This window comes from Streptomyces sp. NPDC006140 (assembly GCF_040628815.1).
Taxonomy (GTDB): Bacteria; Actinomycetota; Actinomycetes; order Streptomycetales; family Streptomycetaceae; genus Streptomyces.
In genome coordinates this window covers 631,561-685,864 of the sequence record NZ_JBEXTS010000001.1, presented here as the reverse complement: position 1 = coordinate 685,864, position 54,304 = coordinate 631,561, and the positions used below count along the sequence as shown (strand labels likewise).

Below are 54,304 nucleotides of genomic sequence, written 5' to 3'. Positions count from 1 at the left end.
CGGCCAGCGTCGCCGCGGTCAGGTCCGACACCGCCGCCCCGACCCGGTCCACCAGGGCGCCCTGGTCGGCCTCGGCGGGCTGCTCCTCGGTGCCGTAGGAGCCGACGATGTCGACGGCGGCCGTACGGAACAGTTCGCGGCGGCGCACACCACGGGCGGCCGTGACCGCCTGGGCGGCTCCGTCGGCCCGGTTCACGGCGGCGAGTATCTCCTGCTCCAGGTGGGCGCGGGACCGGGGTTCCAGACCGCCGCCGTCCCCGTCGCCGAGCAGCGCGACCGCCTCCGGGGCGCGCATCAGCAGGTCCGGCGCGAGGCGGCCGGCGGACAGCACCCGGGCGAGGTTCTGCGCGGCGGCGCCCTCGTCCCGCAGCAGGCGCAGGTACCAGGGCGTCTTGCCGAGCGCGTCCGACACCTTGCGGAAGTTGAGCAGGCCCGCGTCCGGATCGGCCGAGTCGGCGAACCAGCCCAGCATGACGGGCAGCAGGGTGCGCTGGATGGCGGCCTTGCGGGTGACGCCGGAGGCCAGCGCCTCCAGGTGGCGCAGCGCGGAGGCCGGATCGTCGTAGCCGAGGGCGACCAGGCGCTCCCGGGCCGCCTCGGCGCTCAGCCGGGCCTCGCCGGTGGCGAGCTGGGCGACCGCGTCGAGCAGCGGCCGGTAGAACAGCTTCTCGTGCAGGCGCCGTACGACGGTGGCGTGCCGGCGCCACTCGCGGTGCAGGTCGGCGACCGGGTCGGCGCGCAGGCCCAGGGAGCGGCCGATGCGGCGCAGCTCGGCCTCGTCCTCCGGGACGAGGTGGGTGCGCCGCAGCCGGAACAGCTGGATGCGGTGCTCCATGGAGCGCAGGAAGCGGTACGCCTCGTCGAGCTGGGCGGCGTCGGCCCGGCCCACGTAGCCGCCTGCGGCGAGGGCCTTGAGCGCGTCGAGGGTGGTGCCGCTGCGCAGCGAGGTGTCGGCGCGGCCGTGCACCAGCTGGAGCAGCTGCACGGCGAACTCGACGTCCCGCAGGCCGCCGGGGCCCAGCTTCAGTTGGCGGTCGACCTCGGCGGCGGGGATGTTCTCCACGACCCGGCGGCGCATCTTCTGCACGTCGGCGACGAAGTTCTCGCGCTCGGCGGCCTTCCACACCAGCGGCTGGACGGCGGCGACATACTCCTCGCCGAGGTCGAGGTCGCCGGCCACCGGGCGGGCCTTGAGCAGCGCCTGGAACTCCCAGGTCTTCGCCCAGCGCTGGTAGTAGGCGAGGTGGCTGGAGAGGGTCCGCACGAGCGGGCCGTTCCTGCCCTCGGGGCGGAGGTTGGCGTCCACGGGCCAGATGGAGCCCTCGACCGTCGTCTCCGAGCAGATCCGCATCATGTGCGAGGCGAGCCGGGTCGCGGCGCGGATCGCCTTGGTCTCGTCGGCCCCCTCGGCGGCCTCCCCGACGAAGATGACGTCCACGTCGGAGACGTAGTTCAGCTCGTGGCCGCCGCACTTGCCCATCGCGATGACGGCGAGCCGGCACAGCGCGGCGTCCTCGGGCGCGGCCTCCTCGGCCAGGGCGAGGGCGGCGCGCAGGGTGGCGGTGGCGAGGTCGGCCAGTTCGGCGGCGGACTCGGCGACACCGGTCGTGCCGCACACGTCCCGGGCGGCGATGGACAGCAGGCAGCGCCGGTAGGCGACGCGCAGGGAGACCGGGTCGGTGGCCCCCGCCAGTCCCGCCTCGAACTCCTCCACGCCGGGGTGCAGGTCCCGCGACTCGTACGTCACGAGGGCCTGCCAGTCCTCCGGGTGGCGGGTGAGGTGGTCGGCGAGGGCGGTGGAGGCGCCGAGCACGCCGAGCAGCCGGTCGCGCAGCGGCTTGGCCGCGATCAGGGTGTCGAGCAGTTCCCGGCGGGCGCCGGGGTTCGGCTGGGCCTCCAGCAGCCGGACCAGCCCGAGCAGCGCGAGATCGGGGTCGGCGGTCGCGCCGAGCGCCTCCAGCAGCACCGGGTCGTCGCGCAGCGGTGCGAGCTCGACGCTGTCCAGGAGCCGCTCGGCGGCGGAGGCGTCGGTGAAGCCGTGCCGCAGCAGCCGCGTGAAGGTACTGCTCCTGCGCCCCGGGGCCGCCGTCATCCGGGCCTCCCTCGCACTCTTCCTCGGACTTGCATCGGACTCGCATCGGATCAAGGTCGTACGGCTTTGAGCCTAACCGCACGGCCCGGGGGAAGCGCCGATGAGTTCGGTGGGCGGACGGGGTCTGCATCTGTGAGCACAGAGGTCGGGAGGACGCTCATGACCACCATGCACCCGGAAACCCGCCTGGACCGGCGCTACAGCGACGAGACGGCCGAGGCCACCGACTGGCGGGAGGCGCAGGCGCGGCTCGCGGCGGCGGAGCTGTTCTGGATCTCGACGGTACGACCGGACGGCCGCCCGCACGTCACCCCGCTGCCCGCGGTCTGGTCGGACGGCGCCCTGCACTTCTGCACGGGCCCGGAGGAACGCAAGGCGAGGAACCTCGCGGAGAACCCCCATGTCGTGCTCACCACCGGCACGAACACCTGGGACCAGGGCTACGACCTGGTGGTGGAGGGCGAGGCGAGGCGCGTGACCGACGACGCCCGGCTACGCGAACTGGCCGCGGCGTGGGAGGCGAAGTACGGCAGTGTCTGGCACTTCGAGGTACGGGAGGGCTATTTCCGCCACGGCTCGGGGCGAGCGGCCGTCTACTCGGTGGCGCCGCGCACGGTATTCGGCTTCGGTAAGGGGGAGCCGTTCAGCCAGACGCGGTGGCGGTTCACCTGATGCCTGACGAAGGAGTCACGCCATGGACTTCACCCTCGAAGTCGTCCCGCTGCCCGTCACCGACATCGACCGGGCCCGGGACTTCTACCGGGACAAGGTCGGCTTCCACGTGGACATCGACCAGGAGGTCATGCCCGGCATGCGGATCGTCCAGCTGACCCCTCCGGGTTCCGGCTGTTCGATCGCCCTCGGCGACTCCATCTGGCAGATGACCCCGGGTCCCACCCCCGCCCCCGGCTCCTACCAGGGCCTGCAGCTGTGTGTCGCCGACATCAAGGCGGCCCACGCGGAGCTGGTCGCCCGGGGCCTCGACGTCTCGGAGCCGGTCCAGTACGCACCGGACGACGGCGCCACGTTCATGCACTTCCGGGACCCGGACGGCAACGGGTGGGCGGTCCAGGAGTACCGGCGACGGGCGACGGAACCGCTCCACGAACTGCTGGCGACGCTGAAGCGGCAGCAGGGCTGATCCCCGGGAGGAGGCGCGGCGGCCGGCAACGGGTCCCTGGGCTCCTGCATCGAGCGGCTGGAACCGGAGGTGGCCGAGCCGCGGCGGGTGCCGGCGGAGGCCGCGGAGGCGCAGGAGAGCCGCCCGTCGGGGCCGGCGGTCGGCGACCGTCGGCCCCGTGCGGGTAATCAGCGGGAAGCCCGCCTGACCTGTCCTGTGCTTACAGCGCCGGAAGGTTCTTCCGCAGTTCGAACGCCGTGACCTCGCTGCGGTACTCCTCCCACTCCTGCCGCTTGTTCCGCAGGAAGAAGTCGAAGACGTGTTCGCCGAGGGTCTCGGCGACCAGGTCGCTGCGTTCCATCAGGGTCAGCGCCTCGCCGAGGTTCTGCGGGAGCGGCTCGATGCCCATCGCGCGGCGCTCGGCGTCGGAGAGGGCCCAGACGTCGTCCTCCGCGCCCGGCGGGAGTTCGTAGCCCTCCTCGATGCCCTTCAGGCCGGCGGCCAGGAGGACGGCGTAGGCCAGGTACGGGTTCGCGCCGGAGTCGAGGGAGCGGACCTCGACCCGGGCCGAGCCGGTCTTGCCGGGCTTGTACATCGGGACGCGGACCAGGGCCGAGCGGTTGTTGTGGCCCCAGCAGATGTACGACGGCGCCTCGCCGCCCGCGCCCGCCGTGCGCTCCGCGCCGCCCCAGATGCGCTTGTAGGAGTTGACCCACTGGTTGGTGACGGCGGAGATCTCCGCCGCGTGCCGCAGCAGGCCCGCGATGAAGGAGCGGCCCACCTTGGACAGCTGGTACTCCGAGCCGGACTCGTAGAAGGCGTTGCGGTCGCCCTCGAAGAGGGACAGGTGCGTGTGCATACCGCTGCCCGGGTGCTCGGAGAACGGCTTCGGCATGAACGTCGCGTGCACGCCCTGCTCCAGTGCCACCTGCTTCATGACCAGGCGGAACGTCATGACGTTGTCGGCCGTGGAGAGCGCGTCGGCGTAGCGCAGGTCGATCTCCTGCTGGCCGGGCGCGCCCTCGTGGTGGGAGAACTCGACCGAGATGCCCATCGACTCCAGCATCGTGATCGCCTGGCGGCGGAAGTCCATGCCGACGTTGGTCGGGGTGTGGTCGAAGTAGCCGGAGTTGTCGGCCGGGGTCGGGCGGGAGCCGTCCAGCGGGCGGTCCTTCAGCAGGAAGAACTCGATCTCCGGGTGCGTGTAGAACGTGAAGCCCAGGTCGGAGGCGCGGGCCAGGGCGCGCTTGAGCACGTAGCGCGGGTCGGCGAAGGACGGGGAGCCGTCCGGCATGAGGATGTCGCAGAACATGCGCGCCGTACCCGGGGCCTCCGCGCGCCAGGGCAGGATCTGGAAGGTCGACGGGTCCGGCTTGGCGATCATGTCGGACTCGTAGACCCGGGCGAAGCCCTCGATCGCGGAGCCGTCGAAGCCGATGCCCTCGTCGAAGGCCTGTTCCAGTTCGGCCGGGGCCACGGCGACGGACTTGAGGAAGCCCAGCACGTCCGTGAACCACAGGCGTACGAACCGGATGTCGCGCTCCTCCAAGGTCCGGAGCACGAACTCCTGCTGCTTGTCCATCTTCCGCTTCCCCATCCTTGCTGGTCAGGCCGCCTGTCTTCCGTACCACGGGAGGCGGTCGGGCACCTGAGCATCCCACCACACCACCATTTCGTACGCGTTGCGCACCATGATCGCCCGGCCGACCCGGGGTCGAACGCCTCACGTACGGCGGGTGAACTGCTCTTCCGCCCATAGTGCCTGCTCGCACCGACATCCGTAACGGCCGGTCCCCGCCGCTGCCCCGCCCACTTAATTTGCATCTCAGATGCAACTTTAAATAGCGTGCGCGGCAGCCGAGCATGGAGGAGCCCCCGATGCTGTCCGAGCAGTCCGCCACCACCGTCCGCGCCACCCTCCCCGCCGTCGGCGCGGCCCTCGGAACGATCACCGAGCGCTTCTACGCCGGACTGTTCGCGGCCCGTCCCGAACTGCTGCGCGACCTGTTCAACCGGGGCAACCAGGCCTCCGGCACCCAGCGGCAGGCGCTCGCCGGTTCCATAGCCGCCTTCGCCACGCACCTGCTGGACCATCCGGAGCAGCGGCCGGACGCGATGCTGCACCGCATCGCCCACAAGCACGCCTCGCTCGGCGTCACGCCCGAGCAGTACGGCATCGTCCACGAGTACCTGTTCGCCGCCATCGCCGACGTGCTGGGCGACGCCGTCACCCCCGAGGTCGCCGCCGCCTGGGACGAGGTCTACTGGCTGATGGCGAACGCCCTGATCGCCGTCGAGAAGCGGCTCGGCGATGAGCGCGGCGGCCCCGTCTGGCGGCCCTGGGAGGTCGTCGAGCGGGTCGCCGAGACCCCGGACGTCGCCACGTTCCGGCTGCGGCCCGCCGACGGCGGTCCGGTGCGGGAGTTCCTCGCCGGCCAGTACGTCTCCGTCCGCGTCGCCCTCCCGGACGGCGCCCGCCAGATACGGCAGTACAGCCTCTCCGGGGCGCCCGGCCCGGCCCTGAGGCAGATCAGCGTCAAACGCGTGCGGGGCGGCGGCACCCCCGACGGCGAGGTCTCGAACCACCTCCACGCGCGCGTGCGGGTGGGCGACGTCCTTCAGCTGTCCGAGCCGTACGGCGACCTCGTCCTGGACGCCGGCCCCGACACGCCCCTGCTGCTGGCCTCGGCGGGCATCGGCATCACCCCGATCACCGCGATGCTGGCCCACCTCGCCGACTCGGGCCACCGCGCCCCGGTCACCGTCGTCCACGGCGACCGCTCACCCGCCACGCACGCCCTGCGCGCCGACCTCGAGACCTACGCCGCCAAGCTGCCGGACTCGGCCGTCCACCTCTGGTATGAGCAGGACGCCCCCTCCGGGGCCCGCTCCGGGCTGGTCGACCTCACCGGTGTCCCGCTCGCCCCGGGCACGCGCGCGTACCTGTGCGGCCCGCTGCCCTTCATGCGCGCGGTCCGGTCCCGGCTGATCGCCGGGGGCGTGGCACCGGCCGACATCCACTACGAGGTCTTCGGGCCGGACCTCTGGCCGGCGGGACAGGTCTGAGAGTCAGGTGGGCCGGGGGCCGGGCTGCCCCGCGATCCCCAGCAGCAGCGCACCGGTCGGCTCCGCCACGATGTCCGCCACCGTGACCGGGTCCAGGGAGGCGAAGAACGCCTCCTGGGCCCGGCGCAGGGCGCCGCGCAGCCGGCAGGCGGAGTTCAGGGGGCAGGGGACGGGGCCCTCGCAGTCGACGACGTCGCCGTCGCCCTCGAAGGCGCGGACCACGGCGCCCACCGAGGCCGTCCGGCCCCGCTCGGTGAGGGTGAGGCCGCCGCCGCGGCCGCGCCGGGCCGCGAGCAGGCCCATGTGCTGGAGCTCGGCGACCACCTTCGCCAGGTGGGTGTAGGGCACGCCCATGCCCTCGGCGACCTCCCGGGTCGTCGGACTCGACTCGCCCGCGACGGCGAGCCGCATCAGGACCCGCAGGGCCAGGTCGGTGGAGCGCAGCAGCCGCATGCCCGCAGCGTAGGTAATGCGAATCCCCGGTTCAAATTATCCGGACCCTGACTTTCCGAGCTGTCGGGGAGCTGTCGGTGCCGTATCGATTCGGCCCATTCCCGCGGCCGCCCTACGAGACGCCCCGCCTCTCCCATTACGATCAGCCCACCCGACCGTCACTTTCCCCTCGAAGGACACCTCATGGGCTCGGCCAAGAAGAGCAGCACGGCACGCAAGGCGCGAATAGAGGAGATGCGGCGCGCCGAGCAGGCCCGTGAGCGCCGCAACCGGATCCTCACCATCGTGGCCAGCGTCGTGATCGTCGGCGGCCTGGTCGCCGGCGGCGTCGTGCTCGTGCGGTCCCAGGACGACAAGGGCAGTGACACCGCGGCGAGCGACTCCTCGGGCAAGGGCAAGTTCGTCACCGGCAAGGACGGCGTGAAGACCTGGGAGGGCAAGCTCTCCCGCAACCACGTCACCAAGGCCGTGAAGTACGCCTCCGAGCCGCCGGTCGGCGGCGACCACAACCAGGTGTGGATGAACTGCAACGGCGACGTCTACACCAAGGAGATCAACAACACCAACGCCGTGCACTCGCTGGAGCACGGCGCGGTGTGGGTGACGTACAACGCCGACGCGAAGAAGTCCGACGTCGACGCGCTCGCGGCGAAGGTGAAGAAGACGCCGTACACGCTGATGAGCCCGATGGACGACCAGAAGGACCCGATCATGCTCTCGGCGTGGGGCCACCAGCGCACGGTGACGGGCGCCGACGACCCGAACGTCGACAAGTTCTTCGAGAAGTTCGTCCAGGGCGAGCAGACGCCCGAGCCGGGTGCCGCCTGCACGAACGGGCTCTCGCAGTGAGGCACGTGGCTCTGATCGCCGGGGCCGCGGCGGCGGCGCTCGTCGCGGCCGGCGCGATCACCTACGCCGTCGCCGGGGACGACGGCGGCACCACGACCCCCTCCGCCGAGTCCGCAGACGCCGGGTTCGCGCGGGACATGGCGGTGCACCACCAGCAGGCCGTGGAGATGTCGTACATCGTGCGCGACCGCACGAAGGACGAGGAGGTGCGGCGCCTCGCGTACGACATCGCGCAGACGCAGGCCAACCAGCGCGGCATGATGCTGGGCTGGCTCGACCTGTGGGGCCTGCCCAAGGTGTCCTCCGAACCGCCGATGACCTGGATGGGCATGGGCGACATGGCCTCCGGCAAGGACGGCGCGCTGATGCCGGGCATGGCGACCAACACCGAGATGAAGAAGCTCGGCGAGCTCAGCGGGAAGCAGGCGGAGGTCTACTACCTCCAGTTGATGACGGACCATCACAAGGGCGGCATCCACATGGCCGAGGGCTGCGTGCGGAAGTGCCGGGTCGGCGTGGAGAAGCGGCTCGCGCAGGGCATGGTGGACGCGCAGCAGTCGGAGATCGGCCTGATGACGGACCTGCTCAAGGCCCGGGGCGCCGCGCCGCGCTCCTAGGGCGTAAGCCTCAAATCGCCTTTGCCAGCGGCTTCTTGGGGTCTTCTTGGCCTCGGTAGAACGCTTCTTGGGTTTCGCATTCCCCTTGCATGAACGGTTCGTCGAAAGAGTGGCGATCGTCGAGTGATCCACTCGCGACGAACCGCACAGGGGGTTCCATGAGATCCAACCGCGCCACGGTGCGCGCCGGGGTGAGCATGGCAGTGACTCTGCCGATGCTCGCCGGCGCGCTGGCGCTCGGTATACCCGCGGCACAGGCGGCCGACCACCCGCTCCGCGACCTGCTGGCCGGGACCAAGCCCACGTGGGCCACGGCCAGGGCCGACAAGGGCGCCGCCTCCGACGGCGCTCAGATGTCGGCCCGGGTCTATCTCCAGGGCCGGGACGCCGCCGGCCTCGCCGCGTACGCGAAGGCCGTCTCCGACCCGGAGTCGGCCTCGTACGGCAAGTACCTGACCGCCAAGCAGGCCCAGGCCCGCTTCGGCGCGACCGAGGCTCAGGTGGCCGCCGTGAAGGCCTGGCTGACGGGGGCGGGCCTGAAGGTCACCGCCGTCACGAAGCACTACGTCTCCGTCACCGGTGACGTGGCCGCCGTCGAGAAGGCGTTCGGCACCCAGCTGCACGACTTCGCCAAGGGCTCGAAGACCTACCGCGCACCGGCGAGCACCGCCTCCGTGCCGGCGGAGCTGGCCGGCACCGTGCTGACCGTGACCGGCCTGGACAACGCTCCGCACATGGTCAAGCATGACGACCAACTGCCGCCGCCGGAGACCGTGTTCCGCAACGCCGGGCCGTTCTCCTCGTACTACGGCTCGAAGACCGCGACCACGCTGCCGGACGCGTACGGCACGAAGATCCCGTACGTGGTCAAGGGCTACACCGGCAAGCAGCTGCGGGCCGCCTACGGCGCGGGCAAGCGCACCGGCAAGGGCGTCCGGGTGGCCATCACCGACGCGTACGCCTCGCCGACGATCGCCTACGACGCCGGCACCTACGCCAAGCGCAACGGCGACGCGGCGTGGAAGACGGGCCAGCTGCACCAGGTGCTGCCGGACCAGTACCGGTACACCAAGGACTGCTCGGCCGCCGGCTGGTACGGCGAGGAGACCCTGGACGTCGAGGCCGTGCACGCGGTCGCCCCGGCCGCGGACGTCACGTACGTGGGCGCCGCGTCCTGCACGGACGGCGACCTGCTCGACGCGCTCGGCAAGGTCGTCGACAACCACCTGGCCGACATCGTCTCCAACTCCTGGGGCGAGGTGGAGGCCGCCCAGACCCCCGACCTCGCGGCCGCCTACGACCAGGTGTTCCAGCTGGGCGCGGTCGAGGGCATCGGCTTCTACTTCTCCTCCGGTGACAACGGCGACGAGGTCGCCAGCTCCGGGACGAAGCAGGTCGACCTCCCGGCCGACTCGGCGTGGGTCACCGCCGTCGGCGGCACCTCGCTGGCCGTCGGCAAGAACGACACCTACCTGTGGGAGACCGGCTGGGGCACCGAGAAGGCGACCCTGTCGGCCGACGGCAAGAGCTGGACGGACTTCCCCGGCGCCTTCACCTCCGGCGCGGGCGGCGGCACCAGCAAGACGGTCGCCGAGCCCTCCTACCAGCAGGGTGTGGTGCCGGACGCGCTGGCGAAGGCCAACAGCGCGGGCGGCAACCGGGTCGTCCCGGACATCGCGGCCATCGCCGACCCGAACACCGGCTTCCTGGTGGGGCAGACGCAGACCCTGCCCGACGGGAAGACACAGGCGTACAGCGAGTACCGCATCGGCGGCACCTCGCTCGCCGCGCCGACCGTCGCTGCCATCCAGGCCCTCGCCCAGGAGGCCCGCGGCAAGGCGATCGGCTTCGCCAACCCGGCGATCTACGCCAAGTACGGCTCGAAGGTCTACCACGACGTCACCGACAACCCGACGGGCAAGGGTCTCGCCGTGGCACGGGTCGACTACCACAACGGCTACGACGCGACGGGCGGTCTCGACACGTCCGTGCGCAGCCTGGGCAAGGACAGCTCGCTGAAGGCCGTCAAGGGCTACGACGACGTCACCGGCGTGGGCACGCCCGCGAACGGTTACGTCGAGTCGTACCGGCGCCGCTGACCACCGCAAGGGGATCGGGGTGGTGTGGGGTGACCCACACCACCCCATTGCGTCGCTCTGACGATTACACTGGGCCCGTGCCTCAACTACGTCTCGCCCTGAACCAGATCGACTCGAGCGTCGGCGACCTCGCCGGGAACGCGGAGTCGATCGTCCGCTGGACCCGGCACTCCGCCGAGCAGGGAGCGCATCTCGTCGCGTTCCCGGAGATGGTGCTGACCGGGTACCCCGTCGAGGACCTGGCCCTCAGGTCGTCCTTCGTGGAGGCCTCCCGCGCGGCGCTCAGGAGTCTCGCCGCCCGCCTGGCCGCCGAGGGCTTCGGTGAGCTGCCGGTCGTCGTCGGCTACCTCGACCGCTGCGAGACCGCGCAGCCGAAGTACGGCCAGCCGGCCGGCGCTCCGCAGAACGCGGGCGCGGTGCTGTACCGCGGCGAGGTGGTCCTGAACTTCGCCAAGCACCACCTGCCGAACTACGGCGTCTTCGACGAGTTCCGCTACTTCGTGCCCGGCGACAGCATGCCGGTCCTGCGCGTCCACGGCGTGGACGTCGCCCTCGCCATCTGCGAGGACCTCTGGCAGGACGGCGGCCGCGTCCCCGCCGCCCGTTCGGCGAAGGCGGGCCTGCTGCTCTCGATCAACGCCTCCCCCTACGAGCGCGACAAGGACGACACGCGCCTGGAGCTGGTCCGCAAGCGGGCCCAGGAGGCCGGCTGCACCACGGCGTACCTCGCCATGATCGGCGGCCAGGACGAGCTGGTCTTCGACGGCGACTCCATCGTCGTCGACAAGGACGGCGAGGTCGTGGCGCGGGCGCCGCAGTTCGCCGAGGGCTGCGTGGTCCTGGACCTGGACCTGCCGGCGGCGGCCGCGGACGCCCCGACGGGCGTGGTCGACGACGGTCTGCGCATCGACCGCGTGGTGCTGTCGGAGGAGCCGCTGCCCGCGTACGAGCCCGAGCTGACGGGCGGCTACGCGGAGCGCCTGGACGACGACGAGGAGATCTACTCGGCGCTGGTCGTGGGCCTGCGGGCGTACGTCGCGAAGAACGGCTTCACGTCCGTCCTGATCGGCCTGTCGGGCGGCATCGACTCCTCGCTGGTCGCGGCGATCGCGTGCGACGCGCTGGGCGCGCAGAACGTGTACGGCGTGTCGATGCCGTCGAAGTACTCCTCGGACCACTCCAAGGACGACGCCGCCGAGCTGGCCCGCCGCACGGGCCTGAACTACCGCACGGTCGCCATCGAGCCGATGTTCGACGCGTACATGGGCTCGCTGGGCCTGACGGGCCTGGCGGAGGAGAACCTCCAGTCGCGCCTGCGCGGCACGCTGCTCATGGCGATCTCCAACCAGGAGGGTCACATCGTCCTGGCCCCCGGCAACAAGTCGGAACTGGCGGTCGGCTACTCGACGCTCTACGGCGACTCCGTCGGCGCGTACGGCCCCATCAAGGACGTCTACAAGACGTCGGTCTTCCGCCTGGCCGAGTGGCGCAACCGGGCCGCCCGGGAACGCGGCCAGACCCCGCCGATCCCCGAGAACTCCATCACCAAGCCCCCGAGCGCGGAACTCCGCCCGGGCCAGGTCGACACGGACTCGCTGCCGGACTACCCGGTGCTGGACGCGCTCCTGGAGCTGTACGTCGACCGCGACCGGGGCGCGGACGAGATCGTGGCGGCCGGCTACGACCGGGAGCTGGTCGCGAAGACGCTGCGCATGGTCGACACGGCCGAGTACAAGCGGCGCCAGTACCCGCCGGGCACGAAGATCTCCCCGAAGGGCTTCGGCAAGGACCGGCGGCTGCCGATCACGAACGGCTGGCGGGAGTCGGTCTGACGGGTCCGAGGTCCCTCGGGGACCTCGGACCCGTGTGCCGGTGTCACCGTCACAGCGACGCCGTCTCCGAGGCGGTCGCCCACACGAACCCGTCCGGGTCGGTGAACGGCCCGGTGTCGCCGTGGATCGTGAGCCGGTGCGAGCCGGTGCCCTCGGGGGACACGCCGGCGACCTTGGCGAGGCCGCGGCGCTTGTACAGCGCCAGCTTGACGGGGGCCGACTCGGTGGCGAACTCGACGTACTTGCCGCCGAAGCTCTTGCCGACCGTGAGGCCGTGCTCGACGTAGAACCGCTTGCTGGCCTTCACGTCCTCGACGCCGAGCAGGAGCACCAGCTCGTCGAAGCGCCGGGTCGCCGGGCCGGTGTTCTTCTTCGACGAGGACGCGATCTGCCAGATCGTCCCGTCCGGGGCCTGGACGACGCCCCCGTAGCCCCAGAGCGACTTGGCGGCGGGCTTCAGCGTCGTGGCGCCGGCCGCCACGGCCGCGTCGACGAGGGCGTCGACGTCGGCCGGCTGGGCCACGACGAGCGACAGCGTGAACCCGCGGAAGCCGGTGGTCGGCGCGTCCGAGGCCCGCAGGCGCACCTGGCCGCCCAGGCCGAAGGCGGTGCTGTAGAAGCGTTCGGCGGCCGTCGGGTCGGCCACCTCGAGGGTGACGGATGCGATGGAAGTCATGACTGCGACGCTAGCCGCGCTCCCGGGAACCGGCTTCTCGAATCCTGACCAGCCGCCGCTGATCAGGCGGACCCCAGCGGGAGCTCGGCCAGCTCGGCCAGGACCCGGGCCGCCGGTGCCGGGGCGGTCAGCCACTTCAGGTGGCTGCCTTCGAGGGTGCGGACGTCGTAGGGGTTGTCCGGTGTCAGCGCGTCGCCCTCGCGGATCAGCCGGTCCTGGAGGGCGAGCGGCAGACTCGCGTCCCCGGCCAGGCGCACGTAGGTCTTCGGGATGCGGCCCCACGTCGCGGCCTGCGCCCGGTCGGCGGAGGTGCCGACGTCCAGGTTCTCGTCGGGCTGGAAGGTGTTGAGGAAGGTCAGGAACTCGTCGTCGGTGCCATCGGCGAGGAAGGCCGCCTTGAGCGCCGCGAGGGCCTTCGGGTCCGAGGTGCGGAAGTTGACGCGCAGCAGGCCGAGTTCGGCCGGGTTGCCGACCATGGCCAGACCCAGCGACGCGGCGTCGACCGTGGCCATCTCGGGCTCGGCGTAGTAGTCGCCGACGTCCAGGGCGACGGGGCACCAGGCCGCCACGTAGACGATGCGGTCGATCAGGTCCGGCCGGGCGTTGGCCGCGGCGGTGGCCGTGACGCCGCCCCGGCTGTGGGAGACCAGGATCACCGGCCCGTTCTCCTTGGCCCGCTCCAGGACGCCGATCAGGTGCGCGGTGTTGTCGGCGAGGGTGACGCCCTTGATCGAGCCGGGCGCGGTGGCGAGGCCGTCGAGATCCTGCGGCGCCTGGTAGGCACGCGGGTAGCTCGCCCCGAAGCCGTGGCCGGGCAGGTCGACGGCGACCGAGCGGTGGCCGAGGAGGCCGAGTTCGGCCTGGAGGGGGGCGAAGGAGAAGGAGTTCGCGAAGGCGCCGTGGACCAGCACGAAGGTCGGCGGTATCTGACTGCTCATTCTCGGGGACACTACGCAACGCAAGATCACCAGTGCAACGGGTACACATCGTTCCGCTTGTGCCCTGTCACCGCCTTGAACCGGTGGCCGCATCGACTTCGACACCGACCGACGAAGCGGCAGCCCGTAGGACCCTCCCTACGGACTGCCGCCCGGGAATCACCGCGCCGGCGGTCAGTGGTGCACGGTTTCCGCCTCCTGCGGGACATGGCTCGCCACGACCCGCTCGCGTCCGGCGACCGGAGCCCGGCGGCGGTCCACCACCGCGGCCAGGGATGCCACGCCCAGGCCGAGGACGGCCAGGGCCGCTCCGGCCAGGGCCGGGGAGGTGACGCCGAGGCCCGCGGCCAGGGCGAGTCCGCCGATCCAGGCGCCGCCGGCGTTGGCCAGGTTGAAGGCGGCCTGGTTGGCGGAGGAGGCCAGGGACGGGGCCGACGAGGCCTTCTCCATGACCATCAGCTGGAGCGGGGAGCCGGTGGCGAAGGCCGCCATGCCGAGCAGGACCACCGCGACGGCGGCGGTGAGTTCCGTGCGCATCAGCAGCGGGAACAGCGCCAGGACCGCCACGAGGGAGGTCAGGCCGCCGAAGAGCGTGCCGCGCAGCGAGTGGTCGGCCAGCCGGCCGCCCAGCAGGTTGCCGGCGGTGGCGCCGACGCCGAACAGCGCCAGCAGCAGGGTGACGCTGGCGTCGGCGTAGCCGGCGGCGTCCGTGAGCATCGGCGTGATGTAGCTGTAGGCCGCGAAGAGCGCGCCGAAGCCCGCCACCGTCGTGCCGAGCGACAGCCAGACCGGGACGGAGCGCAGGGCGGCGAGTTCGCCGCGCAGGCCCTTGGCGGTGGCGTGCTCGTGGTCGTGCGGGATCAGGAACGCGAGCGCGGCGATGGCCACCAGGCCGATGGCGCTGACACCGAGGAAGGTCGCCCGCCAGCCGAGCTGCTGCCCCATGAGGGTCGCGACGGGCACACCCACGACGTTCGCGACCGTCAGGCCGAGGAACATCAGGGAGACCGAGCGCGCCTTGCGTTCGGGGGCGACCATGTTCGTCGCGACGACGGCGCCGACGCCGAAGAAGGCGCCGTGCGGCAGACCGCTCAGGAAGCGGGCGGCCAGCAGCCAGCCGTTGTCGGGCGCGAGGGCCGACAGGGCGTTGCCCGCGACGAAGAGTCCCATCAGCCCGATGAGGACCGTGCGGCGGGACATCTTGGCCGTGACCGCGGCCAGCAGCGGGGCGCCGATGACGACGCCGAGCGCGTACGCCGACACCAGATGGCCGGCGGCGGGTATGGAGATGTGCAGGTCGTCCGCGACATCGGGCAGCAGCCCCATCATCACGAACTCGGTGGTGCCGATGCCGAAGGCACCCACGGCGAGGGCGAGCAGGGCCAGGGGCATGAAGAACCTTTCGAGACTTGCGTGGAGATCCGTACGTCGTATGTTCAAGTACGGAACAAAGTCTCGCAGGCGCACTATTCCGCGAGGTGAACCCTTCGTTGCCGGATCCTGGCCGAACTGCCCTGACCTGCGGTTTTCAGGAACCGCTTGTGGCGACCTTCACACGGGCCGCGACGGGCAGATGGTCGCTGCCGGTCTGCGGGAGGGTCCAGGAACTCTCCGGCGTCAGACCCCGGACCATGATCTGGTCGATGCGTGCCATCGGGAACGACGCCGGCCAGCTGAACCCGAAGCCGTTGCCGGCCGCGCCCTGCGTGGAGCGCATCTGGGAGGTGACCGCGTTGAGCGCGCGGTCGTTCATGGTGCCGTTCAGGTCGCCGAGCAGGACGACGTTCCTCAGCGGCTCGTGGGCGATGGCCTCGCCCAGGTAGTCGGCGCTCCGGTCGCGCTGCCGGGCCGTGAAGCCGGCCTCCATCTTCACGCGCACCGACGGCAGATGGGCGACGTAGACCGCGACCTGCCCGGCCGGGGCGGTCACGGTGGCGCGCATGGCCCGGGTCCAGCCCAGGTCGATGTCGACGGCCCGCACATCGGTCAGCGGGTACTTGCTCCACACCCCGACCGTGCCCTGCACCGAGTGGTAGCGGTACGTCGACGCGAGTGCCTTCTCGTACGTCGGCACGGCGCTCGCGGTCAGCTCCTCCAGGGCGAGGACGTCCGCCCCGGAGGCGGCCACGTCACGGGCGGTGCCGGCCGGGTCGGGGTTGTCGGCGTTGACGTTGTGCGTGGCCACGGTGAGGTCGCCGCCAGTCCCGGTCTTGTCGCTGACCTGGCCGCCGAAGAGGTTCAGCCAGACCAGCGCCGGCAGCACCACCGCGATCAGCGCGGTCGCCGACTTGCGGAGCGCGGCGAGCAGGAGCAGCACCGGGACGAGGAGGCCCAGCCAGGGCAGGAAGGTCTCGGTGAGGCTGCCCAGGTTGCCGATCGTGTTCGGGATGCGCGAGTGCAGCACCATGATCACGGCCAGCAGCACCGCGCAGGTGGCCACGACGAGCCCGCGCCGCCAGATCCGTGGGTCGCCCCGCCAGGGCCCCAGCAGCCGGTCGAACAGGCGCCGAAGCCGGGTTCCCCGGTGCTCGGGCCCCGAGCCGCCGTTGTCCGTCTCCGTCATGTACGCCTGCTGCGCCATACCGTCGCCTCACTGCCTGCCGTGCACACCATCGCCCCCGTGTCTACGACCCTAGGGGATGATCCGTTCCGTTCCCGCCGTCCCTCGACGGCCGTACGGGGGCGATGACGTTCGAGTCGCCGCGGGGAGTTCCGATCAAGGCCACGGAAAGCGCGCTCTGTGACGAAACGCGCACACTAGGACTGCTGGGATGTCGAACTGACGGACGGTGAGCTGACGGGCCGCAGGCCGTCGAGGAGCGTGTCGACGACCTGTTCGGCGAGGTCGTCGGGCAGGTCGGCGTCGGGGCGCAGGACGGCCCGGACGAGGACCGGCGCGACGAACAGGTCGTTCAGCAGCTCGATGTCGACGTCCGCGCGCAGTTCGCCGTTCTCCTGGCCGCGGCGCAGGACCTCCAGCCCGAGGCGGCGGCGCGGTGCGATGACGGTGTTGTCGTAGGCCGCCCAGATCTTCGGGCTGCTCTTCATCTGGGCGTGCACGGTGTGCAGGATCGCCGACGAGCGGCTGGCCAGGCCGCGCCGGCGCACCTGTTCCAGCAGGACGACGAGGTCGTCGCGCATCGAGGTGCCGGGGAGCGGGGGGGCGGCGGGTTCGGCGGCGCGCAGGACGTCGACGAAGAGTTCCTCCTTGCCGCTCCAGCGGCGGTAGATGGTGGCCTTGCCGACGCCGGCGGTGCGGGCGATGCGCTCGATGGACAGCTCCGCCAGCGGCACGCCCTCCTCCAGGAGCTTCATCACGCCCTCGATGATGGCGTGCTCGACGGCCTCGCTTCTGGGGCGGCCCCGCGCGGGTCCGTCGGGGCGGGGGTGCCGTTCGGCGAGGCTCACGGGCTTGCGTCCCTTCGTGACCGGGTCAGGGTGCATTCTCGCGCAGGGTTCACGGCCGTGCCTCGGCCACCTCCTTCTCCTCCTCCCCCGGCCGGGGCGCCGGCTGCTTCCCGGGCAGGAAGAGCGCCACGACGACCGCGCCGACGAGTGCGACGCCCGCGCCCCACAGGGCGGTGACGTGCATCGCGTGCAGGAACGCGTCGTGGGCCGGGGTGAGCAGGGCCCTGCCCTGTGGGCCCAGCTTCGCCGCGACGCCGAGGGTGGCCTCGATGGACTCGCCCGCGGTGTGCCGGAGGGCCGGCGGCAGCGCGCCGAGCTTGTCCTCGATGCCCGTGCGGTACGCGGTGGACAGCACCGAGCCGAGGACGGCGATGCCGAGGGCGCCGCCGACCTGCCGGAAGGTGTTGCTGAGCGCGGAGGCCGAGCCGGCCTTCTCGCGGGGCAGGGCCTGCATGATGACGACGCTGACCGGCGTCATGATGTGCGCCATGCCGGTGCCCATGAGGAAGAAGATCACTTCCAGGATCCAGATGGGCGTGTCCGCGTCCAGGGTGGCGAAGGCGGCCAGCGTCGCGGCGATGACCAGCATTCCGGCGGTCGTGGTCGCCTTGTTGCCGAAGCGGTCGACCAGCAGCCGGGCCCGCGGCGCGAAGATCATCTGGGCGGCCGCCAGCGGCAGCATCAGCAGTCCGGTCTCCAGCGGCGAGTAGCCGCGCACGCTCTGCGTGTAGAAGACGGAGAAGAAGGTCACCCCCATCAGCGCGAAGAAGACCAGCGCGATGGCGCCGATGGCGGCCGAGAAGACCTTGTTCCTGAAGTACGTGACGTCGATGGAGGGGTGGCTGCTGCGCTTCTCGAACACGACGAAGGCGACGAGGACGGCGAGACCGGCGCCGATCGCCGACAGCACGATGGCGTCGGTGAAGTCGGCGAGCCGGCCGCCCTCGATGATGCCGTAGACGAGCAGCACCAGGCCGACGACCGACAGCACGACGCCGACGGGGTCGATGCGGCCGGGGGCGGGGTCGCGGGAGTCGGGCACCAGCCAGAGCATCAGGGCGAGGGCGAGCAGCACGATCGGCACGTTGATGAGGAAGACGGAGCCCCACCAGAAGTGGTCGAGCAGCACACCGCCGGTGATCGGGCCGATGGCGATGGCGAGGCCGACACCGCCGGCCCAGATGCCGATGGCCTTGGGCTGCTCGTCGCGCTCGAAGACGTTCATGAGGACGGCGAGGGTGGCCGGCATGACGAACGCGGCGCCCAGGCCCATCACGGCGCGGAAGGCGATGAGCTCGCCCGGCGAGCCGGAGAACGCGGCGCACGCGGAGCCGGCGCCGAACACGGCGAGACCGGCGAGCAGCACCTTCTTGCGGCCCAGCCGGTCCCCGAGGAGCCCGGCGGTGAACAGCAGGCCCGCGAAGACCAGGGTGTAGGCGTTGATGGCCCACTCCAGCTCGCTCTGCGTGGCTCCGATGCCGGTCGGGGCGGGGGTGGAGATCGTCTTGATGGCGACGTTGAGGATGGAGTTGTCGAGGACGACGATCAGCAGGCTCAGCATCAGCACGCCGAGGATCGCCCAGCGGCGCCGGTGCACCGCTTCCGGTATGCGGCGGCCGGTGGGGGCGGCGCCGTCGGCAGGAGTGGTCATGGCGAGGACCCTAGGCCCATTTCGATACGGGACCGTCTCGTATCGGAACTCTCTTACCGAGCCCTTACGCGGCGGCCACTTCCGGCCACCCGGCGGAACTCACAGGGGCTCCCCTAGCCCTGTCTGGCACGAGGTGCCACCATGGACGTGGTCCGGGGACGCCGTCAGGGCGCCTCGAGATGACGTGTGAGGAGCCGTGCAATGACGCAGCTTCCGGCTGCCCAGAACGCTCAGCAGAAGCCCTCCGACGGCGGCAAGGCGCTGTACGGGGGCAAGAGCACCCGCCGCATCACCGTGCGGGACATCGCCGCCGCCAAGGAGCGCGGCGAGAAGTGGCCCATGCTCACCGCGTACGACGCGATGACCGCGTCCGTCTTCGACGAGGCCGGGATCCCGGTCATGCTCGTCGGCGACTCGGCGGGCAACTGCCACCTGGGGTACGAGACGACCGTGCCCGTCACCCTCGACGAGATGACCATGCTGTCGGCGGCGGTCGTACGAGGCACCTCGCGCGCCCTGATCGTCGGCGACCTGCCCTTCGGCTCCTACCAGGAGGGTCCGGTGCAGGCGCTGCGCTCGGCGACCCGGCTGGTGAAGGAGGCGGGCGTGCAGGCCGTGAAGCTGGAGGGGGGCGAGCGGTCGCACGAGCAGATCCGGCTGCTCGTCGAGTCCGGCATCCCGGTCATGGCGCACATCGGGCTGACCCCGCAGTCCGTCAACGCGATGGGCTACCGCGTGCAGGGCCGCGGCGAGGAGGCGGCCCAGCAGTTGCTGCGGGACGCGAAGGCCGTGCAGGACGCGGGCGCGTTCGCGGTGGTGCTGGAGCTGGTGCCTGCGGAGCTCGCGGCCGAGGTGACGCGGGTGCTGCACATCCCGACCGTCGGGATCGGTGCCGGGCCCGAGACGGACGCGCAGGTCCTGGTGTGGACCGACATGCTCGGGCTGACCGGCGGGCGCGTGCCGAAGTTCGTGAAGCAGTACGCGAACCTGCGCGAGGTCATGGGGAACGCGGCGAAGGCGTTCGCCGAGGACGTGGTCGGCGGTACGTTCCCCTCGGAGGAGCACTCCGTCCACTGAGCCACCGCGGTACCGGGCAGCCCCGCCGATCGTCCCCCGTCGGCGGGGCTGTTCCCGTTTTTCCGGGCCGTTGTCGGCGGGATGTCGGTGCCGGCGGGCCGCTGTCAGCGGTCTGTCGGTGGTTTGTCGGCGCGCCCTGACACTGTCGTCCGCATGACGCGAATCGACACACGAACCGGCGGCGCCGCTGTCACCGTGCGGGGGCTGGTGAAGCACTACGGGGAGACCAAGGCACTGGACGGGGTCGACCTGGACGTGCGGGAGGGCACCGTGATGGGGGTGCTCGGGCCGAACGGGGCCGGGAAGACCACCCTGGTGCGGATCCTGTCCACCCTGCTGCGGCCCGACGCGGGACAGGCGACCGTGGCGGGGTACGACGTCGTACGGCAGCCGCGGAACCTGCGGCGGGTGATAGGGCTCACCGGGCAGTACGCCTCCGTCGACGAGAAGCTGCCCGGCTGGGAGAACCTGTACATGATCGGGCGGCTGCTCGACCTGCCCCGCAAGGAGGCACGCGCGCGTGCCGACGCGTTGCTGGAGCGGTTCTCGCTGACGGACGCCGCGAAGCGGCCCGCGAGCACCTACTCCGGCGGTATGCGGCGACGGCTCGACCTGGCCGCCTCGATGATCGGGCGGCCCTCCGTCCTCTTCCTCGACGAGCCGACCACCGGCCTCGACCCCCGCACCCGCAACGAGGTGTGGGACGAGGTGAAGGCCATGGTCGGGGACGGCGTGACCGTGCTGCTGACCACCCAGTACATGGAGGAGGCCGAGCAGCTCGCCTCCGAGCTGACCGTGGTGGACCGGGGCAAGGTCATCGCGAGCGGCGGCACCGAGGAGCTGAAGGCGAAGGTCGGCGGGCGGACCCTGCGCGTGCGTCCGGCCGACCCGGTGCAGCTGCGGCCCCTGGCGGCCGCGCTGGACGAGCTGGGGATCACGGGGCTCGCCACCACGACCGTGGACACCGAGCGCGGATCCCTGCTCGTCCCGGTCCTCAGCGACGAACAGCTGACCGCCGTGGTCGGCGCGATCACCGCGCGCGGCATCACCCTCGCCTCCATCACCACCGAACTGCCCAGCCTGGACGAGGTGTTCCTGTCCCTCACCGGCCACCGCGCCAGTGCCCCGCAGGACGCCTTGCCCACCGACACCCGCGAGGAGGTCGCCGTATGAGCGCGGCTGCCGTCACCCACGTCGAACCGGACGCCCGTATCCCGCTGCGCGGGCATCTGCGGCACACCGGGGCGCTCGTGCGCCGCAATCTGCTGTGGATCCGCCAGGACCCGGAGTCGATGTTCGACGCCGTGCTGTTCCCGGTCGTCTTCACGCTGCTGTTCGTGTACGTCTTCGGCGGCTCGATCGGGCAGGCGCTCGGCGGCGGGCAGGACGCGTACGTGCAGTACATCGTCCCCGGCCTGATGGCCATGATGGGCATGAACATGGCCCAGGGGGTGGGGACCGGCTTCAACCAGGACTTCAACACCGGCGTCATGGACCGCTTCCGGTCGCTGCCGATCGGCCGCGGTTCCGTACTGTTCGCGAAGATCGCGGTCGAGATGGTGCGGATGCTGATCGCGACCGTGATCCTGATGATCGTCGGTGTGCTGGTGGGCTTCGACATCACCGACTGGCCCGGGCTGTTCGCCGCCGTGGGACTGTCCGCGCTGTTCGGGTCCGCCCTGATGTGGATCTTCCTCACGCTCGGCGTGATCATGAAGAACGCGCAGTCCGTGCAGGCGATGGGCTTCCTGGTGCTGATGCCGCTGCAGTTCGGCTCGTCCATCTTCGCGCCGCCCCAGTCGATGCCGGGCTGGCTGCAGAACTTCACCGACTACAACCCGCTGTCCTCGCTGGCGGACGCCGCACGCGGGCTGATGGTGGGCGGCCCGGTCGCGCACGACCTGTGGATGACCGTGGCCTGGTCGGTGTCGATCACGGTCGTGATGGCGCCCGTCGCGATCCACAAGTTCCGCACCAAGAGCTGACGGACAGTCGGCTGGTGCGCGTCAGAGCAGGGCGACGGCCTCATCCAGACCGAGGCCGCCGCCCTGCGCGTACGCGGTCTCGTACGCCGTGTCGCCGAGCGCCGCCCGGGCCCGCCGCTCCGCCTGCTCACGGGTGGCGCGCTCCTGCGACTGGGCGACGTGGCCGGCGGGCAGCAGGGCGTCGAAGGCGCCCAGGCAGCGGGCCGCGTCCGCGGCGCGCCGCCCGCCGTCGAGGCCGGCCAGGGCCCAGGCGCCGGTGATCAGGTATCCCGAGCGCATATGGGGCGTGATGGCCGTGGCCAGCGGGTCGGCGGCCCGCTCCAGCGCCTTGCGGATCAGGCGCAGGCATTCCTCGTACCGTCCCTCCGCGGCGTCCAGCCAGGCCTCCGAGCCGAGGATGTACGCGTCGAAGACGATGAAGTGGGCGATCCGGAAGTCCTGGCGCAGCCGCCGCAGTTGCTCGCGCGCCTCGGCGGTGCGGCCGGTCAGGCCGAGCCGGCCGGCGAGGAAGAGGCGGGCGGCGGGCATGGCCTCGCTGTGCGTGTCCTGGCGTTGGGCGATCACCTCGCGCAGCAGTCGCTCGCCGCGTTCGCCCTCGCCGGCCTCCAGCAGGACACTGCCGAGCCGGGCGGTGAGGACGGCGGCCTGGGCGCGGGCACCGAGGTGTTCGGCGTGGGCGATGGCCGCCTCGTAGTCGGCGGCGGCCCGGGGGTAGTCGCCCTTGCGTTCGCGGGCCTCGGCGCGGGCGGAGAGCGCCTCGGCGGTGCCCCAGGCGTCACCGAGGCGCTGGTAGATCTCCAGCGACTCGTCGGCGTCCCGGGCGGCGTCGCCCGCCCAGTCGGTGCGGTTGGCGAGGAAGTTGGCCCGCATCTGGAGGGCGGAGGCCAGCTCCCAGGCGAAGCCGGGGGTCTCCCGGCAGGTGCGGATGCACGCGTCGATGATGACGCGCAGCCGGTCCATCTCGCCGGTGAGCATCACGGCGAAGAACCAGAGCAGGCCGGGCAGGCGGCAGTTCTGCGGCAGGCCGGGCTCGTAGGTCCGCGCGATGGCGCGCAGCTTCTGCTGGGACCGGGGGTTCTGCCAGGCCTCCAGCTCCGTGTCCATGCAGGCGAGGTGGGCCAGGTGGATCCCCCGCCGGGCCTCCCACAGGACCTCGCCGGTCATCGGCGGCGGTGCGTCGGTGCAGCGCTGCCAGACGGGGGCGGCGGGGCGGACGGGCTCGGTGAAGGGGTCGGGCCCGAGGGCCATGACCTCGCGGCACCAGTTGCGGGCGTCGATGCGCAGGTCCCGCATCTGCCAGTACCAGACGAGGGACAGCGCCAGGCACAGCGCCTCCTGCTCGTCGCGCAGGGCGACGGCGTGCCGCAGGGCGGTGCGCAGGTTCTCGTACTCCCGCTCCAGCCGGTGGATGGCGTCGAGTTGGCCGGGGCCGCGCAGCAACGGGTCGGTGGTGCGGGCGAGTTCACGGAAGTACGTCAGATGGGCGCGCTCGGCCTCGGCGCGCTGCCCGGACTCGTCCAGCCGCTCGGCGGCGTACTCGGCGACGGTCTCCAGCAGCCGGTAGCGCATCTCGCCGTCGGTCTGCTCACCGGGCGGTGCGGCCACGACCAGGGAGCGGTCGACGAGCGAGCCGAGCGCCTCCAGGGCGACCGGTCCGCACACCGCCTCGGCGGCGGGCAGGTCGCAGCCGCCCGCGAACACCGACAGCCTCCGCAGGACGTCCCGTTCGTCCTCGTCGAGCAGGTCCCAGGACCAGTCGACGACGGCCCTGAGGGTCTGCTGGCGGGGCAGGACGGTGCGGCTGCCGGAGGTGAGGAGGCGGAAGCGGTCGTCGAGCCGGTCGGCGATCTGGCGGGGGGTGAGCATCCGCAGCCGGGCGGCGGCGAGTTCGATGGCCAGGGGCAGGCCGTCCAGGCGGCGGCAGATCTCGGCGCACGCCCCGGGGTCGTCCTCGACCCGGAAGCCGGGCCGGGCGGCCGCGCCCCGGTCGGCGAGCAGGCGCAGCGCGACCGGCTCGGGCAGTGGCTCCACCGGGCGCAGCAACTCCCCCGGCACGCCGAGGGGTTCGCGGCTGGTGGCGAGGACGGTGAGGCCGGGGCAGCGGGCCAGCAGTTCCTCGGCGAGCCGGGCGGCGGCGTCGGCGACGTGCTCGCAGTTGTCGAGGATCAGCAGCATGCCGGGGCGGGAGCAGTGCTCGGCGAGCCGTTCGACGGGGTCGTCGAGCCGGTCGGCGACGGCGGCCCGGATGCCCTCGGCTCCGGCGCCGTACAGCACGGTCTCGCGGGCGCCTACGGCGGTGAGCACGGCCTCGGGGACGGCGGCGGGGTCGTCGACCGGGGCGAGTTCGGCCAGCCACACCCCGCCGGGCATGGCGTGCCGTACGGTCTCGGCGGCCTCCTGCGACAGGCGGGTCTTCCCGGCGCCGCCGGGGCCGAGCAGGGTGACCAGGCGGGCCGCCGCGAGATCCGTCCGGATGGTCTCGATGTCGGTCTCCCGGCCGATGAAGGAGGTGAGGCGGGCGCGGAGGTTGCCGGGGGCGGGGGCGGCCGGGGGCTGCGCGGGCGTCGCCGCCCGGGCCCCGTCGGCCGCCGGTGAGCCGCCGGGGCCCGGGGCGTTCAGCAACTCCCTGTGCAGCGCGCGCAGTTCGGGGCCCGGGTCGGTGCCCAGCCGGTCGGCGAGGAGGCGTCGTACGTCCTCGTAGGCGGCGAGGGCCTCGGCGGTGCGGCCCGCGTCGCGCAGGGCGCGCAGGCGCAGCGCCTGGAGGGGTTCGTCCAGGGGGTGGCTGTCGCACAGGGCGGTCAGCTCCGGCAGGGACTGCTCGGCCTGGCCGAGGGCGAGGGCGGCGGTGTGGCGGGCCCGCAGTACGTCCAGGCGGCGGGTGTCCCAGCGGGCCGCCTCGGCGGCGCGGTCGGGCAGGTCGGCGAGGGCCGGGCCGCGCCACAGGGCGAGGGCGTCGTCGAGGACCACGGCCGCCTTGGCGGGGTCGCCGTCGGCCAGGGCCCGCAGCCCCTCGCCGGCCAGCCGCTCGAACCGGTGCAGGTCGACGTCGTCGGGGGCGGCCGTGAGCCGGTACCCGCCCTCGGCGGAGGCGACCGCGTCCGCGCCGAGCGCCCGCCGCAACCGCCCGACCAGCGCCTGCAGCGCCCCCGGCGCGTCGGCGGGCGGATCGCCGTCCCACACCTCGTCGACGAGCAGCCCCGCGGGCACGGTGTGTCCCGCGCGCAGGGCGAGCACGGTCAGCAGCGCGCGCAGCCGCGCCCCGCCGACCGGGACGGCGGTGCCGTCGGTGCGGAGCGCCTGGGTGGTGCCGAGGATGCGGTAGCGCACGGGGTCCATTGTCTCCGGTGACATGGGGACGGTCACGACGGCCCGACGGGGCGACGACCGCTGTTGGGCGTGGGCGACGGCCGGCCGTCGGCACATCTGTCGGAGCAGACGGCCCGACCGGCGAACCCGACGCCACGGCCACCACCGGCGGGCGTGCGTGGCGGGCGGCCGTTGAGCGGTTTGCGAGGGGCGACGGCCGGGGCCGTGCGTCCGACGGCAACAGGGGCGTCGCCGTGTTCACCCATGCCGGCGCCTCGGTCGGTCCCGGTGCTTCGGTGGGGTCGCCGCCGTGCTCAGGCTCTCCAGCAGGGCCGCCAGTTCAGCCGCCGGCAGGCCCTCGGTCTCCGTGCCGGGCGCGGCACCCCGGTGGGGGATGCCCCGGGCCTCGCGGAGGGCGTGGGAGAGCCAGGAGTCCGTGCCCGGCACCTCCAGGGTCACCACCACCCCCGACTCCCTCCACTGCCGCCCCTGTTCCTCCGCGCCCTCGGCGAACCACTTCGGGCACCGCTCCACCAGCCGCAGCCGCCGCTCCCCCGCCACCGGCTCCCACGTGCGCGAGCCGGGCGAGGCCTGGGCGTAGGCCTGCTCAAGCACCTGTACGGCCCGCACCCGCCCGCCGGCCTCGGGCCACCGCGCGCCGTGCCGCTCGACGGACAGCAGCCCGACCGACCGGATCCGGTCCCCGGGCTTCGGCCGCCGGTCCTCCTCGTCGTCGGGATCCGCGGCCAGGGCGGCCGTGAGGCCGGTCTCCTCCCGCACCACCCGGACGCCGCCCACGTCCTCCACCGGCCCGCAGACCTTGCTGAGCTGGTCGTGCCAGCCGCCGCCGAACACCTGGTCCGCGTCCTCCAGGAGCAGGGGCCAGCTCACCTCGTCCCCCACCGAGAACGGCGTGCCGCAGCACTCCATCTGCCAGTCTTCGTAGATCACGTGCCAGAGCCCCATGCGCCCACCCTCCCCGGAACCGACCGCCCCGCGCGAGACGTTTTCCCCCTGCGCCCGGTACGGTCGGGCCGTCCCATCGCGTGTTCGAGAGTGCAGGGAGTCCCATGACCACCGCCACCAGCCGCCACAGCGAGCGGCGGATCAGTCCCGTCTTCGTCGGGATCCTGGCCGTGACGGCGGTCACGGGTTGGGCGACCTGGACCGGGTTCGCCGAGCAGCCCGGGGTCGCCGTGTTCCTGTTCGTGACGGCGGCGTGGATCGTCTCGCTGTGCCTGCACGAGTACGCGCACGCGCGCACGGCCCTGCACAGCGGCGACATCTCGGTCGGCGCCAAGGGCTACCTGACCCTGAATCCGCTGAAGTACACGCACGCGCTGCTCAGCATCGTGCTGCCGGTGATCTTCGTGATCATGGGCGGGATCGGCCTGCCCGGCGGCGCCGTGTTCATCGAGCACGGACGGATCCGGGGCCGCTGGAAGCACAGCCTGATCTCGGCGGCGGGCCCGCTGACGAACGTGCTGTTCGCGGTGGTCTGCACGGCCCCGTTCTGGCTGGACGCCCTGGACGGCGTGCCGAACGACTTCCGGTTCGCCCTCGCCTTCCTCGCCCTGCTGCAGGTGACGGCGGCGCTGCTGAACTTCCTGCCGGTGCCGGGCCTGGACGGCTACGGCGTGATCGAGCCGTGGCTGTCGTACAACATCCGGCGCCAGGTGGAGCCGTTCGCGCCGTTCGGTCTGCTGTTCGTGTTCGCGCTGCTGTGGCTGCCGGCCGTGAACGGCGTGTTCTTCGACGTGATCGACGCCATCCTGAAGTCGCTCGGCATCAGCGACTTCGAGACGTACTGCGGGCAGGCGCTGTACCGCTTCTGGCAGGGCAGCAACGAGTTCTGCTCGGTCAGCCCGTGACGGACTTCTGCTGCTTGGCGCGCTTGACGTAGTACCAGCACATGTTGGACGACAGGCCCGCCAGCAGCACCCACACGATTCCCAGGAAGCTGCCCCGGGTGAAGGACACGACGGCCGCGGCCACGGAGAGGACGCAGACGATCAGGGCGTAGAGGGCAAGGCGGGGCATCTCGGTCGACTCCTGTCGGGGGACACTGCGGGCACTGCTGTGCCGTCCAGTGTCCCCCATGGACGTCACCGGCTCACACGTCGGTGACGCGGAGCCCCGCGTGCGCCTTGTACCGGCGGTTCACGGAGATCAGGTTCGCCACCAGCGACTCCACCTGGTGGGCGTTGCGCAGCCGCCCGGCGAAGATGCCGCGCATGCCGGGGATGCGCCCGGCGAGGGCCTGGACGATCTCGACGTCGGCGCGGACCTCGCCGAGCACCATGACGTCGGTGTCGATCTCGTCGATCTCCGGGTCCTGGAGCAGGACGGCCGACAGGTGGTGGAAGGCGGCCGTGACCCGGGAGTCCGGCAGCAGGGCGGCGGCCTGCTCGGCGGCGCTGCCCTCCTCGGGCTTGAGGGCGTAGGCGCCCTTCTTGTCGAAGCCGAGCGGGTTGACGCAGTCGACGACGAGCTTGCCGGCCAGCTCCTCGCGCAGGGACTCCAGGGTCTTGCCGTGGCCGTCCCAGGGCACGGCGACGATCACGATGTCGCTGCGGCGCGCGGTCTCGGCGTTGTCGGCGCCCTCGACGCCGTGGCCGAGTTCCTCGGCGGCGGCCCGCGCGCGGTCGGCCGCCCGGGAGCCGATGATCACCTTCTGCCCGGCCTTGGCGAGCCGGTAGGCGAGGCCCTTGCCCTGGGGGCCGGTCCCGCCGAGCACCCCGACGACGAGTCCGGAGACGTCGGGCAGGTCCCAGGGGTCCTTGGCGGGGGCCTTCTGGGCGTGGTCGGTGGCAGCACTGTCGGTAGAGGTCATGGCCCCGACTCTACGACCGCGGCGCCGCCCCGATCGGCTCAGGTCAGCTCCGCGACGGGCACCCGCCGGAAGGTGATCGTCTCGTAGGCGCTGAAGTCGCCGGTCTCGTACAGCAGCCCCACGGTGTCCGGGTCGACGCGGACCAGGTCGGAGTAGGCGGCGGGCAGTCCGTCCACGGTGTGGGCCGGGCGCCAGGTGGTGCCGCCGTCGGTGGAGGCGCGGATCGTCATCAGGGCGCGGAAGCCGGGGTCGGCAGGGCCGGAGTAGAGCAGCACGTCGGGGTCGCGGAGCTGGAGGACGCTCGCCTGGCACACGGGTGCGGACAGGCCCGCCTGCGGACGGAAGGGTTTCACCAGGGTCTGCCCGCCGTCGGCGGAGTGGGCGTCGGCGCGGGTGCCGGGCGAGGGTGAGTCGTTGCGGGTGTTGAAGTAGACGCGGCCGTCGGGGAGTTCGGCGGCGGTGGTCTCGTTGGCGTTGATGTAGCCGTCGGTGTTGTCGTCGACGTAGCCGATGCGCCAGGTGGCGCCCTCGTCGTCGCTGAGCAGGCAGTGGCCGCCGTTGTACCTGCCCTCCGTGCCGTTGTCGGTGCCGGTGGGCGGCAGGGAGTGGTTGGCCGGGACGACGACCCGGCCGGTGCTCAGCTGGATCGCGTGCCCGGGGGTGGTGGCGTACCAGCGCCACTGGGGCTTCTTGGTCTCCTGGGTGATCTCCCGCGGCGCGGACCAGGTGAGGCCCTCGTCGTCGCTGTGCTGCACCCACACGCGGCGGCCGTCCGCGGCGGTCACCTTGCCGCGCCGGATGGCGTCCTCGGTGGCGAGGGCCGCGTTGCGCACGTGCACGAGGAGGACGCGGCCGGTGTGGAGGACGACCGGGGCGGGGTTGCCGGCGAGGGCGTCGCCGTTGCGGGCGGCGACCTGGAGCGGGCCCCAGGTGCGGCCGCCGTCCGTGGAGCGCTTCAGTACGACGTCGATGTTCCCGAAGTCGTCCCGGGAGCCGACCCGGCCCTCGCAGAAGGCGAGCAGCGTGCCGGTGCCGGTGGCGACGACGGCGGGGATACGGAAGCTGGCGTATCCCTCCCGGCCGGCGCGGAAGGGGACGCTGGTCTCGGTCATGAGGCGGGTTCCTCCGGTCGTTCGACGACGGAACGGGTGACCGGTCCGCCTACCCAGGCCGGGCGAATGCGCGGTGAACTCCACGTCACGAGTGACCGGCTCCGGGCAGGATGCGGTCGCATGGATGCGGTACGGGTCGCGCTGCTGCGGGAAGTGCTCGCCGGGACGGAGTGGCTGGGCGCCACGCGGCGGTTCGCCGGGGCGCTGCGGGGCTCGGTGGTGTCGCACGGGGGCGGTCTGCTGCTGGTCGGCACGCCGGAGTACGAGCCGTGGCACCTGGCGGCGCACCTGGTGGACGAGGCCGCCTGGTCGGGCATGCCGGAGCTGGCCCCCACGCTGGTACGGCATGACGCGCGCCCCTCGGACCCGGCGCATCTGGCGGTGGGGCTCGGCCGGCTGGAGGCGGCCCGGCGCGGCGAGACACTCCTGGTGGTGGCCCCCGAGCCCCCGTGCGCGCCCCTCCTGGAACGGGTGTCGGACGCCCGCCGGGCCGGGGCGACGGTCCTGGCCCTCGGCCCCGGCCGGGGCGAGCTGCCCGCGATGGCCCATGAGGCCCTGGCCGTCCCGGACGGCTCGGAGCTGGACCTGGACACGGTCCAGCACCTGGTCAGCGCGGCGGCCGGGGAGAACGCCCTCCCGGCCCCACCGCGGGGCCGACGCCGCTTCCGGGACCGGGTGTCGAGGCTGGCGGAACACCTGACAGCACCGCCACCGGCCCGCTGGTGACACGGGGGCGCACCCGGATCTGGCTCACCCGAACCTGGCTCACGCCCCGCCCTGGCACCCGCCCGGACCGCTACGGCCCGAACACGGCGAACACCCCGCCCCCGCCGGTCCCGGGCGCCCGGCCCGAACACCACGAACACCCGGCCCGCACCGCCCCCGGACACCCCGGGCGCCCCGGGCACCCCGGCCCGGACACGGCGAACGCCCGGGCCGTGTCGGCGCCGGGCGTCCGGGTGGGTCAGATCGCGTCAGTTCTCCTCGCGGCCGGCCGCCGGGGCGTCGTGCCACCTGGGGTCGTTCTCCCACTGGAGGTTGCGTTCGCGGGCGGTCTCCATCGCGTGCTCGGCCTCGGTGCGGCTCGCGTACGGGCCGAAGCGGTCCTTGCCCGGGCACTCCGGCCCCTCCTCGACCTTCTTGTGCTCCAGGCAGTAGTACCACTCGCCCGGCTTGCCGACCGTCCGCTTCTTGAACAGGGCCATGACCAGCTCCTCTCGCCACCGACATGTTCCCCCACGGCGGCTGGTTAGACTCGCTGGCATGTCTGGCCAGTCGCTGCTTGTCCCGGGGGAGCTGTCCCCCACCCGTTCCGTGCCCGGAAACATCCGTCGCCCCGAGTACGTCGGCAAGCCCGCGCCGACGCCGTACACCGGACCGGAGGTGCAGACGCCCGAGACGATCGAGGCGATGCGTGTCGCCGGCCGGATCGCGGCCCGGGCGATGGCGGAGGCCGCGAAGCTGATCGCCCCCGGGGTGACCACGGACGAGCTGGACAAGGTGGCGCACGAGTACATGTGCGACCACGGCGCCTACCCGTCGACGCTCGGTTACCGCGGCTTCCCCAAGTCGCTGTGCACCAGCGTCAACGAGGTGATCTGCCACGGCATCCCGGACTCCACGGTGCTGCGCGACGGCGACATCATCAACCTGGACGTGACGGCGTACATCGGCGGGGTGCACGGCGACAACAACGCCACGTACCTGGTGGGTGACGTCGACGAGGAGTCGCGCCTGCTGGTGGAGCGCACCCGGGAGTCCCTCAACCGGGCGATCAAGGCGGTCAAGCCGGGCCGGCAGATCAACATCATCGGCCGGGTCATCGAGTCGTACGCCAAGCGCTTCGGCTACGGGGTGGTCCGGGACTTCACCGGCCACGGCATCAACAGCTCGTTCCACTCGGGTCTGATCATCCCGCACTACGACAGCCCGCACGCGACGACCGTCATCCAGCCCGGCATGACGTTCACGATCGAGCCGATGCTGACGCTCGGGACGCACGAGTACGACATGTGGGACGACGGCTGGACGGTCGTGACGAAGGACCGGAAGCGGACGGCCCAGTTCGAGCACACGCTGGTGGTGACGGACACGGGCGCGGAGATCCTCACGCTGCCGTAACCCCGCCGCACCCCGGCCGACGGCCCGCTCTCCCCGGAGGGCGGGCCTTTCCCGTGCCCGCGGGGGTTTTACCGACAGTACGTCGGGAAAAGTGGCCCCATGGAATCCTTCTCGACCCTCATCCGGTCCGCTTCCCGCGAGCAGCACGAGGAGGTCAGGGCCTCGACCTTCCTGAGCGACCTGCTGGGGAACAAACTGGGGGTCGACGCGTTCGCGCGCTACACGGAGCAGCTGTGGTTCGTGTACGGGGCGCTGGAATCCGGCGCCGAGCAGCTCGCCGCGGACCCGGTGGCCGGGCCGTTCGTCCGCCCGGAGCTGTTCCGGACGGCCTCGCTGGAGCAGGACCTGGAGTACCTGCGCGGCCCGGGCTGGCGGTCGGGGATCAGCGCGCTGCCCGCGACGCTGGAGTACGCCGAGCGCGTCACCGAATGCGCCCGCAGCTGGCCGGCCGGCTACGTCGCCCACCACTACACGCGCTACCTCGGCGACCTCTCCGGCGGGCAGATCATCCGCGACACGGCCGAGAAGACGTGGGGCTTTCCGAGGAAGGGCGACGGCGTCCGCTTCTACGTCTTCGAGGAGATCCCCAACCCGGCCGCGTTCAAGCGGAGTTACTGGGAGCTGCTGGACGCGGTGCCGGGGGACGAGCTGGAGCGGCAGCGGGTCGTCGCCGAGTGCAAGCGGGCGTACGCGCTGAACAACGCGGTCTTCCAGGCGCTGGGCGAAGAGTTCCCGCTGTCGGCGTGAACGGGCCGGGGCCCCTCGCACGCGGCGAGAGGCCCCGGTACCGGCTCCGGAGAGCGTCGGACCGTCCTGCTCAGACGTCGAACACACCGTTGTGACAGACCGCGCCGCCCCACTCCATCTCGGCGGTCTCGGCCTCGAGCTCACCGAAGTACGGGCTGCACGCCACGTGGCGGCCGTCGCGGTGGTCCCGGCCGTCGTCGTCGTTGGCGGCGGCGGTGGCCGCGCCCGCGGCGGTCACGGCGACGGTCAGGGCGGCTACGGCCAGAGCGGATCGAATGCGCATGAGAATCCTCTCGCGGTGGTGCTTGGTCACGCCCAGAGGTCCCCGTTCGCCGCCGCGCACACACGCTGTTCCACCCGTACGGGCGCGCGCCGCCCGGGTCAGCGTTCGAGGTGCACCCGGCCGCCGACCTCGATCCAGCCGCCCGGCTGGGGCGCGGTGAGGATCTGGGAGCCCGCGCCCTGGGTGATGTTCAGGGCCCGGCCCAGCCGGTCGGTGAGCAGCAGGGCCGCGGCCCCGGTCGCCTCGTCCTCGTCGATGCCGTCGCCCCGGCCGGGGAAGGCCCGGGCGCGGATCCGCCCGGCGGGCTCGTCCTCCCACGCCCAGGCGTACACCCACTCCCCCGGCGGCGGCACGGCCAGGTCGTCGACCTCGGCGGCAGTGGCGTACCGGCGCAGGGTGCGCGGCGGCGCCCAGTCCGCCCGTGCCTCGATCCAGCAGAACTCCCCGTCCTGCCGGGCGCCCACCACTCCGGCGGGCGTGACCAGTTCGGGCACGTCGAGCAGCCACGCCGTCCCGACACAGGGGTGCCCGGCGAAGGGCAGTCGCAGGGTGGGCGTGTAGATGTCGATCACACCGCGCTCGGGGTCGTCGACGAAGACGGTCTCGCTGAACCCGAGCTTCGCCGCGAACTCCTGCCGGTCGCTCCGCCCGGGCAGCACCGAACCCTCGCGCACGACACCGAGTTCGTTGCCGTATCCGCCGTTCGGCCCGCAGAAGACGCGGAGCACGTCGTAGTCAGTCACGGGGGCATTCAAGCATCGCCCGGGTGGGTGGTCCTCCACCGCCGGGGACGCGCGGTCGCCGACCTTTGACCCTCCCTTGACCGCCGCATGGGGGCGATTTTGAGCCACTTAGGTAATCCTTATGTGCCTTAGGTGAGCCTCACCTTCCCTGTTTGGAGCCTTCATGCGACCCGTCAGACCAGCCTCCCTCGTGATAGCCGCCGCGGCGGCTCTGACCGCCGTCACCGGCTGCACCGAGAAGGGCGGCGCGGCCGACGGCGACCACGTGGTCAAGGTGACGGCCACGGACGACAAGTGCGAGGTGTCGAAGAAGGAGTTCCCCGCCGGGCACGTCGAACTGGCCGTGGAGAACAAGGGGTCCAAGGTCACCGAGGTCTACGTCCTCTTCCCCGACGACCGTGTGGTCACCGAGCGGGAGAACATAGGCCCCGGCACCGAGCAGCGCGTGACCGCCGAGGTGAAGGCCGGCGACTACCAGATCGCCTGCAAGCCCGGCATGAAGGGCGACGGCATCCGCCAGGCCGTCAAGGCCACCGGCGGCAAGGCGGTCGAGCGCGACCCGCGCCTGGACAAGGCCGTCGCCGGCTACCGCACCTACGTGCAGCGGCAGGCCGACGAGACGCTGCCGCTCGCCGAGACCTTCGCCAAGGCGGTCGAGGACGGCGACATCGAGGCGGCGAAGAAGGCCTACGCGCCCTCCCGTATCGGCTGGGAGCGCACCGAGCCGGTCGCCGAGTCCTTCGGCGACATCGACCCCAAGGTCGACGTCCGCGAGGACGGCCTGGAGGACGGCCAGGATCCGGCGACCGACTGGACCGGCTGGCACCGCCTGGAGAAGGCGCTCTGGCAGGACAAGAAGATCGGCGACCGCGAGAAGGAACTCGCCGGCCTGCTCGTCAATGACCTGAAGGACTGGCAGAAGCGGGTCGGCAAGGCCGAGATCACCCCCACCTCCATGGCCAACGGCGCCAAGGAACTCCTCGACGAGGTCGCCACCGGCAAGGTCACCGGCGAGGAGGAGCGCTACTCGCACACCGACCTCGTCGACTTCAAGGCCAACGTCGAGGGCGCGCGGCAGTCGTACGAGCTGCTGAAGCCGGTCGCCAAGGAGAACGACGCGGCCCTCGTCACCGAACTCGACGAGCAGTTCGCGGCCCTGGACAAGCTGCTGGACCGGTACCGCCCGAACAGCACGTCGTACGACTTCACCTCCTACGACAAGGTCGGCAAGGCGGACCGCAAGGAGCTGTCGGACGCGGTCAACGCCCTGGCGGAGCCGCTGTCGAAGCTCGCCGCGGCCGTGGTGAAGTAGCGATGGCGGACACCGACCCCTCCTCCCCCAGCCGCCGTTCGCTGCTCGGCTGGGGCGGCGCGGGCCTGGCGCTCGGCGCCGCCGCGGCGGCGGGCGGCGCGGTGGCGATGGCCCGCGACGGGGACGACCCCGGACCGGCCGGCGCGGCGATCGCCTTCCACGGCCCGCACCAGGCGGGCATCGCCACGCCGGTCCAGGACCGCCTGCACTTCGCCGCGTTCGACGTGACGACCGAGGACCGGGCGGCCTTCGTCCGGCTGCTGAAGGACTGGACGGACGCGGCCCGGCGGATGACGGCCGGACACCCGGTCGGCGAGGGCGCCTACGGCGGCCTGGCCGAGGCACCGCCCGACGACACCGGCGAGGCCCTCGGCCTGAAGCCCTCCCGGCTGACCCTGACGATCGGCTTCGGCCCGAGCCTGTTCGAGAAGTTCGGCCTCGCGGACCGCCGGCCGGAGGCACTGGTCGACCTGCCGAAGTTCGCGGGCGACAACCTGGACCGGGCGCGCAGCGGCGGCGACCTGTGCGTGCAGGCCTGCTCCGACGACCCGCAGGTGGCGGTCCACGCGATCCGCAACCTGGCCCGCATCGGCTTCGGCAAGGTCGTCATCCGCTGGTCGCAGCTCGGCTTCGGCAAGACCTCCTCGACGACGCCCGAGGCGCAGACGCCGCGCAACCTGATGGGCTTCAAGGACGGCACGCGCAACATCGCGGGCACGGAGACGGCCCGCCTGAAGAAGTTCGTGTGGGTGGACGAGAAGGACGGCCCGCCCTGGATGGCGGGCGGCTCCTACCTGGTCGCCCGGCGCATCCGCATGCACATCGAGACCTGGGACCGCACCTCGCTGCAGGAGCAGGAGGACATCTTCGGCCGGGACAAGGGCGAGGGCGCGCCGGTCGGCAGGGCGAAGGAGCGGGACGAGCCGTTCCTGAAGGCGATGAAGCCCGACGCGCACGTGCGGCTCGCGCACCCCGACGCCAACCAGGGGGCGACGATCCTGCGCCGCGGCTACTCCTTCACCGACGGCACGGACGGCCTCGGCCGCCTGGACGCGGGCCTGTTCTTCCTGGCCTACCAGCGGGACGTCCGCAAGGGGTTCATCCCGATCCAGCGCAACCTGGCGACGGACGCGCTCAACGAGTACATCCAGCACGTGGGTTCGGCGCTCTTCGCGATCCCGCCGGGCGTCCGCGACCAGGACGACTGGTGGGGCCGGACGCTGTTCTCCGAGGAGGCGTAGGCGCATGTTCTCCAACTATCTGATCGGCCTGCGCGAGGGCCTGGAGGCGAGCCTGGTCGTCTGCATCCTCATCGCCTACCTGGTCAAGACCGGCCGCAGGGACGCCCTGAAGCCGGTCTGGGCCGGCATCGGCGTCGCGGTCGCCCTGGCGCTCGGCTTCGGCTGCGCCCTCGAATTCGGCTCCCAGGAGCTGACGTTCCAGGCGCAGGAGGCGCTCGGCGGCTCGCTGTCGATCCTCGCGGTCGGCCTGGTGACGTGGATGGTGTTCTGGATGCGCCGCACGGCCCGGCACCTGAGGTCGGAGCTGCACGGCAGGCTGGACGCGGCCCTCGCGATGGGCACCGGCGCGCTGGTCGCCACGGCGTTCCTGGCGGTGGGCCGCGAGGGGCTGGAGACGGCCCTGTTCGTCTGGGCGTCGGTCCACGCGGCGAGTGACGGCACCCCCAGGCCCCTGCTCGGCGTCGCGCTGGGCCTGCTCACGGCGGTCCTGCTGGGCTGGCTGTTCTACCGGGGCGCCCTGCGCATCAACCTGTCCAAGTTCTTCACGTACACCGGCGCGATGCTGGTCGTGGTCGCGGCGGGGGTCCTGGCGTACGGCTTCCACGACCTCCAGGAGGCCGACTTCCTGCCCGGCCTCGACGACCAGGCATTCGACATCTCCGGCACGATCCCGCCCGACAGCTGGTACGGCACCCTCCTGAAGGGCGTCCTCAACTTCCAGCCGAACCCGACGGTGCTCCAAGTCACGGTGTGGCTCCTGTACTTGGTGCCGACCCTGGCCTTCTTCTTCGCACCGAGCCGGACCACGGCAAGCCCGGTGCGCGACCCGGCGTAGCGGGGATACCCCACCCCGGCCCGGCCGCCGGAGGTACCCGGTAGGGTTCGCCTCCGGAAAGGGGAAGGTGAAGGAACCCGATGAGCAGGGATCGCGACCCTCGAACGCTCCGCAGGCCCGCCCGGAGCGCCCTCATAGCAGCGTCAGTGACCGCTTTGTCGTTGACGGCGAGCGGATGCGTCGTGGTGCACGGCGAACGGGAGATCCTCCCGACCACCACCCGCGCCGAAGCCGCCGAGGCCCTGAAGGAGTTCACGACCGCGTACAACGCGGCCGACAAGGCCTACGACGGCGACCTCGACGCCGAGCACACCACCGGCGCCCTCGCCGACATCGACTCGGCCCGTCTCAAGGCCGGGAAGGCCAACAACCCGGGCGGCAACCCCCACCACACGCCCCTGGAGCTGACGGACGCGAAGTTCACGATCCCGAAGAAGGCCGGCTGGCCCCGCTGGTTCCTCGTCGACGCGGCCGGCAACAAGGGCGGCACCGCCCGCTGGCTCCTCGTGTTCACCCGCAGCAGCCTGGACGACCCGTTCCAGGTGGCGTACCTGACGCTCGTCGCGCCCGGCAAGGTCCCCGAGTTCAAGAAGGACGCCGACGGCTGGGCCGAGCCGGTCCCGGTGAACGCGACGGACCTGGCCGCCGCCCCCGCCGGCCTGAGCCAGACCTACACGACGTATCTCAAGAACGGCGGGGACACCTTCGCGGACGGGCCGCACACCAGCCAGTGGCGTGCCGTGCGGGAGAAGAACGCCAAGAGGCCGGGCCTGGTCACCCAGTACATCGACGAGCCGCTGACGAACGGCGACTACGCGCCGCTGGCGCTGCGCACGACGGACGGCGGCGCGCTGGTGTTCTTCACCACGCGGCACTACGAGAAGCAGACGGCCTACGCGGGCACGTCGTTCCCCGTCCCGAACAAGGACGTCCTCGCGCTGACGAAGGGCGAGATCAAGCAGTCCCTGATGATGGAGTTCGTCTCCAACGAGGTGGCGCTGGACCCGAAGGGCCAGGGCAAGGTGACGATCCTGGGCAGGATCCAGGGCATGACATCCGCGGAGGGCTCGTAGGCGAGGGCCGCACGGCCCGGTGGGGCCACGGTCCGGTTCCGGCCGGGCTCAGTGCCGCAGCGGCCAGCCCGCCCCGGCGGGGTCGGTCTCGTCGCCGACGTACCGGACGCAGACTTCCGTGAGCACCTCCAGCAGGCTCAGCGGATCCGGCAGGGCGTGCTCGGGCCCGCGCACCCAGCGCACCGCCTGGTCCTCACCGGGCAGCCGGGCCGGCGGGACGAGGACGTAGGAGCCCCGGCAGTGCCAGCGCAGCCCGGGGTGCTCGTCCATCGTCTCGGGGTGGCAGTCCAGTTCGCAGGGCCACCACTCGTCCTCGTCCTCGGGCGTGCCGCGGGTGAGGGTGAAGAACAGCATGCGGCCGTCGTCGCTCTCGGCGACCGGCCCGACCTCGACGCCCTCGGCCAGCAGCCGCTCCAACGCGGCGCGACCGGCGTCGAGGGGCACGTCGAGGACGTCGTGCACCATGCCGGTCGCGGTGATGAAGTTGGCCTGCGGCTGGTGGCGGGCCCAGCGCTCGATCTGGGCGCGGTCGGTGGTCGACTGCGTCTGCCAGGCGAAGGACACCGGGTGCCGGGCCGGGGTGGGACAGCCGACGCGGTCGCAGGAGCAGCGGTATCCGGCCGGGTGGGCGGCGGGCGCCAGGGGCAGTCCCGCGCCGGCGGCGGCGAGCAGCAGGGCCTCACGGCCGCCGTCCCCGGCGGTCTCCTTCGGCCGGCGCCCCGCGCGCAGCCACTGGGTGAGTTTGCCCTGCAGGCCGGTCCGGCCGCCGAACTCCGCGCTCATCTATCCCCTCGCCTCGCCGTCGTGCGGAACAGCATGCCCTATGGTCCCATCTTCCCGCGCACCGGGGGGCCAGTGCCCACATCCGGGGCAGGAGGGTCGAGACGGGGACCGGTGGGGCGAGGCATATGCCGCCAGGACGAGGCGCACTCCGCGCACCATCGGGTGTCATTGCCCGCTTTGCCATGACATGGCGTCCTACCGTGGTCGCCATGGTCACAAGGATCGCGCTGACGGGCCTGGCCTCCGCGGCTTCCGTGGTCTCGCTGACCCTCACGGGACCCGGCGGCCGCGCCCCGGCCCCGCTGGAGTGGGGTGCGGGCCCCCTGACCGTGGCGGCACTCCCCCGGATCACCTACGTCGCCCACCGCGGCGGCGCCCGCGAGGTCCCCGAGAACAGCATGTCGGGGCTGATGACCGCCTACGCGCGCGGTACGGCGCAGGTGCTGGACTTCGACACGCGGCTGCTGCGCGACGGCACGCCGGTGGTGTTCCACGACGAGACCCTGAACCGCACGACCTACCTGGGCGGCGCGGTGCGCGGCCTGGACGCCCGGGAGTGGCAGGGCGTACGGCTGCGCCCGAAGGACCGGCTCCCGGGGAGCTGGCGGTCGGAGCGGCCGCCGACCGTCGCCGAGGTGCTGGATCGTTTCGGCGGCCGGATCGTGCTGATGCTGGAGGCGAAGGACCCGCGCAGCCTCGACCGGCTGGCCGCCCTGATCCGGGACCGCGGCCTGACCCGCTCGGTGTTCGTGAACACCAACGACCCGGAGGTGGCCCGGCGCGTCCACCGCCTCGGTCTGCTCACCCAGTTGTGGCGCTCGGCGGAGCAGCTGCGCACGGACCGCCCCGAGCGCTGGCGGTCGTACGTCGATCTGCTGGACGTGGACCACCGGGCGCGCGACGCGGATCTGGTGCGGGCGGTGCGCTCGGGGATTCCGCGGGTGTGGGCGCACACCGTGGTGACGGACGCGCAGCGGGACCGGGTGCTGGCGCTGGGCTGCGACGGGGTCATCACGGACGCGCCGGGGCGGCTGGCCCGGGCGGCTCAGCGCGGCGCGAGGCCGTGAAGGGCGTAGTCGACGAGGGTGTCGGTGTACTCGTAGGAGATCGGGCCCGTGTGCTGGAGCCAGCGCTGGGCGAGCGGGGAGATGAAGAGCTCCAGGGCGATGCGCAGGTCGAGGCCCTCGCGGACCTGCCCGGCGGCCTGGGCGGCGCGCAGCCGGTCCATGTAGAGGTCGAGCGAGGGCTGCATCAGCTTGGCCACGAGCTCGCGGCCGAGCTGTTCGTTGACGACGCCCTCGGCGGCCAGGGCGCGGGACGGCACCTCGAACCTCGGGTCGCGCATCTGGTCGACGGTGGCGCGCAGGACGCCCTTGACGTCGGCGGCGAGGTCGCCGGTGTCCGGGAAGGTGTACGGGACCGGCTCCGGCGCGGCCTCCCGCTGTGACTGTTCGGCCAGGTCGAGGAAGGCCTCCATGAGCACGTCCGCCTTCGACGACCACCAGCGGTAGATCGTCTGCTTCCCGACGCCGGCGCGGGCGGCGATCCCCTCGATGGTGGTCTTCGGGTAGCCGACCTCGACGACGAGCGCGAGGGCGGCGTCGTAGATGGCGCGGCGGGACCTCTCGCTGCGCCGGGTGGCGTCGGGGGCGGACTTGCCGGGGGCGGACTGCGCGGACTTCTGGACGGCCATGGGTCGAATTTATCAGGTTGACAAGACGGAGCGTCTCGCGGACAGTGGGAGCATGATTGCGAGACGAACCGTCTCGTCACCTTGATGGTCAGGAAGGAGCCCGACATGGCCCGAGGCGGAGCCGGAAACCTGCTGGGCGTCGGAGGATCGCGCCAGAACCTCGGTCGCAAGGCCCTGCGCGGCGGCGGCCGGGGCGGCCGGGTCGGCGGCGGACTCGATCCGCAGGCCCAGAAGCGCGAACTGCTGCGCAAGCTGCAGGAGAAACGACAGCAACAGCAGGAGAAGGAGGGGCGTACGACCGACCGGTCGTCGTGAGCCTCCCCCGCCCGGGGGAGCGCGTCCCCCCGAGCGCGGGATCCTCCCGGGGCGTCCGGCGGATGTACTGAAGCGGTCGCGGCTCCGCGACCGACGGACATCCGCCCCACGGACCCCCGGGAGGACTCACTCATGCGCGTGTGGACCAGACGACGGCTGCTCACCTCCGCGGCCTCGGCCGTGTCGGCGGCGGGCCTCGCGGCGACGGCGGCCGCACCGGCACGGGCGGCGGACGCCCTCCGGCCCGGGCCCGGGGAGGGTGACATCGCGGACGCCCTCCGCTCACTGCCCGGCTTGCGTCTGATCGAGGAGCGGCGGGACGCCGAGCCCGGGTACCGGCACTTCGTCCTGGGCCTGCGCCAGCCGGTCGACCACACGAACCCCGCGGCGGGCACCTTCGAGCAGCGCCTCACCCTGCTCCACACCACCGCCGACCGGCCCATGGTGCTCACCACCACGGGCTACCACGCGGTCCTCACGCCCCGGCGCAGCGAACCGGCGACCCTGCTCGGCGCCAGCCAGCTCCAGGTGGAACACCGTTACTTCGGCGCCTCACTCCCCGCCGGGCCCGGCTACGCCCACCTCACGATCCGCCAGGCCGCCGACGACCACCACCGCGTCGTCCGCCTCTTCCGCCGGCTCTACCCCGGCGCGTGGATCTCCACCGGCAGCAGCAAGGGCGGCATGGCCGGCGTCTACCACCGCCGCTTCCACCCCGGGGACGTGGACGGCACGGTGGTCTACTCGGCACCGAACAACACCGACGACCGCGACGACTCCGCCTACCTCCGCTTCCTGGAGACGGTCGGCACCGCTCCCGGCCGCGAGGCCGTCAAGGCCGCCCAGCGGCAACTGCTGCTGCGCCGGGGCGAACTGGTCGCCCGCTACGAGGCCTGGGCGTCCGCCGAGGGCGACACCTTCCGCATCATCGGCAGCGCCGACCAGGCGTTCGAGATCGCCGTCCTGCGTGTGCTGTTCATGTTCTGGCAGCGCGCGACTCCGGCCGACGTCGCCACGATCCCCGGCCCGCGGGCGACGGCCGACGAGCTGTACGCGTGGCTGGACGCGTGGGCGGGACTGCCCCTGTACGCCGACGCGGCCGCGCGGCGGTACGTCCCGTACTGGTACCAGATCGGCACCCAGCTCGGGTACGGCGATGTCCCCACCGCCCATGTGGCGGACCTGCTGCGCCACCCCGACGGCATCGCGGCACGCTCCTTCGTCCCCCGGGACGTCCCCATGGTCTTCGACACGGCGGCCATGCCGGACATCGACCGCTGGGTCCGCCGCCGCGGCAGCCGCATGCTGTTCGTCAACGGCGCCCAGGACCCCTCGGTCGCCGAGCACTTCCGTCCCGGCGGTGCCGACTCACGGGTCCTGTGGGTGCCGGGCGGCAATCACAGCGTCGACATCGCGCGGCTGTCCCCCGCCGACCGGGCGTGGGCGGAGGATGCCCTGTACCGCTGGGCGGGCCGGAAGTAGGTCACTCGGCGGGGCCCGCGGGCGGCCAGGGGTCTCCCCAGTCGGCGTCCCGTGCCGCCTTGTACTGGTCGCCGTGGCGTTTGGTGACGGTGGCGCGGCGCAGGGACGGTTCGGTCTCGCACAGGTCGAGGAGGACCTGGCCCTTGCGGATCTGGGGGCGCCGCACGATCCGGGAGGGTGCCGGGGCGACCGGGAAGCGCGCGGCGGCGACGTAGGCGAACTTCTCGTCCTCGTAGGCGAGGGAGCCGCCCTTGACCTGGCGGTGCAGGGAGGACCGGCTGACCCGGGCGGAGAAGTGGCACCAGTCCGTGCCCGGGGCGATGGGGCAGGCGGCGCTGTGCGGGCAGGGGGCGGCGACGTGGAACCCGGCGGTGACCAGCCGGTCGCGGGCCTCGATGACGCGGGCGTAGCCGTCGGGGGTGCCGGGCTCGACGATCACGACGGCCTGGGCGGCGCCAGCGGCGGCGTCGACGAGGGCGGTGCGGTCGGGGGCGGTCAGCTCGTTGAGGACGTAGGAGACGGTGACGAGATCGGTGCTCTCCAGGGTGAGCGCCGCTCCGATCCGGGCGCGCTGCCACCGTACGTCCCGCAGGGCCGGGTCGGCCGCGGCGATCTCCCGGCCGAGGGCGAGGGCGGGCTCGGCCCAGTCGAGCACGGTGACGGGCCGCTCCCCGCCCCAGGTCGCGCTCACGGCCCAGGCCGCGGCGCCCGTGCCGCCGCCGAGATCCAGGTGCCCGCCGGGCACCCACCCGGGCACGGCCTCCGCGAAGGCATCCAGCGCCGACCGCACCGCCTCGAAGGTGGCGGGCATCCGATAGGCGGCGTAGGCGGCGACGTCGGCGCGGTCCCGGAGGATCGGGGCGTCGGTCGGGGTGGCCCCGCGGTAGCTGGCGATCAGCCGCTCGACGGCCTGCGAGGCCTGCCGGGGCGGCAGCCCGTCGAGCAGTCCGGCGAGTGCGGCACGGAGGGTTTCGGCCGGGGGTGCGGGGGCGTTCACCCGGTGATTCTACGAGGCGCGGCCACCGCGCCCCGGGGGCGGGACGGAGCGGTCGACGGCGACCGGGATCTCCACGTCCCGCAGGCCTCGGACAGGTCCGGGCAGCGCGGCGGATTATTCCCTGCGGGGACCCGCACCGTGTCCCTAGGATCCCGCCCTGATGAAAAGACGCGTGCAGTTCACCGAGCAGGTCGCGCGGTTCCGTGAGTACATGCCGGCCGCCGACCGGGAGAAGTTCCGGCGGCTCGTCGACAGGATCGCCGCCGAGCCCGAGGGCGCCGGCAGTCACCTCGCCTACACGAACGACGCTGTGACCCGCGAGGCCTGGGAGGACCGCGTCATGATCCACTACGTGGTGACCTGCTTCTTCGTGGTCGTCATCGAGGCCGACATCTACGACGCGTCGCGCGGCTTCAACGAGGTGTAGGCGCCCCCCTCACCTCCCCCGCAGGGCCCGGGCCACCCGCGACCCCGCCGCCGCCCTCGGCGCGCTGTCCGGGCGGCGGCGGCGTGGATGGACCGCGTTCGTCAGGAGGATCAGGAACGTGTCCGTCGCCGGGTCGAGGACCAGGGACGTGCCCGTGAAGCCCGTGTGGCCCGCCGCGCCGCGACCGGCGAGGTCGCCCATGAACCAGGGCTGGTCGAGCAGGAAGCCGAGGCCGGGCGGGGTGAACAGGAGCTCGACGAAGTCGGGGCCGAGGATGCGGGCCGGGCCGTAGGAGCCGCCGGCGAGGAGGGTGCGGCAGAACACCGCGAGGTCCCGGCCGGTGGAGAACAGGCCCGCATGGCCCGCCACTCCCCCGAGCGCCCAGGCGTTCTCGTCGTGCACCTCGCCCCGCAGCATCCCCCGGTCCGACTTGGCCCACGGCCGCCGCTGGTCCTCCGTCGCCGCCGCGCCCGGGCACGGCCCGAACCCCGTCGCCGTCATGCCCAGCGGCCGGGTGATGCCGTCGTGGACGAGGACGTCGAGGGTGCGGCCGGTGAGGCGTTCCAGGACGTGCTGGAGGAGGAGCATGTTGAGGTCGGAGTAGCAGGAGGCGCCGGGCACCCCGACCGGGGCCTCCGCCCGGAGTGCCGCGAGGCGTTCGGCGTCGTCCGCGCAGTCGTACAGGGGGAGTTCGGGCCGCAGCCCGGAGGTGTGGGTGAGGAGCTGGCGGACGGTGATGCCGTGCCGGGCCGCCGCCGTGAAGTCGGGCAGGTACGCGCCGACCTTCGCGTCGATGCCGAGCGTGCCGCGCTCGATCTGCTGCACGGTGGCCACGGACGTGAACAGTTTGGTGAGGGACGCCAGGTCGAAGGGCGTGTCCACGGTCATCGGGACCCGGTCCTCGGGGGGCAGTTCCACACCGGCGTCGGTGGTCTCGTCGTAGGCCGCATAGCGGACGGCCCAGCCCGCGGCCTCCTCGACGGCGATCACCGGGCCGCGTCCCACGACCAGGACCGCGCCCGGTGCCCAGGGGCGCTGCCCGGTGGTGAGGACGTGGACCTCCCGGACGAGCCGGCGCAGTTCCTCGGGGTCGAGTCCGGCCCGTTCCGGCGTGCCGTGGCGCAGTCTCGGTGCGCTCAGCTGTCCGCTCCCTCCACACTCGCGCGGGCCCTCCAGGGTCGGCACATTCCCACGAAGCAGGCCAGTGCCACCAGTGCGGCGGCCAGTTGGACGACGGCCATCGGGAGGGCGGTGTCCTCCCCGGCGACGCCGACCAGCGGGGACGCGATCGCCCCGATGAGGAAGGAGGACGTGCCGAGCAGGGCGGAGGCGGAGCCCGCGGCGTGCTTGGTGCGCATCAGGGCGAGGGCCTGGGTGTTGGGCAGGGTGATGCCCATCGCGGACATCAGCACGAAGAGGGCGGCCGCGACGGGCGCCAGCCCGACCTCGCCGAACACGCCCAGGGACATCAGCAGCAGCGCGGTCGCGGCGGTGATGACGATCGCCAGGCCGATGCCGAGCACCCGGTCCAGGCTGACCCGGCCGACCAGGACCTTGCCGTTGATCTGGCCGACGACGACCAGTCCGACGGAGTTGACGCCGAACAGCAGGCTGAACGTCTGCGGGGAGGCGCCGTAGATCTCCTGGATGACGAACGGGGACGCCGAGATGTAGGCGAAGAGGGCGGCGAAGGCGAAGCCGCCGGTGAGCATGTAGCCGGTGAAGGAACGGTCGGCCAGCAGGGTGCGCATCGCGCGCAGGGCCTCGCCGACGCCGCCGCTGTGCCGTTCGGCGGGCGGCAGGGTCTCGGGGAGCTTCGTCCAGACCAGGACGCCGATGAGGACGCCGACGACCGTGAGGACGGCGAACACGCCCCGCCAGTCGGTCACGCGCAGGACCTGCCCGCCGATCAGCGGCGCCACGATGGGGGCCACCCCGGAGATGAGCATGAGGGTGGAGAAGAAGCGCGCCATGGCCATACCGTCGTAGAGGTCGCGGACGACGGCCCGGGCGATGACGATCGCGGCGGCGCCCGCGAGGCCCTGCGCCAGCCGGAAGGCGACGAGGAGTTCGACGGTGGGGGCGAGCGCGCACAGCACGGTGGCGACGACGAAGACGGCGAGCCCGGCGAGCAGCGGGCGGCGGCGCCCCCAGCGGTCGCTCATCGGCCCGACGACGAGCTGCCCGAGGGCCATGCCGGCGAGGCAGGCGGTGAGGGTGAGCTGGACGGTCGCGGCGGGCGCGTGCAGGGAGCGGGTGACCTCCGGCAGCGACGGGAGGTACATGTCCATCGCCAGCGGCGGTACGGCGGTCAGGCTGCCGAGGAGGAAGGTGACCAGGAGCCCGGTGCGGCGGTGCGGTGTGAGGTCGGGCCGCTCCGCCCCGGCTGCGACCTCCTGCGCGGTCTTCGATATGGACGCCCCACCCTCGGGCATGAGTCCCTCCCTTTTCGAGTCGATCGCCACCTATGCTCTCAGCTCGTACGGACTGCTAGGGGTCACCGAGGCGAAGGCGGGGCGGGAATGACGGCGGACACGGTGCGGTGGGGGATCCTGGCGACCGGGGGGATCGCGGCCGCGTTCACCGCGGACCTGGTCGACCTGCCGGACGCGGAGGTCGTGGCGGTGGCGTCACGGTCGCAGGAGTCGGCGAAGGCGTTCGCGGAGCGGTTCGGGATCCCCCGGGCGTACGGCGACTGGAACGCGCTCGCGCGGGACGAGGACATCGATGTCGTCTACGTCGCCACCCCGCACACCGCGCACCGGACGGCGGCCGGTCTGTGCCTGGCGGCCGGGCGGAACGTGCTGTGCGAGAAGCCGTTCACGCTGAACGTGCGCGAGGCGGAGGAACTCGTCGCGCTGGCGCGGGAGCACGGGCGCTTCCTGATGGAGGCGATGTGGATGTACTGCAATCCGCTGGTGCGGCGGCTGAAGGCGCTGGTGGACGACGGGGCGATCGGCGAGGTGCGCACGGTCCAGGCCGATTTCGGGCTGGCCGGTCCGTTCCCGCCCTCGCACCGGCTGCGGAATCCGGAGCTGGGCGGGGGCGCGCTGCTCGATCTGGGCGTGTATCCCGTGTCGTTCGCGCAGTTGCTGCTCGGGGAGCCGTCGGACGTCACGGCGCGAGCGGTGCTCTCGGACGAGGGCGTCGATCTCCAGACGGCAGCGGTGCTCTCCTGGGAGAGCGGCGCTCTCGGTTCGGTGCACTGCTCCATCGTGGGCGGTACGGCGACCGTCGCCTCGGTCACCGGCTCGACGGGCCGGATCGACATTCCGGGCGGCTTCTTCTTCCCGGACCGTTTCGTGCTGCACCGGGACGGCCGTGACGCCGAGGAGTTCACGGCCGACCCGGCGGACGGGCCGCGCAACAGCCTGCGCCACGAGGCGTCCGAGGTGATGCGCGCCCTGCGGGCCGGTGAGACGGAGTCCCCGCTCGTCCCGCTCGACGGCACACTCGCCGTGATGCGGACGCTCGACGCGATCCGGGACCGCGTCGGCGTCCGCTACCCCGGTGAGACCCCGGGCGAGACCCCGGACGAGGGCCTCACGACGGAACTCACGCCGGCTTGAGCCCCTGCTCCCCCACCTCCGTCACGAAGGACGCGGCCGTCGTGACCGGCGCCCCCTGCCGGGTCACGTACGGCACCGTCCTGAAGTCGGCGCGTGCCGCGTCCCGTCCGAGCGCGACGGTGACATAGCCGCGGCGGCCGTTGAAGAACTTCAGGTGCGGGTTGGCGGACATGTAGGTGTCCCAGGTCGCCGGCTTGTCGGCGCCGTCCCGGCCGCTGGAGACCGACGTCGCCACGATCTCGGTGCCGAGCGTGGCGGAGGACGGGTCGTCGAAGTCGTCCTTGATGTCGAAGGCGTAGGCGGAGTGCACGTCGCCGCTGAGCACCATCAGGTTCTCCACGCCGGCGGCCTTCGCCCCGTCGAGGACGCGGCGGCGGGAGGCGCTGTAGCCGTCCCAGGCGTCCATCGACACCCGGGAGGGGGTGGTGGCGTCCATGTTCCGGCGGGCGAACAGGACCTGCTGCGGTACGACGTTCCACAGCGCCCGCGAGGAACGCCAGCCGTCGAGCAGCCACCGTTCCTGCGTGGCGCCGGTCATGGTGCGCGCCGGGTCGTCGGACTCGGGGCCGGGCACGTGCGCCTTGTCGCCGTAGGCCTGGTCGGAGCGGTACTGGCGGGTGTCCAGGACGTCGAACTGGGCGAGCCGGCCCCAGGTCAGGCGGCGGTAGAGCCGCATGTCGGGTCCGGCGGGGCGCTGGGGGCGGCGCAGGGGCTGGTTCTCCCAGTAGGCGCGGTAGGCGGAGGCGCGGCGCAGCAGGAACTCCTCCGGCGGGACGCTGTTCTCCGGGATGTCGTCGGCGTAGTTGTTCTCGGTCTCGTGGTCGTCCCAGGTGACGACGAAGGGGTGCGCGGCGTGCGCGGCGCTCAGGTCCGGGTCGGACTTGTAGAGGGCGTACCGCAGCCGGTAGTCCTCCAGGGTCAGCGTCTCGCGGTCGAACAGGGCGGGCAGGGTGCGGTCGGTGTAGTCGCGCTGGCCGCCGACGGAGTCGACGGCGTACTCGTAGAGGTAGTCGCCGAGGTGGAAGACGAGGTCGACGTCGTCGGCGGCGAGGTGGGCGTACGGCGTGTAGTAGCCGTCGTGGTAGGCCTGGCAGGAGACCGCGGCGAGGGTGAGGGCCGGGACGCGGCTGCCGGGGTCGGGGGCGGTGCGGGTGCGGCCGGTGGGGCTGGTCCAGCGGCCCACGCGGAAGCGGTAGTGGTAGACGCGGCCGGCCTCCAGGTGGCCCACCTCGACGTGGACGGTGTGGTGGAACTCGGGGTGCGCGGTGGCGGTGCCGCGCCGGGCTATGCGGCGGAAGCGCTCGTCGTGGGCGAGTTCCCAGTGGACGGTGACGCGTTCGGCGGGCAGTCCGCTGTCGGCCTGGAAGGGGGCGGGCGCGAGGCGGGTCCACAGGATCACGGAGCCGGGAAGGGGGTCGCCGGAGGCGACGCCGAGCGTGAACGGGTTCTCCGTGATCTTCGCGGCGTCGAGTTCTGCGGCGGCCGCGACTCCCGGGGACGGCAGGTTGGTCGCGAAGGCCAGCGCGGCGGCGGCGCCGGTCCTGGTGAGGAAGCGGCGGCGGCCGATGTGGCGGGCGGCCGCGCGGAGTTCGGGGGCGTGCTGGGACGGGTGTGCTGCGGGTGTCATCCGGTCCTCCCCTGGCGAATGGCTGCAGGGGGCATTGGAGTGGCCGGGGACGACACCCGGTCGACACGTACACAGCACTCGCGTGACGGACTGATGAGTTCCGCATGGCGGGCCCTCCCGTGGCCCCTCCCGTACGCTGCGGGCCCATGAATGCGAAGGAGAACGGAATCGCGGTGGTGACCGGGGCGGGCTCCGGCATCGGCCGGGCGGTCGCGGTGGAACTGCTGCGCGCGGGCTGGTCGGTGGCGCTGGCGGGCCGGCGCGTCGAGACGCTGGAGGAGACGGCGGCCCTCGCACCGCAGGGCGCGGCCCTCGCCGTGCGGACGGACGTCTCACGGCCGGAGGACGTGGCAGGCCTGTTCGCGGCGACCGTCGAGCGGTTCGGGCGGGTGGACCTGCTGTTCAACAACGCGGGCACGTTCGGGCCCGGCGGTGTGCCGGTCGAGGAACTGCCCTACGAGGCCTGGCGGCACGTGGTGGACACCAACCTCAACGGGGCGTTCCTGTGCGCGCAGGCGGCGTACCGGCAGATGAAGGAGCAGGACCCGCAGGGCGGGCGGATCATCAACAACGGGTCCATCTCGGCGCACACGCCCCGTCCGCACTCGGTGGCCTACACCGCGACCAAGCACGCGCTGACCGGCCTGACCAAGTCGCTGTCGCTGGACGGGCGGCCGTACCGGATCGCCGTGGGGCAGATCGACATCGGCAACGCGGCGACCGACATGACGGCCGGTATGCAGACGGGAGCGCTGCAGGCGAACGGGGAAGTCGCCCCGGAGCCCGTGATGGACGTCGCGGACGTGGCCCGCACGGTGCGGCACATGGCGGAGCTGCCGCTGGCGGCGAACGTGCAGTTCGCGACCGTGCTCGCCACGACCATGCCGTACGTCGGACGCGGCTGAGCGCGGCCCCGGCGATCGTCAATCCGTCAACCTATACAAACGGAATATGAACCTCCGCACCATTGCGGCCGGTCGGGCGCTTATGCTCAACTCGTCTACACGAAAGCTTCACAGTTGGAGCAGAAGGCTTCCGCAGGCCACACCCAGGGGGGAGGCGGCAGTCGTTCCACGGCACCGGGTGGGGGTGGACCCCGCGTGGGACCGCGGGGTGCGCACCGGTGCGCGTGGAACGACTGCCGCAAACGTCCGTCAAAGGGCGGGGCGGGTGGTGTCATTCGCGGTGCCGTCCCTTCGCGCGCCCGGGCGTCCGGCGCCGGCGCAGCGCCAAGAACCCGCCCGCCAGCAGCGCGACCGCGGTGCCGGCGCCTTCCGCCAGCCGCCCCGCCGAGGGCTCGCGCGTGACCGCGCCTGAGGCGACGGATCCGCGCGCGGCGGCCGGTCCCGCCCCGGGGTGCTCGCCCGCCGGCTCGACCAGTACGCCGACGGCCCGTGCCGACGCCCCCTGCGCGAAGCCCCAGTCGAGCAGGGCGGCGGCCTCCTCGTAGACGGCGTCGAGGCGGTCGCCGGGGTGCATGACCGTGACGAGCAGGGTGCGCCCGGCCCGGGTGGCGGCGCCGGTGAAGGTGTTGCCGGCGTGGGTGGTGTAGCCGTTCTTCACACCGATCAGCCCCGGATACGCCCGCAGGCCCCACGTCCCGTCCAGCAGCCGGTCGGTGTTCTGGATCTGGAACGTCCGCCGGCCCCCGGCCGGGAAGTCGGCCGTGCGCGTCCGGCAGTAGGCGCGGAAGGCGGGGTCGCGCAGCCCGTGCCGGGCGAAGAGCGTCAGGTCGTACGCCGAGGACAGCTGCCCCGGGTGGTCGTAGCCGTCCGGGCTGACCACGTGCGTGTCCAGGGCCCGCAGTTCCCGCGCCCTGGCCTGCATCTCGGCGACGGTCCTCGCCACCCCGCCGTTCATGTGGGCCAGGACGTGCACGGCGTCGTTCCCGGAGCGCAGGAAGACGCCCTGCCACAACTGGTCGACGGTGTACGTGGTCCCGGCCCGGATGCCGACGAGGCTGGAGCCCGCCGGGATGCCTGCCAGGTCGGCGGCGGTGACGGTGTGCCGGCCGCCGCGCGGGAACCGGTCGAGCAGCGTGTCGGCGAACAGCATCTTCAGCGTGGACGCGGGCGGCAGCCGCCGGTGCGCCCGGTAGGCGGCCAGCACCTCGCCGGTGTCGTGGTCGGCGACGAGCCAGGAGCGGGCGGTGAGCCGCCGGGGCAGTCCGGTGGTGCTGCCCGTCTGCACGGTGTCGGAGCCGAGGCGGTCCCCGCCGAGCACGGGGCCGGCCTCGGAGTCCGGTGCCTCGGAGTCCGGTGCCGCGGAGACCGGTGCCGCCGCGGCCACCGGGGCGGCACCGGCCATCGGGGCGGCCACGGCGAGGGCGAGCACGGAACGTCTGGACAGCCGGGCTGAGTCACGCATCCCGCGACGGTACGAAGCGGAATCGCGCAGGCGGGCCCGGAACGGTCAAAGACCGGCCCAAGATCCCGCAATGATCACCACCCGATCAGCCGGTGGAGCCGGTGGATCATCGCCAGGGCAACAGAGGGATCACCGCCCGAGCAGCCGGTCGACCTCGGCCAGCTGTGCGGCGGTCAGCGCCCCCTTCTCCAACGCCCCCGCGTTCTGCTCCGCCTGTGCGACCGAACGGAAGCCGGGGATGGGGATCGTGCGCGGGCTGCGCGCCCACAGCCAGGCCAGGGCGCCCTGGGCGAGCGTGCGGCCCTCGCTGGTGAGGACGTCCCTGAGGGCGTCGACGCGGGCGAGCCACTCCGGGTCGGCGCCGGAGCCGTCCCCGAACCCCTGGAGCCAGGCCGGGGGCCTGCTGCGGATGTCCCCGGCCTCCAGCGGCTGCCCCTCCCGGCGCTTGCCGGTGAGCAGCCCCATGGCCAGCGGACTGCGGTTGACGCTCGCGAGGCCCGCCTCCTCGCACAGCCGGAGCATCTCGGGCGCGTCCTGGAGGACGTTGAGGGCGTGCTGGACGGCGGCGCAGTGCGGCCCCTGCGCGAACACGGCGGCGCGTACCGGGTCGTCGGTGCTCCAGGCGTAGGCGCGTATCAGCCCCTCACCGACCAGCTTCTCGCACTCGTCCCGGAGCAGGGCGGCCCGCTCGGTGTCCGCGTCGGAGAGATGGAACTGGTAGAGGTCGACGTAGTCGGTGCCGAGCCGGTCCAGGGACGCGGTCAGGGCGCGGCGCAGGTAGGCCGGGGAGTCGTCGCTGCCGGTGTGGGTCCGGGTCTCCTCGTCGAAGACGTTGCCCCACTTGGTGGCGACGACGACCTCGGCCCTGCGCTTGCCGAGGGCCCGGCCCAGCACGCGTTCGCTGTGCCCGGCGCCGTAGGTGTCGGCGGTGTCGAAGAAGGTGACGCCCAGGTCGAGGGCGCGCCGCACCGCCCGCACCGACTCCTCGTCGTCGACTCTGCCCCAGCCGAGCGGCTGCCCGTCCGGCGCCTGCCACTCTCCTCCGATCGCCCAGCAGCCGAAGCCGAGGGCGCTCACTTCGATGCCGCTGCGTCCGAGCGGCCGTGTGGTCTCCATGTGCGGGGATGCTAGGAGTTGGAGCGCACGCGAACACAAGCCCCCGCGGGGGCCGGGTTTCTTCAGGCCTGGCCGGTCTCGAAGCGGGAGATCCGGCCGTCCTCGTCCACGGTGAAGCTCCACCGGGTGCGCATCTCGCCCCAGGTGTCGTTGCTGTAGCGGGCGAGGAGGGAACGGCCGCCGTTGGACTCGTTGTCGACCTCCAGGTGGCCGTGGGAGAAGAAGATCTCCCGGTCGACCCAGTCGGCGAGGTCACGGTCGGAGCCGTCGTCCGCCATGGTCGCGCCCGGCGCGAGGAGCGCCATGAAGGCCTCGCGGTCGTGGTTGTTCACGGCGGCGACGAAGGCGCGGACGGCCGGGTCGCTGAGGCGCGTGGTCTGAATCGTCATGCCAGTCAGCCTCGTACCGGCCGCCGGGCCCCGCCACCGGTGCCACCCGAACGGCGTCCCGGGCGGGCCCGCGGGGTGTCGGGGGGTGTCAGGAGTGCGACGGTGGAAACGCGAGAAGGGGTTCCTGCTGTCCGCACCGTTCCTGCTGTCCGCACCGTTCCTGCTGTCCGCTCCGGGAGACGACGTGAGGCGTTACCACCGACGTGATCTGGGCCTGCTGCTGCTCCGGCTGGGGACGGGCGGTGTGCTGGCCGCCCACGGCACGCAGAAGCTGTTCGGCTGGTTCGGCGGGCACGGCATCGAGGGCACCGGGCAGTTCATGGAGTCCGTGGGTTACGTCCCCGGCAAGACGAGCGCGACGGCGGCGGGCCTCGCGGAGACCGGCGGCGGCGTGCTGCTGGCCCTGGGCCTGGCCACACCGGCCGCCGGAGCCGCGGCGGCCGGGGCGATGGCGGGGGCCGCGGCGGTGCACGCCCCGAACGGGTTCTTCAACCAGGGCGGCGGCTACGAGTACGCGGCGACGCTCGGTCTGACGGCCGCCGGCCTGGCCGTCACCGGCCCGGGGCGGCTCTCCCTGGACCACGCGCTCGGGCACGCGGTGAACCGGAGCTGGATGATCCCGGTGGCGTTCGCGGCGACGGCTGCGGGGACCGCGCTGGTGGTGGGGGCCCGTGCCAGGCGGCTGCGGCAGGCCAAGGAGGGCGAGCAGGACCCGCTGTTCGAAGAGGAGTACCTGGAGTAGCGGGCCGGGCGGGCTCGGGGCGCTGTCAGACCCCCGTGGCAGGCTGCCCCCATGAACGATCACACGCCGCCCGGGCCTGATCTCTGGGCCTCCATCGACGCCCTGTGGGAGTGGCTCGAGAGCAGCACCCCGATCGAGGGCCCCGAGGGCTTGCTCCTGCGCATCCTGAAGCTGAACGAGGAGGTCGGCGAGGTCGCCGAGGCCGTCATCGGCGTGACCGGCCACAACCCCCGCAAGGGCGTGACGCACACCTGGGACGACGTGCAGTCGGAGCTGTGCGACGTCGCCGTCACGGCGCTGATGGTGCTGCGGACCCTGACGCCGGAGGCGCGCGAGGTGTTCACGCGGCATCTGGCGCGGGTGACGGAGCGGTCCCGGGCCACGAGCTGCGGGCGGCGTTTCCCCGCGGACAGCCCCTGAGCTGCCATCGGACGCGTTTCCGCCCGCCGGTCCGAACACCTCTGCAATGATCGAACGTGCTGCCCGGGCCGCCGGGCGGCTGACACTGGCCCAACAGGTCGAGGAGTCCGGTGACGGGGGTGGACTGGCGGTTCCGGTCCCTGGTGGTCGCGCACGCCGTGTCGGCCTACGGGACCTACCTCAACCTGATCGCGCTCAGCCTGTTCTCGTACGAGGTCACCGGCACCGCCTGGGGCGTGGGCGTGGTCATGGCCGTACGGCTGCTGGCCGGGGTCACGGCCGGGCTCGCCGCGGGGGCCCTGTCGGCCCGGGTCACGCGCCGCACGGTCATGGTGGTCACGGACCTCGCCCAGACGCTCGCCATGGTGCTGCTCGCGCTCTGGTCCTCCGGCACACCGCTGGTCGTGCTGCTCGGCGCGGTGGTCGTGCTGGGGGCGGGCAACACGTTCTTCAACGTCGCGCTGCGCAGCGCGGTCCCGGTCATGGTCGGGCAGGACAGCCGGGCCCGGGCCAACGGCGTGCTGGTCACGGCCCGGTCCGTCGCCACGGTGCTGGGCTTCGCCTCGGCCGCACCGGTCATCGCCCTCGGCGGGTTCGGCATCGCGTTCGCCGTCAACGCGGCGAGTTTCGCGGTGTCCGGCGCCGCGGTGCTGGTGCTCAGACCGCGCACGGACTCCGCCGGGGAGGACGACGCGCCGGCCGCGACCGGGGAGGACGGCCCGCCGACCGGGAAGGGCGGCCCGCCGACCACGACCGGGAAGGACGACCCGCCGACCGGCGAGGGCGACCCACCAGCCAGGACCGGAAAAGGCGACCCGCCGACCGGCGAGGGCGACCCACCAGCCAGGACCGGAAAAGGCGACCCGCCGACCGGCGAGGGCGACCCACCAGCCAGGACCGGAAAAGGC

The 54,304-nt window shown here is 72.6% G+C and carries 54 protein-coding genes (1 of these 54 cut by a window edge); 27 read left to right on the top strand and 27 right to left on the bottom strand.

Annotated features, from left to right (window positions below; translation table 11 throughout):
* Positions 1 to 2,092: the 5' portion of a bifunctional [glutamine synthetase] adenylyltransferase/[glutamine synthetase]-adenylyl-L-tyrosine phosphorylase gene (locus ABZ386_RS03225; protein ID WP_358963388.1), read on the bottom strand. 917 nt of this gene lie to the left of the window's left edge; 2,092 of the gene's 3,009 nt are visible here — the first part of the coding sequence; the start codon lies at positions 2,090 to 2,092; its stop codon lies off the left edge, out of view.
* 159 nt (positions 2,093 to 2,251) lie between these two features.
* Between ABZ386_RS03225 and ABZ386_RS03220 the strand changes: the two genes are divergently transcribed.
* Both ABZ386_RS03220 and ABZ386_RS03215 read left to right on the top strand, forming a co-directional pair.
* Positions 2,252 to 2,764 (top strand): pyridoxamine 5'-phosphate oxidase family protein, encoded by a 513-nt coding sequence (locus ABZ386_RS03220; RefSeq protein ID WP_355722257.1) that lies wholly within the window; start codon positions 2,252 to 2,254, stop codon positions 2,762 to 2,764.
* 22 nt (positions 2,765 to 2,786) lie between these two features.
* Positions 2,787 to 3,233 (top strand): VOC family protein, encoded by a 447-nt coding sequence (locus ABZ386_RS03215; RefSeq protein ID WP_114251757.1) that lies wholly within the window; start codon positions 2,787 to 2,789, stop codon positions 3,231 to 3,233.
* Between the two features lie 199 nt (positions 3,234 to 3,432).
* Here the strand turns inward: ABZ386_RS03215 and glnA are convergent, their stop codons facing one another.
* The gene (gene glnA, locus ABZ386_RS03210) at positions 3,433 to 4,794 is read right to left on the bottom strand and encodes a type I glutamate--ammonia ligase (RefSeq protein WP_114257364.1); all 1,362 of its coding nucleotides are present in this window, start codon (positions 4,792 to 4,794) and stop codon (positions 3,433 to 3,435) included.
* A gap of 296 nt (positions 4,795 to 5,090) precedes the next feature.
* Here glnA and ABZ386_RS03205 point away from each other — a divergent pair, with 296 nt between their 5' ends.
* On the top strand, positions 5,091 to 6,278 hold the full coding sequence (locus tag ABZ386_RS03205; protein ID WP_358963385.1) for a globin domain-containing protein: 1,188 nt from the start codon (positions 5,091 to 5,093) through the stop codon (positions 6,276 to 6,278).
* A 3-nt stretch (positions 6,279 to 6,281) separates the two neighbouring features.
* Here the strand turns inward: ABZ386_RS03205 and ABZ386_RS03200 are convergent, their stop codons facing one another.
* Positions 6,282 to 6,731 carry an Rrf2 family transcriptional regulator gene (locus ABZ386_RS03200; RefSeq protein ID WP_356499690.1) on the bottom strand — a complete coding sequence of 150 codons (450 nt, stop codon included), beginning with the start codon at positions 6,729 to 6,731 and terminating at the stop codon, positions 6,282 to 6,284.
* Positions 6,732 to 6,914: 183 nt separating this feature from the next.
* Here ABZ386_RS03200 and ABZ386_RS03195 point away from each other — a divergent pair, with 183 nt between their 5' ends.
* Positions 6,915 to 7,580, top strand: a complete 666-nt coding sequence (locus ABZ386_RS03195; RefSeq protein WP_355722265.1) for a DUF3105 domain-containing protein — start codon at positions 6,915 to 6,917, stop codon at positions 7,578 to 7,580.
* Positions 7,577 to 8,197, top strand: coding sequence for a DUF305 domain-containing protein (locus tag ABZ386_RS03190; RefSeq protein ID WP_114251766.1), 621 nt, complete (start codon positions 7,577 to 7,579; stop codon positions 8,195 to 8,197). Before ABZ386_RS03195 ends, ABZ386_RS03190 begins: the two co-directional genes overlap by 4 nt.
* A gap of 10 nt (positions 8,198 to 8,207) precedes the next feature.
* Here the strand turns inward: ABZ386_RS03190 and ABZ386_RS03185 are convergent, their stop codons facing one another.
* Entirely contained in the window at positions 8,208 to 8,396 is a 189-nt protein-coding gene (locus ABZ386_RS03185) for a hypothetical protein (protein WP_351333043.1), read from the bottom strand.
* On the opposite strand from ABZ386_RS03185, the gene ABZ386_RS03180 reads away from it, so the two are divergent.
* Both ABZ386_RS03180 and ABZ386_RS03175 read left to right on the top strand, forming a co-directional pair.
* Positions 8,356 to 10,296 (top strand): S53 family peptidase, encoded by a 1,941-nt coding sequence (locus ABZ386_RS03180; protein WP_351332269.1) that lies wholly within the window; start codon positions 8,356 to 8,358, stop codon positions 10,294 to 10,296. The two genes, ABZ386_RS03185 and ABZ386_RS03180, sit on opposite strands and share 41 nt — an antisense overlap.
* 77 nt (positions 10,297 to 10,373) lie before the next feature.
* Positions 10,374 to 12,128 (top strand): NAD+ synthase, encoded by a 1,755-nt coding sequence (locus ABZ386_RS03175; protein WP_351332272.1) that lies wholly within the window; start codon positions 10,374 to 10,376, stop codon positions 12,126 to 12,128.
* A gap of 49 nt (positions 12,129 to 12,177) precedes the next feature.
* Here ABZ386_RS03175 and ABZ386_RS03170 read toward each other — a convergent pair whose 3' ends face one another.
* The 6 genes from ABZ386_RS03170 to ABZ386_RS03145 form a co-directional block, all read right to left on the bottom strand.
* Positions 12,178 to 12,804, bottom strand: a complete 627-nt coding sequence (locus ABZ386_RS03170; protein ID WP_356616219.1) for a glyoxalase — start codon at positions 12,802 to 12,804, stop codon at positions 12,178 to 12,180.
* 62 nt (positions 12,805 to 12,866) lie between these two features.
* On the bottom strand, positions 12,867 to 13,742 hold the full coding sequence (locus ABZ386_RS03165) for an alpha/beta hydrolase (RefSeq protein WP_355723583.1): 876 nt from the start codon (positions 13,740 to 13,742) through the stop codon (positions 12,867 to 12,869).
* A 174-nt stretch (positions 13,743 to 13,916) separates the two neighbouring features.
* Positions 13,917 to 15,134 (bottom strand): MFS transporter, encoded by a 1,218-nt coding sequence (locus ABZ386_RS03160; RefSeq protein WP_355723586.1) that lies wholly within the window; start codon positions 15,132 to 15,134, stop codon positions 13,917 to 13,919.
* 136 nt (positions 15,135 to 15,270) lie between these two features.
* Entirely contained in the window at positions 15,271 to 16,323 is a 1,053-nt protein-coding gene (locus ABZ386_RS03155; protein ID WP_351332282.1) for an endonuclease/exonuclease/phosphatase family protein, read from the bottom strand.
* A 176-nt stretch (positions 16,324 to 16,499) separates the two neighbouring features.
* Positions 16,500 to 17,150, bottom strand: a complete 651-nt coding sequence (locus tag ABZ386_RS03150) for a TetR/AcrR family transcriptional regulator (RefSeq protein WP_355723592.1) — start codon at positions 17,148 to 17,150, stop codon at positions 16,500 to 16,502.
* Positions 17,151 to 17,199: 49 nt separating this feature from the next.
* Positions 17,200 to 18,801 (bottom strand): MFS transporter, encoded by a 1,602-nt coding sequence (locus ABZ386_RS03145; protein WP_356616222.1) that lies wholly within the window; start codon positions 18,799 to 18,801, stop codon positions 17,200 to 17,202.
* Between the two features lie 201 nt (positions 18,802 to 19,002).
* Here ABZ386_RS03145 and panB point away from each other — a divergent pair, with 201 nt between their 5' ends.
* The 3 genes from panB to ABZ386_RS03130 all read left to right on the top strand — a co-directional run bounded on the left by panB (position 19,003) and on the right by ABZ386_RS03130 (position 21,863).
* On the top strand, positions 19,003 to 19,878 hold the full coding sequence (panB, locus tag ABZ386_RS03140; protein ID WP_351332287.1) for a 3-methyl-2-oxobutanoate hydroxymethyltransferase: 876 nt from the start codon (positions 19,003 to 19,005) through the stop codon (positions 19,876 to 19,878).
* Positions 19,879 to 20,031: 153 nt separating this feature from the next.
* Positions 20,032 to 21,051 (top strand): ATP-binding cassette domain-containing protein, encoded by a 1,020-nt coding sequence (locus ABZ386_RS03135; RefSeq protein WP_355723600.1) that lies wholly within the window; start codon positions 20,032 to 20,034, stop codon positions 21,049 to 21,051.
* Positions 21,048 to 21,863, top strand: a complete 816-nt coding sequence (locus ABZ386_RS03130) for an ABC transporter permease (RefSeq protein WP_351332291.1) — start codon at positions 21,048 to 21,050, stop codon at positions 21,861 to 21,863. Before ABZ386_RS03135 ends, ABZ386_RS03130 begins: the two co-directional genes overlap by 4 nt.
* A 21-nt stretch (positions 21,864 to 21,884) precedes the next feature.
* On the opposite strand, the gene ABZ386_RS03125 is transcribed toward ABZ386_RS03130, so the two are convergent.
* Positions 21,885 to 25,199 carry a BTAD domain-containing putative transcriptional regulator gene (locus ABZ386_RS03125; RefSeq protein WP_358963675.1) on the bottom strand — a complete coding sequence of 1,105 codons (3,315 nt, stop codon included), beginning with the start codon at positions 25,197 to 25,199 and terminating at the stop codon, positions 21,885 to 21,887.
* Between the two features lie 228 nt (positions 25,200 to 25,427).
* Positions 25,428 to 26,135, bottom strand: coding sequence for a DUF6578 domain-containing protein (locus tag ABZ386_RS03120; RefSeq protein WP_358963379.1), 708 nt, complete (start codon positions 26,133 to 26,135; stop codon positions 25,428 to 25,430).
* 104 nt (positions 26,136 to 26,239) lie between these two features.
* Between ABZ386_RS03120 and ABZ386_RS03115 the strand changes: the two genes are divergently transcribed.
* Entirely contained in the window at positions 26,240 to 27,040 is an 801-nt protein-coding gene (locus ABZ386_RS03115) for a site-2 protease family protein (RefSeq protein ID WP_351332296.1), read from the top strand.
* On the opposite strand, the gene ABZ386_RS03110 is transcribed toward ABZ386_RS03115, so the two are convergent.
* Genes ABZ386_RS03110 through ABZ386_RS03100 form a run of 3 tightly spaced genes read right to left on the bottom strand, consistent with a single transcriptional unit; the run spans position 27,030 to position 29,114 of the window.
* Positions 27,030 to 27,269 (bottom strand): hypothetical protein, encoded by a 240-nt coding sequence (locus tag ABZ386_RS03110; protein WP_351332299.1) that lies wholly within the window; start codon positions 27,267 to 27,269, stop codon positions 27,030 to 27,032. The two genes, ABZ386_RS03115 and ABZ386_RS03110, sit on opposite strands and share 11 nt — an antisense overlap.
* 13 nt (positions 27,270 to 27,282) lie before the next feature.
* Positions 27,283 to 28,002, bottom strand: coding sequence for an NADPH-dependent F420 reductase (gene npdG / locus ABZ386_RS03105; protein ID WP_351332302.1), 720 nt, complete (start codon positions 28,000 to 28,002; stop codon positions 27,283 to 27,285).
* Positions 28,003 to 28,040: 38 nt separating this feature from the next.
* Positions 28,041 to 29,114, bottom strand: coding sequence for a sialidase family protein (locus tag ABZ386_RS03100; protein WP_355728173.1), 1,074 nt, complete (start codon positions 29,112 to 29,114; stop codon positions 28,041 to 28,043).
* 120 nt (positions 29,115 to 29,234) lie between these two features.
* Here ABZ386_RS03100 and ABZ386_RS03095 point away from each other — a divergent pair, with 120 nt between their 5' ends.
* Positions 29,235 to 29,840 carry a hypothetical protein gene (locus tag ABZ386_RS03095; protein WP_114251797.1) on the top strand — a complete coding sequence of 202 codons (606 nt, stop codon included), beginning with the start codon at positions 29,235 to 29,237 and terminating at the stop codon, positions 29,838 to 29,840.
* Positions 29,841 to 30,088: 248 nt separating this feature from the next.
* Here ABZ386_RS03095 and ABZ386_RS03090 read toward each other — a convergent pair whose 3' ends face one another.
* A complete protein-coding gene (locus tag ABZ386_RS03090) occupies positions 30,089 to 30,319 on the bottom strand; it encodes a hypothetical protein (RefSeq protein WP_114251799.1) in 231 nt (76 codons plus the stop codon).
* A 58-nt stretch (positions 30,320 to 30,377) separates the two neighbouring features.
* On the opposite strand from ABZ386_RS03090, the gene map reads away from it, so the two are divergent.
* On the top strand, positions 30,378 to 31,235 hold the full coding sequence (gene map / locus ABZ386_RS03085) for a type I methionyl aminopeptidase (protein ID WP_031113909.1): 858 nt from the start codon (positions 30,378 to 30,380) through the stop codon (positions 31,233 to 31,235).
* 99 nt (positions 31,236 to 31,334) lie between these two features.
* Complete coding sequence (locus tag ABZ386_RS03080; RefSeq protein ID WP_351332310.1) at positions 31,335 to 31,982, top strand: biliverdin-producing heme oxygenase; 648 nt, start codon at positions 31,335 to 31,337, stop codon at positions 31,980 to 31,982.
* Between the two features lie 70 nt (positions 31,983 to 32,052).
* On the opposite strand, the gene ABZ386_RS03075 is transcribed toward ABZ386_RS03080, so the two are convergent.
* Both ABZ386_RS03075 and ABZ386_RS03070 read right to left on the bottom strand, forming a co-directional pair.
* The gene (locus ABZ386_RS03075; protein ID WP_351332312.1) at positions 32,053 to 32,265 is read right to left on the bottom strand and encodes a hypothetical protein; all 213 of its coding nucleotides are present in this window, start codon (positions 32,263 to 32,265) and stop codon (positions 32,053 to 32,055) included.
* 98 nt (positions 32,266 to 32,363) lie between these two features.
* Positions 32,364 to 33,008, bottom strand: coding sequence for a PhzF family phenazine biosynthesis protein (locus tag ABZ386_RS03070; RefSeq protein WP_351332315.1), 645 nt, complete (start codon positions 33,006 to 33,008; stop codon positions 32,364 to 32,366).
* 163 nt (positions 33,009 to 33,171) lie between these two features.
* On the opposite strand from ABZ386_RS03070, the gene efeO reads away from it, so the two are divergent.
* The 4 genes from efeO to ABZ386_RS03050 all read left to right on the top strand — a co-directional run bounded on the left by efeO (position 33,172) and on the right by ABZ386_RS03050 (position 37,469).
* Entirely contained in the window at positions 33,172 to 34,320 is a 1,149-nt protein-coding gene (efeO, locus tag ABZ386_RS03065) for an iron uptake system protein EfeO (protein WP_358963375.1), read from the top strand.
* A gap of 2 nt (positions 34,321 to 34,322) precedes the next feature.
* Positions 34,323 to 35,561, top strand: a complete 1,239-nt coding sequence (efeB, locus tag ABZ386_RS03060; protein ID WP_351332320.1) for an iron uptake transporter deferrochelatase/peroxidase subunit — start codon at positions 34,323 to 34,325, stop codon at positions 35,559 to 35,561.
* A gap of 4 nt (positions 35,562 to 35,565) precedes the next feature.
* Positions 35,566 to 36,396, top strand: coding sequence for an iron uptake transporter permease EfeU (gene efeU / locus ABZ386_RS03055; protein ID WP_356519461.1), 831 nt, complete (start codon positions 35,566 to 35,568; stop codon positions 36,394 to 36,396).
* Positions 36,397 to 36,476: 80 nt separating this feature from the next.
* The gene (locus ABZ386_RS03050; protein WP_351332325.1) at positions 36,477 to 37,469 is read left to right on the top strand and encodes a hypothetical protein; all 993 of its coding nucleotides are present in this window, start codon (positions 36,477 to 36,479) and stop codon (positions 37,467 to 37,469) included.
* A 48-nt stretch (positions 37,470 to 37,517) separates the two neighbouring features.
* Here ABZ386_RS03050 and ABZ386_RS03045 read toward each other — a convergent pair whose 3' ends face one another.
* Positions 37,518 to 38,252 carry a bifunctional DNA primase/polymerase gene (locus ABZ386_RS03045; protein WP_355723453.1) on the bottom strand — a complete coding sequence of 245 codons (735 nt, stop codon included), beginning with the start codon at positions 38,250 to 38,252 and terminating at the stop codon, positions 37,518 to 37,520.
* Positions 38,253 to 38,461: 209 nt separating this feature from the next.
* Between ABZ386_RS03045 and ABZ386_RS03040 the strand changes: the two genes are divergently transcribed.
* Positions 38,462 to 39,319: a glycerophosphodiester phosphodiesterase gene (locus ABZ386_RS03040; protein ID WP_351332331.1), complete on the top strand. Its 858-nt coding sequence runs from the start codon at positions 38,462 to 38,464 to the stop codon at positions 39,317 to 39,319.
* Here ABZ386_RS03040 and ABZ386_RS03035 read toward each other — a convergent pair.
* On the bottom strand, positions 39,298 to 39,945 hold the full coding sequence (locus tag ABZ386_RS03035) for a TetR/AcrR family transcriptional regulator (RefSeq protein WP_358963372.1): 648 nt from the start codon (positions 39,943 to 39,945) through the stop codon (positions 39,298 to 39,300). The genes ABZ386_RS03040 and ABZ386_RS03035 overlap by 22 nt on opposite strands.
* A 105-nt stretch (positions 39,946 to 40,050) precedes the next feature.
* Between ABZ386_RS03035 and ABZ386_RS03030 the strand changes: the two genes are divergently transcribed.
* Both ABZ386_RS03030 and ABZ386_RS03025 read left to right on the top strand, forming a co-directional pair.
* A complete protein-coding gene (locus tag ABZ386_RS03030) occupies positions 40,051 to 40,260 on the top strand; it encodes a DUF6243 family protein (protein WP_351332337.1) in 210 nt (69 codons plus the stop codon).
* Positions 40,261 to 40,392: 132 nt separating this feature from the next.
* Complete coding sequence (locus tag ABZ386_RS03025) at positions 40,393 to 41,742, top strand: S28 family serine protease (protein WP_356499675.1); 1,350 nt, start codon at positions 40,393 to 40,395, stop codon at positions 41,740 to 41,742.
* A gap of 1 nt (position 41,743) precedes the next feature.
* On the opposite strand, the gene ABZ386_RS03020 is transcribed toward ABZ386_RS03025, so the two are convergent.
* Positions 41,744 to 42,739: a small ribosomal subunit Rsm22 family protein gene (locus tag ABZ386_RS03020; protein ID WP_358963369.1), complete on the bottom strand. Its 996-nt coding sequence runs from the start codon at positions 42,737 to 42,739 to the stop codon at positions 41,744 to 41,746.
* 160 nt (positions 42,740 to 42,899) lie between these two features.
* Between ABZ386_RS03020 and ABZ386_RS03015 the strand changes: the two genes are divergently transcribed.
* Entirely contained in the window at positions 42,900 to 43,166 is a 267-nt protein-coding gene (locus ABZ386_RS03015; protein WP_351332346.1) for a hypothetical protein, read from the top strand.
* A gap of 9 nt (positions 43,167 to 43,175) precedes the next feature.
* On the opposite strand, the gene ABZ386_RS03010 is transcribed toward ABZ386_RS03015, so the two are convergent.
* Positions 43,176 to 44,351, bottom strand: a complete 1,176-nt coding sequence (locus tag ABZ386_RS03010; RefSeq protein ID WP_351332349.1) for a serine hydrolase domain-containing protein — start codon at positions 44,349 to 44,351, stop codon at positions 43,176 to 43,178.
* Entirely contained in the window at positions 44,303 to 45,601 is a 1,299-nt protein-coding gene (locus ABZ386_RS03005) for a multidrug effflux MFS transporter (RefSeq protein WP_351332352.1), read from the bottom strand. The genes ABZ386_RS03010 and ABZ386_RS03005 overlap by 49 nt, the downstream gene beginning before the upstream one ends.
* 87 nt (positions 45,602 to 45,688) lie before the next feature.
* On the opposite strand from ABZ386_RS03005, the gene ABZ386_RS03000 reads away from it, so the two are divergent.
* Positions 45,689 to 46,735 (top strand): Gfo/Idh/MocA family oxidoreductase, encoded by a 1,047-nt coding sequence (locus ABZ386_RS03000; protein WP_356499669.1) that lies wholly within the window; start codon positions 45,689 to 45,691, stop codon positions 46,733 to 46,735.
* On the opposite strand, the gene ABZ386_RS02995 is transcribed toward ABZ386_RS03000, so the two are convergent.
* A complete protein-coding gene (locus tag ABZ386_RS02995; RefSeq protein ID WP_358963366.1) occupies positions 46,722 to 48,362 on the bottom strand; it encodes an alkaline phosphatase D family protein in 1,641 nt (546 codons plus the stop codon). The two genes, ABZ386_RS03000 and ABZ386_RS02995, sit on opposite strands and share 14 nt — an antisense overlap.
* A gap of 146 nt (positions 48,363 to 48,508) precedes the next feature.
* Here ABZ386_RS02995 and ABZ386_RS02990 point away from each other — a divergent pair, with 146 nt between their 5' ends.
* The gene (locus ABZ386_RS02990) at positions 48,509 to 49,267 is read left to right on the top strand and encodes an SDR family oxidoreductase (protein WP_351332360.1); all 759 of its coding nucleotides are present in this window, start codon (positions 48,509 to 48,511) and stop codon (positions 49,265 to 49,267) included.
* Positions 49,268 to 49,538: 271 nt separating this feature from the next.
* On the opposite strand, the gene ABZ386_RS02985 is transcribed toward ABZ386_RS02990, so the two are convergent.
* The 3 genes from ABZ386_RS02985 to ABZ386_RS02975 all read right to left on the bottom strand — a co-directional run bounded on the left by ABZ386_RS02985 (position 49,539) and on the right by ABZ386_RS02975 (position 52,234).
* Positions 49,539 to 50,729 (bottom strand): serine hydrolase, encoded by a 1,191-nt coding sequence (locus ABZ386_RS02985; RefSeq protein WP_358963364.1) that lies wholly within the window; start codon positions 50,727 to 50,729, stop codon positions 49,539 to 49,541.
* A gap of 129 nt (positions 50,730 to 50,858) precedes the next feature.
* On the bottom strand, positions 50,859 to 51,845 hold the full coding sequence (locus ABZ386_RS02980) for an aldo/keto reductase (protein ID WP_356499664.1): 987 nt from the start codon (positions 51,843 to 51,845) through the stop codon (positions 50,859 to 50,861).
* A 62-nt stretch (positions 51,846 to 51,907) separates the two neighbouring features.
* Positions 51,908 to 52,234, bottom strand: coding sequence for a nuclear transport factor 2 family protein (locus tag ABZ386_RS02975; RefSeq protein WP_351332369.1), 327 nt, complete (start codon positions 52,232 to 52,234; stop codon positions 51,908 to 51,910).
* A gap of 184 nt (positions 52,235 to 52,418) precedes the next feature.
* Here ABZ386_RS02975 and ABZ386_RS02970 point away from each other — a divergent pair, with 184 nt between their 5' ends.
* The 3 genes from ABZ386_RS02970 to ABZ386_RS02960 form a co-directional block, all read left to right on the top strand.
* On the top strand, positions 52,419 to 52,976 hold the full coding sequence (locus tag ABZ386_RS02970) for a DoxX family protein (RefSeq protein ID WP_351333001.1): 558 nt from the start codon (positions 52,419 to 52,421) through the stop codon (positions 52,974 to 52,976).
* Positions 52,977 to 53,027: 51 nt separating this feature from the next.
* On the top strand, positions 53,028 to 53,396 hold the full coding sequence (locus ABZ386_RS02965) for a MazG-like family protein (RefSeq protein ID WP_351332372.1): 369 nt from the start codon (positions 53,028 to 53,030) through the stop codon (positions 53,394 to 53,396).
* Positions 53,397 to 53,506: 110 nt separating this feature from the next.
* Positions 53,507 to 54,304, top strand: a 798-nt coding sequence (locus ABZ386_RS02960) for an MFS transporter (RefSeq protein ID WP_358963361.1), incomplete at its 3' end; no start/stop codon positions are given.

Bases quoted from the DNA above. Each gene is read 5' to 3' on its own strand.
- ABZ386_RS03220 (WP_355722257.1), top strand. From the start codon at position 2,252: ATGACCACCATGCACCCGGAAACCCGCCTGGACCGGCGCTACAGCGAC.
- ABZ386_RS03215 (WP_114251757.1), top strand. From the start codon at position 2,787: ATGGACTTCACCCTCGAAGTCGTCCCGCTGCCCGTCACCGACATCGAC.
- glnA (WP_114257364.1), bottom strand. From the start codon at position 4,794: ATGGACAAGCAGCAGGAGTTCGTGCTCCGGACCTTGGAGGAGCGCGAC.
- ABZ386_RS03205 (WP_358963385.1), top strand. From the start codon at position 5,091: ATGCTGTCCGAGCAGTCCGCCACCACCGTCCGCGCCACCCTCCCCGCC.
- ABZ386_RS03200 (WP_356499690.1), bottom strand. From the start codon at position 6,731: ATGCGGCTGCTGCGCTCCACCGACCTGGCCCTGCGGGTCCTGATGCGG.
- ABZ386_RS03195 (WP_355722265.1), top strand. From the start codon at position 6,915: ATGGGCTCGGCCAAGAAGAGCAGCACGGCACGCAAGGCGCGAATAGAG.
- ABZ386_RS03180 (WP_351332269.1), top strand. From the start codon at position 8,356: ATGAGATCCAACCGCGCCACGGTGCGCGCCGGGGTGAGCATGGCAGTG.
- ABZ386_RS03185 (WP_351333043.1), bottom strand. From the start codon at position 8,396: ATGCTCACCCCGGCGCGCACCGTGGCGCGGTTGGATCTCATGGAACCC.
- ABZ386_RS03170 (WP_356616219.1), bottom strand. From the start codon at position 12,804: ATGACTTCCATCGCATCCGTCACCCTCGAGGTGGCCGACCCGACGGCC.
- ABZ386_RS03165 (WP_355723583.1), bottom strand. From the start codon at position 13,742: ATGAGCAGTCAGATACCGCCGACCTTCGTGCTGGTCCACGGCGCCTTC.
- ABZ386_RS03160 (WP_355723586.1), bottom strand. From the start codon at position 15,134: ATGCCCCTGGCCCTGCTCGCCCTCGCCGTGGGTGCCTTCGGCATCGGC.
- ABZ386_RS03155 (WP_351332282.1), bottom strand. From the start codon at position 16,323: ATGGCGCAGCAGGCGTACATGACGGAGACGGACAACGGCGGCTCGGGG.
- ABZ386_RS03145 (WP_356616222.1), bottom strand. From the start codon at position 18,801: ATGACCACTCCTGCCGACGGCGCCGCCCCCACCGGCCGCCGCATACCG.
- panB (WP_351332287.1), top strand. From the start codon at position 19,003: ATGACGCAGCTTCCGGCTGCCCAGAACGCTCAGCAGAAGCCCTCCGAC.
- ABZ386_RS03135 (WP_355723600.1), top strand. From the start codon at position 20,032: ATGACGCGAATCGACACACGAACCGGCGGCGCCGCTGTCACCGTGCGG.
- ABZ386_RS03130 (WP_351332291.1), top strand. From the start codon at position 21,048: ATGAGCGCGGCTGCCGTCACCCACGTCGAACCGGACGCCCGTATCCCG.
- ABZ386_RS03125 (WP_358963675.1), bottom strand. From the start codon at position 25,199: ATGGACCCCGTGCGCTACCGCATCCTCGGCACCACCCAGGCGCTCCGC.
- ABZ386_RS03120 (WP_358963379.1), bottom strand. From the start codon at position 26,135: ATGGGGCTCTGGCACGTGATCTACGAAGACTGGCAGATGGAGTGCTGC.
- ABZ386_RS03115 (WP_351332296.1), top strand. From the start codon at position 26,240: ATGACCACCGCCACCAGCCGCCACAGCGAGCGGCGGATCAGTCCCGTC.
- ABZ386_RS03110 (WP_351332299.1), bottom strand. From the start codon at position 27,269: ATGGGGGACACTGGACGGCACAGCAGTGCCCGCAGTGTCCCCCGACAG.
- npdG (WP_351332302.1), bottom strand. From the start codon at position 28,002: ATGACCTCTACCGACAGTGCTGCCACCGACCACGCCCAGAAGGCCCCC.
- ABZ386_RS03100 (WP_355728173.1), bottom strand. From the start codon at position 29,114: ATGACCGAGACCAGCGTCCCCTTCCGCGCCGGCCGGGAGGGATACGCC.
- ABZ386_RS03095 (WP_114251797.1), top strand. From the start codon at position 29,235: ATGGATGCGGTACGGGTCGCGCTGCTGCGGGAAGTGCTCGCCGGGACG.
- ABZ386_RS03090 (WP_114251799.1), bottom strand. From the start codon at position 30,319: ATGGCCCTGTTCAAGAAGCGGACGGTCGGCAAGCCGGGCGAGTGGTAC.
- map (WP_031113909.1), top strand. From the start codon at position 30,378: ATGTCTGGCCAGTCGCTGCTTGTCCCGGGGGAGCTGTCCCCCACCCGT.
- ABZ386_RS03080 (WP_351332310.1), top strand. From the start codon at position 31,335: ATGGAATCCTTCTCGACCCTCATCCGGTCCGCTTCCCGCGAGCAGCAC.
- ABZ386_RS03075 (WP_351332312.1), bottom strand. From the start codon at position 32,265: ATGCGCATTCGATCCGCTCTGGCCGTAGCCGCCCTGACCGTCGCCGTG.
- efeO (WP_358963375.1), top strand. From the start codon at position 33,172: ATGCGACCCGTCAGACCAGCCTCCCTCGTGATAGCCGCCGCGGCGGCT.
- efeB (WP_351332320.1), top strand. From the start codon at position 34,323: ATGGCGGACACCGACCCCTCCTCCCCCAGCCGCCGTTCGCTGCTCGGC.
- efeU (WP_356519461.1), top strand. From the start codon at position 35,566: ATGTTCTCCAACTATCTGATCGGCCTGCGCGAGGGCCTGGAGGCGAGC.
- ABZ386_RS03050 (WP_351332325.1), top strand. From the start codon at position 36,477: ATGAGCAGGGATCGCGACCCTCGAACGCTCCGCAGGCCCGCCCGGAGC.
- ABZ386_RS03045 (WP_355723453.1), bottom strand. From the start codon at position 38,252: ATGAGCGCGGAGTTCGGCGGCCGGACCGGCCTGCAGGGCAAACTCACC.
- ABZ386_RS03040 (WP_351332331.1), top strand. From the start codon at position 38,462: ATGGTCACAAGGATCGCGCTGACGGGCCTGGCCTCCGCGGCTTCCGTG.
- ABZ386_RS03035 (WP_358963372.1), bottom strand. From the start codon at position 39,945: ATGGCCGTCCAGAAGTCCGCGCAGTCCGCCCCCGGCAAGTCCGCCCCC.
- ABZ386_RS03030 (WP_351332337.1), top strand. From the start codon at position 40,051: ATGGCCCGAGGCGGAGCCGGAAACCTGCTGGGCGTCGGAGGATCGCGC.
- ABZ386_RS03025 (WP_356499675.1), top strand. From the start codon at position 40,393: ATGCGCGTGTGGACCAGACGACGGCTGCTCACCTCCGCGGCCTCGGCC.
- ABZ386_RS03015 (WP_351332346.1), top strand. From the start codon at position 42,900: ATGAAAAGACGCGTGCAGTTCACCGAGCAGGTCGCGCGGTTCCGTGAG.
- ABZ386_RS03005 (WP_351332352.1), bottom strand. From the start codon at position 45,601: ATGCCCGAGGGTGGGGCGTCCATATCGAAGACCGCGCAGGAGGTCGCA.
- ABZ386_RS03000 (WP_356499669.1), top strand. From the start codon at position 45,689: ATGACGGCGGACACGGTGCGGTGGGGGATCCTGGCGACCGGGGGGATC.
- ABZ386_RS02995 (WP_358963366.1), bottom strand. From the start codon at position 48,362: ATGACACCCGCAGCACACCCGTCCCAGCACGCCCCCGAACTCCGCGCG.
- ABZ386_RS02990 (WP_351332360.1), top strand. From the start codon at position 48,509: ATGAATGCGAAGGAGAACGGAATCGCGGTGGTGACCGGGGCGGGCTCC.
- ABZ386_RS02985 (WP_358963364.1), bottom strand. From the start codon at position 50,729: ATGCGTGACTCAGCCCGGCTGTCCAGACGTTCCGTGCTCGCCCTCGCC.
- ABZ386_RS02980 (WP_356499664.1), bottom strand. From the start codon at position 51,845: ATGGAGACCACACGGCCGCTCGGACGCAGCGGCATCGAAGTGAGCGCC.
- ABZ386_RS02975 (WP_351332369.1), bottom strand. From the start codon at position 52,234: ATGACGATTCAGACCACGCGCCTCAGCGACCCGGCCGTCCGCGCCTTC.
- ABZ386_RS02965 (WP_351332372.1), top strand. From the start codon at position 53,028: ATGAACGATCACACGCCGCCCGGGCCTGATCTCTGGGCCTCCATCGAC.